The organism is Nocardiopsis alkaliphila YIM 80379 (assembly GCF_000341005.1).
Lineage (GTDB): Bacteria > Actinomycetota > Actinomycetes > Streptosporangiales > Streptosporangiaceae > Nocardiopsis > Nocardiopsis alkaliphila.
Genome location: NZ_ANBD01000093.1, coordinates 1 through 54,667 on the forward strand (window position 1 = coordinate 1; position 54,667 = coordinate 54,667).

At 67.5% G+C, this 54,667-nt stretch carries 48 protein-coding genes and 1 pseudogene; 23 read left to right on the forward strand and 26 right to left on the reverse strand.

The features are described from left to right. On the reverse strand, positions 1-823 hold an 823-nt coding region (locus D472_RS0113900; RefSeq protein WP_026117677.1), incomplete at its 3' end, for a hypothetical protein. Positions 824-1,059: 236 nt separating this feature from the next. On the opposite strand from D472_RS0113900, the gene lepA reads away from it, so the two are divergent. After that, positions 1,060-2,901, forward strand: a complete 1,842-nt coding sequence (gene lepA / locus D472_RS0113905; protein ID WP_017605095.1) for a translation elongation factor 4 — start codon at positions 1,060-1,062, stop codon at positions 2,899-2,901. 367 nt (positions 2,902-3,268) lie between these two features. Here the strand turns inward: lepA and D472_RS0113915 are convergent, their stop codons facing one another. The 5 genes from D472_RS0113915 to D472_RS0113935 form a co-directional block, all read right to left on the reverse strand. After that, positions 3,269-4,171, reverse strand: a complete 903-nt coding sequence (locus tag D472_RS0113915) for a sugar ABC transporter permease (RefSeq protein ID WP_017605097.1) — start codon at positions 4,169-4,171, stop codon at positions 3,269-3,271. Next, on the reverse strand, positions 4,168-5,781 hold the full coding sequence (locus D472_RS0113920) for an ABC transporter permease subunit (RefSeq protein ID WP_017605098.1): 1,614 nt from the start codon (positions 5,779-5,781) through the stop codon (positions 4,168-4,170). The genes D472_RS0113915 and D472_RS0113920 overlap by 4 nt, the downstream gene beginning before the upstream one ends. Positions 5,782-5,783: 2 nt before the next feature. Then, the gene (locus D472_RS0113925; RefSeq protein WP_026117678.1) at positions 5,784-7,034 is read right to left on the reverse strand and encodes a sugar ABC transporter substrate-binding protein; all 1,251 of its coding nucleotides are present in this window, start codon (positions 7,032-7,034) and stop codon (positions 5,784-5,786) included. Positions 7,035-7,258: 224 nt separating this feature from the next. Next, positions 7,259-8,491 (reverse strand): sugar ABC transporter substrate-binding protein, encoded by a 1,233-nt coding sequence (locus tag D472_RS0113930; RefSeq protein ID WP_017605100.1) that lies wholly within the window; start codon positions 8,489-8,491, stop codon positions 7,259-7,261. 183 nt (positions 8,492-8,674) lie between these two features. Beyond that, on the reverse strand, positions 8,675-10,276 hold the full coding sequence (locus D472_RS0113935; protein ID WP_017605101.1) for a glycoside hydrolase family 13 protein: 1,602 nt from the start codon (positions 10,274-10,276) through the stop codon (positions 8,675-8,677). Between the two features lie 95 nt (positions 10,277-10,371). On the opposite strand from D472_RS0113935, the gene D472_RS0113940 reads away from it, so the two are divergent. Beyond that, complete coding sequence (locus D472_RS0113940; RefSeq protein ID WP_017605102.1) at positions 10,372-11,475, forward strand: LacI family DNA-binding transcriptional regulator; 1,104 nt, start codon at positions 10,372-10,374, stop codon at positions 11,473-11,475. 87 nt (positions 11,476-11,562) lie between these two features. On the opposite strand, the gene D472_RS0113945 is transcribed toward D472_RS0113940, so the two are convergent. Beyond that, positions 11,563-12,129 carry a hypothetical protein gene (locus tag D472_RS0113945; protein WP_017605103.1) on the reverse strand — a complete coding sequence of 189 codons (567 nt, stop codon included), beginning with the start codon at positions 12,127-12,129 and terminating at the stop codon, positions 11,563-11,565. A gap of 246 nt (positions 12,130-12,375) precedes the next feature. Here D472_RS0113945 and hemW point away from each other — a divergent pair, with 246 nt between their 5' ends. Next, entirely contained in the window at positions 12,376-13,608 is a 1,233-nt protein-coding gene (hemW, locus tag D472_RS0113950; RefSeq protein WP_017605104.1) for a radical SAM family heme chaperone HemW, read from the forward strand. An 84-nt stretch (positions 13,609-13,692) separates the two neighbouring features. Here hemW and D472_RS0113955 read toward each other — a convergent pair whose 3' ends face one another. The 3 genes from D472_RS0113955 to D472_RS0113970 all read right to left on the reverse strand — a co-directional run bounded on the left by D472_RS0113955 (position 13,693) and on the right by D472_RS0113970 (position 16,000). After that, positions 13,693-14,301, reverse strand: a complete 609-nt coding sequence (locus D472_RS0113955; RefSeq protein ID WP_017605105.1) for a DUF4870 domain-containing protein — start codon at positions 14,299-14,301, stop codon at positions 13,693-13,695. A 32-nt stretch (positions 14,302-14,333) separates the two neighbouring features. After that, positions 14,334-14,663, reverse strand: coding sequence for a DUF4870 domain-containing protein (locus D472_RS29525; RefSeq protein WP_026117680.1), 330 nt, complete (start codon positions 14,661-14,663; stop codon positions 14,334-14,336). A gap of 497 nt (positions 14,664-15,160) precedes the next feature. Next, positions 15,161-16,000, reverse strand: coding sequence for a DUF3097 domain-containing protein (locus tag D472_RS0113970; RefSeq protein WP_026117682.1), 840 nt, complete (start codon positions 15,998-16,000; stop codon positions 15,161-15,163). Between the two features lie 177 nt (positions 16,001-16,177). On the opposite strand from D472_RS0113970, the gene hrcA reads away from it, so the two are divergent. Genes hrcA through D472_RS0113985 form a run of 3 tightly spaced genes read left to right on the forward strand, consistent with a single transcriptional unit; the run spans position 16,178 to position 19,081 of the window. Beyond that, positions 16,178-17,191: a heat-inducible transcriptional repressor HrcA gene (gene hrcA, locus D472_RS0113975; RefSeq protein WP_026117683.1), complete on the forward strand. Its 1,014-nt coding sequence runs from the start codon at positions 16,178-16,180 to the stop codon at positions 17,189-17,191. A gap of 4 nt (positions 17,192-17,195) precedes the next feature. Continuing rightward, positions 17,196-18,341: a molecular chaperone DnaJ gene (gene dnaJ / locus D472_RS0113980; protein WP_017605110.1), complete on the forward strand. Its 1,146-nt coding sequence runs from the start codon at positions 17,196-17,198 to the stop codon at positions 18,339-18,341. Continuing rightward, positions 18,338-19,081 (forward strand): 16S rRNA (uracil(1498)-N(3))-methyltransferase, encoded by a 744-nt coding sequence (locus D472_RS0113985; protein WP_017605111.1) that lies wholly within the window; start codon positions 18,338-18,340, stop codon positions 19,079-19,081. Before dnaJ ends, D472_RS0113985 begins: the two co-directional genes overlap by 4 nt. Before the next feature lie 133 nt (positions 19,082-19,214). Here the strand turns inward: D472_RS0113985 and D472_RS0113995 are convergent, their stop codons facing one another. Together D472_RS0113995 and D472_RS0114000 are read right to left on the reverse strand one after the other, a co-directional pair. Next, positions 19,215-19,925 (reverse strand): hypothetical protein, encoded by a 711-nt coding sequence (locus D472_RS0113995; protein WP_017605112.1) that lies wholly within the window; start codon positions 19,923-19,925, stop codon positions 19,215-19,217. Continuing rightward, positions 19,922-20,452: a SigE family RNA polymerase sigma factor gene (locus tag D472_RS0114000; protein ID WP_017605113.1), complete on the reverse strand. Its 531-nt coding sequence runs from the start codon at positions 20,450-20,452 to the stop codon at positions 19,922-19,924. The genes D472_RS0113995 and D472_RS0114000 overlap by 4 nt, the downstream gene beginning before the upstream one ends. Positions 20,453-20,789: 337 nt before the next feature. On the opposite strand from D472_RS0114000, the gene D472_RS0114005 reads away from it, so the two are divergent. From D472_RS0114005 to era, 6 genes are all read left to right on the forward strand, one after another. Further along, positions 20,790-21,140 carry a histidine triad nucleotide-binding protein gene (locus D472_RS0114005; RefSeq protein WP_017605114.1) on the forward strand — a complete coding sequence of 117 codons (351 nt, stop codon included), beginning with the start codon at positions 20,790-20,792 and terminating at the stop codon, positions 21,138-21,140. A gap of 220 nt (positions 21,141-21,360) precedes the next feature. Beyond that, positions 21,361-22,455 (forward strand): PhoH family protein, encoded by a 1,095-nt coding sequence (locus D472_RS0114010; RefSeq protein WP_017605115.1) that lies wholly within the window; start codon positions 21,361-21,363, stop codon positions 22,453-22,455. Positions 22,456-22,578: 123 nt separating this feature from the next. After that, the gene (ybeY, locus tag D472_RS0114015) at positions 22,579-23,079 is read left to right on the forward strand and encodes an rRNA maturation RNase YbeY (protein ID WP_017605116.1); all 501 of its coding nucleotides are present in this window, start codon (positions 22,579-22,581) and stop codon (positions 23,077-23,079) included. Then, on the forward strand, positions 23,076-24,470 hold the full coding sequence (locus tag D472_RS0114020) for a hemolysin family protein (RefSeq protein ID WP_017605117.1): 1,395 nt from the start codon (positions 23,076-23,078) through the stop codon (positions 24,468-24,470). The genes ybeY and D472_RS0114020 overlap by 4 nt, the downstream gene beginning before the upstream one ends. After that, positions 24,467-24,811 (forward strand): hypothetical protein, encoded by a 345-nt coding sequence (locus D472_RS0114025; protein ID WP_017605118.1) that lies wholly within the window; start codon positions 24,467-24,469, stop codon positions 24,809-24,811. Before D472_RS0114020 ends, D472_RS0114025 begins: the two co-directional genes overlap by 4 nt. Before the next feature lie 9 nt (positions 24,812-24,820). After that, positions 24,821-25,789: a GTPase Era gene (era, locus tag D472_RS0114030; protein WP_017605119.1), complete on the forward strand. Its 969-nt coding sequence runs from the start codon at positions 24,821-24,823 to the stop codon at positions 25,787-25,789. A gap of 91 nt (positions 25,790-25,880) precedes the next feature. On the opposite strand, the gene D472_RS0114035 is transcribed toward era, so the two are convergent. Further along, positions 25,881-26,663 carry an IclR family transcriptional regulator gene (locus D472_RS0114035; RefSeq protein ID WP_017605120.1) on the reverse strand — a complete coding sequence of 261 codons (783 nt, stop codon included), beginning with the start codon at positions 26,661-26,663 and terminating at the stop codon, positions 25,881-25,883. A gap of 241 nt (positions 26,664-26,904) precedes the next feature. Between D472_RS0114035 and D472_RS0114040 the strand changes: the two genes are divergently transcribed. Next, positions 26,905-28,185, forward strand: a complete 1,281-nt coding sequence (locus D472_RS0114040; RefSeq protein WP_017605121.1) for a DUF6986 family protein — start codon at positions 26,905-26,907, stop codon at positions 28,183-28,185. A 5-nt stretch (positions 28,186-28,190) separates the two neighbouring features. Then, positions 28,191-29,540: an allantoinase AllB gene (allB, locus tag D472_RS0114045; RefSeq protein ID WP_017605122.1), complete on the forward strand. Its 1,350-nt coding sequence runs from the start codon at positions 28,191-28,193 to the stop codon at positions 29,538-29,540. 776 nt (positions 29,541-30,316) lie between these two features. Here allB and alc read toward each other — a convergent pair. The 6 genes from alc to D472_RS0114075 all read right to left on the reverse strand — a co-directional run bounded on the left by alc (position 30,317) and on the right by D472_RS0114075 (position 36,588). Next, a complete protein-coding gene (gene alc / locus D472_RS0114050) occupies positions 30,317-31,444 on the reverse strand; it encodes an allantoicase (RefSeq protein ID WP_017605123.1) in 1,128 nt (375 codons plus the stop codon). A gap of 87 nt (positions 31,445-31,531) precedes the next feature. Next, complete coding sequence (locus D472_RS0114055) at positions 31,532-32,458, reverse strand: LysR family transcriptional regulator (RefSeq protein ID WP_017605124.1); 927 nt, start codon at positions 32,456-32,458, stop codon at positions 31,532-31,534. 105 nt (positions 32,459-32,563) lie between these two features. Further along, positions 32,564-34,054 carry a nucleobase:cation symporter-2 family protein gene (locus D472_RS0114060; protein WP_017605125.1) on the reverse strand — a complete coding sequence of 497 codons (1,491 nt, stop codon included), beginning with the start codon at positions 34,052-34,054 and terminating at the stop codon, positions 32,564-32,566. 374 nt (positions 34,055-34,428) lie between these two features. Further along, positions 34,429-35,325: a factor-independent urate hydroxylase gene (pucL, locus tag D472_RS0114065; protein ID WP_026117685.1), complete on the reverse strand. Its 897-nt coding sequence runs from the start codon at positions 35,323-35,325 to the stop codon at positions 34,429-34,431. Between the two features lie 367 nt (positions 35,326-35,692). After that, complete coding sequence (uraH, locus tag D472_RS0114070; protein WP_017605127.1) at positions 35,693-36,037, reverse strand: hydroxyisourate hydrolase; 345 nt, start codon at positions 36,035-36,037, stop codon at positions 35,693-35,695. Next, on the reverse strand, positions 36,034-36,588 hold the full coding sequence (locus tag D472_RS0114075; protein ID WP_017605128.1) for a 2-oxo-4-hydroxy-4-carboxy-5-ureidoimidazoline decarboxylase: 555 nt from the start codon (positions 36,586-36,588) through the stop codon (positions 36,034-36,036). The genes uraH and D472_RS0114075 overlap by 4 nt, the downstream gene beginning before the upstream one ends. A gap of 390 nt (positions 36,589-36,978) precedes the next feature. Here D472_RS0114075 and D472_RS0114080 point away from each other — a divergent pair, with 390 nt between their 5' ends. Both D472_RS0114080 and D472_RS0114085 read left to right on the forward strand, forming a co-directional pair. Further along, a complete protein-coding gene (locus tag D472_RS0114080; RefSeq protein WP_017605129.1) occupies positions 36,979-37,776 on the forward strand; it encodes a hydroxypyruvate isomerase family protein in 798 nt (265 codons plus the stop codon). A 141-nt stretch (positions 37,777-37,917) separates the two neighbouring features. Beyond that, positions 37,918-39,216, forward strand: coding sequence for a metal-dependent hydrolase family protein (locus D472_RS0114085; RefSeq protein ID WP_017605130.1), 1,299 nt, complete (start codon positions 37,918-37,920; stop codon positions 39,214-39,216). 50 nt (positions 39,217-39,266) lie between these two features. Here D472_RS0114085 and D472_RS0114090 read toward each other — a convergent pair whose 3' ends face one another. Together D472_RS0114090 and D472_RS0114095 are read right to left on the reverse strand one after the other, a co-directional pair. Continuing rightward, positions 39,267-40,538, reverse strand: a complete 1,272-nt coding sequence (locus D472_RS0114090; RefSeq protein WP_017605131.1) for a M14 family metallopeptidase — start codon at positions 40,536-40,538, stop codon at positions 39,267-39,269. A 203-nt stretch (positions 40,539-40,741) separates the two neighbouring features. Next, positions 40,742-41,680, reverse strand: coding sequence for an alpha/beta hydrolase family protein (locus tag D472_RS0114095; protein ID WP_017605132.1), 939 nt, complete (start codon positions 41,678-41,680; stop codon positions 40,742-40,744). 147 nt (positions 41,681-41,827) lie between these two features. Between D472_RS0114095 and D472_RS0114100 the strand changes: the two genes are divergently transcribed. Both D472_RS0114100 and leuA read left to right on the forward strand, forming a co-directional pair. Then, positions 41,828-42,391: a TetR/AcrR family transcriptional regulator gene (locus tag D472_RS0114100; protein ID WP_239642977.1), complete on the forward strand. Its 564-nt coding sequence runs from the start codon at positions 41,828-41,830 to the stop codon at positions 42,389-42,391. A gap of 533 nt (positions 42,392-42,924) precedes the next feature. Then, on the forward strand, positions 42,925-44,625 hold the full coding sequence (gene leuA, locus D472_RS0114105; protein ID WP_017605134.1) for a 2-isopropylmalate synthase: 1,701 nt from the start codon (positions 42,925-42,927) through the stop codon (positions 44,623-44,625). A 130-nt stretch (positions 44,626-44,755) separates the two neighbouring features. On the opposite strand, the gene D472_RS0114110 is transcribed toward leuA, so the two are convergent. Beyond that, positions 44,756-45,664: a CAP domain-containing protein gene (locus D472_RS0114110; RefSeq protein ID WP_017605135.1), complete on the reverse strand. Its 909-nt coding sequence runs from the start codon at positions 45,662-45,664 to the stop codon at positions 44,756-44,758. A gap of 441 nt (positions 45,665-46,105) precedes the next feature. Between D472_RS0114110 and recO the strand changes: the two genes are divergently transcribed. From recO to D472_RS0114130, 4 genes are all read left to right on the forward strand, one after another. Continuing rightward, complete coding sequence (gene recO / locus D472_RS0114115; RefSeq protein WP_017605136.1) at positions 46,106-46,837, forward strand: DNA repair protein RecO; 732 nt, start codon at positions 46,106-46,108, stop codon at positions 46,835-46,837. Beyond that, a complete protein-coding gene (locus tag D472_RS0114120) occupies positions 46,834-47,646 on the forward strand; it encodes an isoprenyl transferase (RefSeq protein WP_017605137.1) in 813 nt (270 codons plus the stop codon). The genes recO and D472_RS0114120 overlap by 4 nt, the downstream gene beginning before the upstream one ends. Further along, positions 47,646-48,446: an SGNH/GDSL hydrolase family protein gene (locus D472_RS0114125; RefSeq protein WP_017605138.1), complete on the forward strand. Its 801-nt coding sequence runs from the start codon at positions 47,646-47,648 to the stop codon at positions 48,444-48,446. Before D472_RS0114120 ends, D472_RS0114125 begins: the two co-directional genes overlap by 1 nt. A gap of 122 nt (positions 48,447-48,568) precedes the next feature. Further along, positions 48,569-49,414, forward strand: coding sequence for an SGNH/GDSL hydrolase family protein (locus D472_RS0114130; protein ID WP_017605139.1), 846 nt, complete (start codon positions 48,569-48,571; stop codon positions 49,412-49,414). Between the two features lie 62 nt (positions 49,415-49,476). On the opposite strand, the gene D472_RS0114135 is transcribed toward D472_RS0114130, so the two are convergent. From D472_RS0114135 to D472_RS0114150, 4 genes are all read right to left on the reverse strand, one after another. After that, complete coding sequence (locus tag D472_RS0114135; RefSeq protein ID WP_017605140.1) at positions 49,477-49,854, reverse strand: Fur family transcriptional regulator; 378 nt, start codon at positions 49,852-49,854, stop codon at positions 49,477-49,479. Then, positions 49,851-50,753, reverse strand: coding sequence for a metal ABC transporter permease (locus D472_RS0114140; protein ID WP_017605141.1), 903 nt, complete (start codon positions 50,751-50,753; stop codon positions 49,851-49,853). Before D472_RS0114140 ends, D472_RS0114135 begins: the two co-directional genes overlap by 4 nt. Beyond that, positions 50,746-51,597 (reverse strand): metal ABC transporter ATP-binding protein, encoded by an 852-nt coding sequence (locus D472_RS0114145; protein WP_017605142.1) that lies wholly within the window; start codon positions 51,595-51,597, stop codon positions 50,746-50,748. Before D472_RS0114145 ends, D472_RS0114140 begins: the two co-directional genes overlap by 8 nt. A gap of 87 nt (positions 51,598-51,684) precedes the next feature. After that, positions 51,685-52,071 carry a DUF6703 family protein gene (locus D472_RS0114150; protein WP_017605143.1) on the reverse strand — a complete coding sequence of 129 codons (387 nt, stop codon included), beginning with the start codon at positions 52,069-52,071 and terminating at the stop codon, positions 51,685-51,687. 524 nt (positions 52,072-52,595) lie between these two features. Between D472_RS0114150 and D472_RS0114155 the strand changes: the two are divergent. Then, positions 52,596-54,667, forward strand: a pseudogene (locus D472_RS0114155) (CDP-glycerol glycerophosphotransferase family protein); the annotation flags it as partial.

Here is a 54,667-nt window from a genome sequence, read left to right on the forward strand (position 1 = left end):
TCTCGTTGTCCCGAACGGGACCCCACTCCGGGCCGTCGTAGGTGGGCACACCGAACCGCAGGATCAGGTCCTGACGGGAACCGATCGCCGCCACCGCCTCGCTCACCTGGCGCACCATGAAGCCCCCGTACATCCCCTCGGTGGGCATGTTCGCGTCCACACCTGGGAGCACGACCTCGTCCGCGTGCTCGGTCACCCGGTCCAGATACCCCTTGGACCAGTACTTCTCCTCCCCACCGGTGACGAAGGAGGCCACCCGGCCCCCGGGGATCAGCTCCACGTGCTGGGCCTGTACCGACAACACCGGATCCTCACCCAGCTCATCACGGACCATTTCCATCAGGGTGGGGATCGAGGGGTCGTTCACGGTCACCGGACGGATCTCCAGGTGCACCCCGGCGAAACCGTCCGCGCCGATCTCGGCGACCTCGGGCGCCAGCTTCTGGCGGGCCGGGGCGGGGAACCGGTCCCGCAGCAGAGACGACCCGGACTCCACGTGCCGGAGCCAGGCCAGGGGCCGCACCTGGGGATAGGCGGAGTCGAGCCACGACAACAGTTCATCGGTGCCCTCGACCCGGGCCACGGTCCCGTCCGTGGCCACGTCGCCCGTGTGAACGTACAGGGTGTTCACCGACCCGGTGTCCAAGAGCTCCGCCAGGGTCGTGGTGTCCTCCCACGAGCCCACCCAGGCCGCGTCCGCGTCCTGAGAGGCCGCCCGATCCTGTGGCGTGCCCGAGTACTGGAAACTCAACAGGGCGCCCGCGGCCACCACCAGCACCAAGACCGCGGCGACTCCGGCGACCAGTCGTCTCAAAAACCACATCACCCGCACGCCACCCGCTCTCGTCTCCAGCGGGCCCGGGCCCGCCGCCGGTTCGCATAACCTGGGATCGACATCCGCGAACCCGCGCCCATACTGCCCTACCCCGAGGGCGAATACCCGGTGAGGGCGGTGCCGGTGCCGTGGGATGATGAAGGATGCCGTGCGCCCGAGGCCATGGTGGGGCGGCGCCCCACCGGCGCGCACGAGATGGAACCAACCCTGTTGAACGGAGCACGGTGGCACAGCCGAACTGGACCGATCCCGCGCTGATTCGCAACTTCTGCATCATCGCGCACATCGACCATGGCAAGTCGACGCTGGCCGACCGGATGCTTCAGATCACCGGCGTCGTCGAGGACCGTCAGATGCGCGCCCAGTACCTGGACCGCATGGACATCGAGCGCGAGCGCGGCATCACCATCAAGTCGCAGGCGGTGCGCATCCCCTTCACCGCCTTGGACGACAAGACCTACACGCTCGATCTCATCGACACTCCCGGCCACGTCGACTTCACCTACGAGGTGTCGCGTTCGCTGGCCGCCTGCGAGGGCGCGATCCTGCTGGTCGACGCCGCGCAGGGGATCGAGGCACAGACCCTCGCCAATCTGTACATGGCGCTGGAGAACGATCTACAGATCATCCCGGTCCTCAACAAGATCGACCTTCCCGCGGCCCAGCCCGAGAAGTACGCCGAGGAGATCGCCGGGATCATCGGTTGTGAGCCCTCCGACGTGCTCAAGGTCAGCGCCAAGACCGGTGAGGGGGTCGAGGAGCTCCTCAACGAGATCGTCAACCAGATCCCGGCGCCGGTGGGTGACGCCGACGCCCCGGCCCGCGCGATGATCTTCGACTCGGTCTACGACACCTACCGTGGTGTGGTCACCTACGTACGGGTCATGGACGGCCGACTCAGTCCGCGTGAGCGCATCCAGATGATGTCCACCAAGGCCTCCCACGAGATCCTGGAGATCGGGGTCAGCGCGCCCGAACCCACCAAGTGCGACGGGTTGGGCGTCGGTGAGGTCGGCTACATCATCACCGGTGTGAAGGACGTGCGTCAGTCCAAGGTCGGTGACACCATCACCTCCCTGTCCCGGCCGGCCGAGCAGATGCTGGCCGGGTACCAAGAACCCAAGCCCATGGTGTTCTCGGGCCTGTACCCGATCGAGGGCACCGATTATCCGGTCCTGCGCGATGCCCTGGACAAACTCCAGCTCAACGACGCCGCCCTCAGCTTCGAGCCGGAGACCTCCGCCGCCTTGGGTTTCGGGTTCCGTTGTGGTTTCCTCGGCCTGCTCCACCTGGAGATCACCCGGGCCCGTTTGGAACGCGAGTTCAACCTCGACCTGATCTCCACCGCCCCCAACGTCATCTACCGGGTGGAGATGGAGGACGGGGCCGAGCACGTGGTGACCAACCCGAGCGAGTTTCCCGAGGGCAAGATCGACTCCATCTACGAGCCGATGGTCAAGGCCACCCTGCTCAGCCCTTCCGACCACATCGGTCAGATCATGGAACTGTGCCAGGACCGCCGTGGTGAGCTCCAGGGCATGGACTACCTGTCCGAGGACCGGGTGGAGATGCGCTACACCTTGCCCATGGCCGAGATCGTCTTCGACTTCTTCGACGCGCTCAAGTCCCGCACCAAGGGGTACGCCTCCCTGGACTACGAGCCCATCGGTGAGCAGAACGCCGACCTGGTCAAGGTCGACATCCTTCTTCAAGGTGAGGCCGTGGACGCCTTTTCCGCGATCGTCCACCGCGAGAAGGCCTACGCCTATGGCGTGGAGATGACCAAGAAGCTGCGCGAGCTCATTCCGCGGCAGCAGTTCGAGGTGCCCGTCCAGGCCGCGATCGGTGCCCGTGTCATCGCCCGCGAGAACATCCGAGCCATCCGCAAGGACGTGCTCGCCAAGTGCTACGGCGGTGACATCAGCCGTAAGCGCAAGCTGCTGGAGAAGCAGAAGGAGGGCAAGAAGCGGATGAAGATGGTCGGTCGGGTCGAGGTGCCCCAGGAGGCCTTCATCTCCGCCCTGTCCACCGATGGTGGCGGTTCCGAGGACAAGAAGAAGAAGTAATCGTGGCCGGCCGAGGCCGGCGGGCGATGAAGAAGGGGTGTTCCCAAGGCTGGGAACGCCCCTTTCCCTTGTGTCCTGTTCGTGCCATGGCGGTCGGGGTGGGCCTGCTACGGGGCGGCGTCCAGAACGACACCGGCGATCCCCTCCACGGCGCCCCACGGGTTTCGAGGAACAGGGCCTGACGGCGCCCGGACGCCTGAACCCGTGGTGCACCGAGCAGGATCCAACGGCGAAGGGCGGTGGGGCCTCACCCCACCGCCCTCGACCCGGTCCCGGACCAGACCCTGTCCTTGGCCCGTTCGGACCTCGCACCGTCACCTGTCGCGCGCGTCGGTCGGCACGAGCGTCGAGTCGACCGAGAACGCCCCTAACCCTTGACCGCTCCGGAGGTCAGGCCCTCACTGATGTAGCGCTGAAGGAACCAGAACACCGCCAGGGTGGGCAGGGACAGCATGATGGCGCCCACCGCGAACATTCCGAAGTTGGTGTTGCGCTGGGAATCCACGAGTTGGTACAGCCCCAGCCCCAAGGTCTGGGAGCCGCTGTCCCGCAGGAACACACTGGCCAGCAGGAACTCGTTGATGGTGTTGATGAACACCAGCAGGGCCACGATCGCCAGTACCGGGGTCACCAGCGGCAGCATGATCCGGACGAACACCTGGGCGTGCGTGGCACCATCCATCTGAGCCGACTCGTCCAGCTCCTTGGGCACCGTGTCGAAGAACCCCTTCATCAACCACGTGTTGATGCTGAGCGCTCCCCCCAGGTACACCAGCAGCAGACCCCAACGGGTGTCGAAACCGATCGCCGGGTAGAGCTCACCGATGTTGGAGAACATCAGGTAGATGGCCACGATCGCCAAGAACTGCGGGAACATCTGGATCACCAGTAGCCCGATCAGTCCCACGCGACGGCCCTTGAAGCGCATCCGGCTGAAGGCGTAGGCCGCCAACGCGGACAGCAGGACCGTCACCGTCGCGTTGGTGATCGCGAAGAACAGCGAGTTGGCGTACCAGGTGCCGAACGGGGTATTGCGGAACAGGTCCTGGGCGTTGCTCAGGCTCGCGCCGGTCGGCCACAGTTGGGAACTGCTCAGCGTACCCACCGGGTTGATCGCGGCCGAGACCACGAACAGCACCGGGAAGACCGCGAACGTGACGACCACCAGCATCACGGCGTGACGCCAGCCGAGCCGACCGGCCCACAGGGTGAACCGCTTGCCCGCGGTACGTCGGTACACGGGCCCGACGGCGACGTCGGGGGTGCTCATCGCTCCACCTCCTGCAGGGCCTTGGTCCGGCTCAGGCTGACCACCGACATCACCGAGACGATCAGGAAGATCATCACCGACAGCGCCGCCGCGTACCCGTACTGGGCGGTGGCCTCGCTGAACGCCAGCCGGTACGTGTAGGTGATGAGCAGGTCGGTGGCGCCACCCGCGGTGGTGCCCTCCGAGCCGAACGGCCCACCCCTGGTGATCAACCACACCGCGTTGAAGTTGTTGAAGTTGAAGGCGAACGTGGAGATGAGGATCGGGGTCATCGCGACCATCAGCAACGGCAACGTGACGTGCCGGAAGGCCTGCCAGGGGCCCGCCCCGTCCAGCTGCGCGGCCTGTCCCAGTTCGCGTGGGATGGCCTGTAGGGCCCCCGTGGCGACCAAGAACATGTACGGATAGCCCAACCAGACGTTGGCCAGGATCACCGCGATCCGCGCCGCCCACACGTCGCCCAGCCAGTCCACCTGCAACCCCAACATCCGGTTGAACAGGCCGAAGTCGGCGTTGAACATGTCCCGCCACAGCAGGTACATGGCCAACGAACTCATGGCGTAGGGCAGGACCACCAGGATTCGGTAGACCACCTTGCCGCGCATCTTCGGCACGTGCAGGGTCAGGGCCACGGCCAGGCCCACCACGAACACCAGGAAGGTGACCGAAGCGGCGAAGGCGATGTTCCACACCAGGGTGCCGAAGAAGGAGGACGCGAAGGTCGGGTTGAACAGGAACCGGAGGAAGTTGTCCAGCCCCACCCCGACCTGCCACCCCTGGGGGAGGCGCCGGTCGTCCTCGTCGTAGAAGGCGCCGCGCTCGTCGTCGGCGTGGTAGACGATCCCGGTCTCGGTGTCCTCGACGCAGTCGCACGTTTGGTCGTAGACCCGCACGGCGCTGCCCTCGAAGGCGCTGGACAGACCGCTGGAGCGGATACCGGCGCCATCGTCGGTGGGGACCGCGAACCGTTGCAGTTCGTCGCTGCGCGCGTTCACCTGGGTGGGGCTCAGGACCGTGTATCCGAGGGTGTCGGTGACCTTCCCCGACTCGTCCACCTGGGCGCCCACGAGGTCGGTCAATCCCTCCTCGGTGCCCGCGTAGGCGTTGCCCTCGGAATCGGTGAGCAAAAAGACCAGTTCACCGGTCTCGGGTTCGCCGTTGACGGCCACGGTGAGGGTGAATTCTCGGGAGTCGGCGTCGCGCACCACCGAGTAGGCCTCGATGGAGGCGATCGCCTGCTCCTTGGTTCCTCGGTGTCCGTCGCTCATGTTGGTGAGCGAGGTGCTCATCGTGTAGAGCACCGGGAAGATCTGGAAGGCCATCAGGAACAGCACACCCGGCACCAGGTACTTGGCCGGGACGGTGCGTTTGGAGAGGTAGACCCAGTAGACGAGAGCCACCACGGCCACGACCAGGACGATCCCCCACCACACGCCCGCCAGGTACAGCGGCAGGACCGCCCACACGCCCAGGGCGGTGAACAGGCCCAACAGGAGGATCTTGATGATCTGGCCGCCGAGTGGGCTCCCCGAGGACGGGCCGGGGCGTTTGCGGCCCGCGGGCGCCCCCTGGACAGGGGCGCCCGCGGTACCAGGGCGGTCGGCCGTCACCGTTACCGACCGATCCGCTCGGCGACGGTCTCGTGAGCGGTCTCCATGGCCTCACGGGGGTCCGCGCCACCGATGACCTGGGCCTGGGCCACGCCCAGTGGTTCCCAGGTCTCGCCCATCTCCGGGATGTTGGGCATCGGCATGCCGTTCTCACCGGTCTCGGCCATCACCGCGATGTTGGGGTCCTCGGCGGAGACGGCCTCCAGGGCCTCGGTCTGCACCGGGGTGCGCGGGTCGGCCTCGTACAGCGACTGGATGAAGTCGGAGTCGGTGACGTAGTTGACCACGAACTCCTCGGCCAAGGCGCTGTTGGCACTGCCCTCGGTCACGAAGAAGCCCTGGTAGCCGATGTAGGGGCTGGCGGGCTCCATTCCCTCGAAACCGGGGATGGCGCTGATCTCGTAGTCGATGTCGGATGCGTTGGCGTCACCGATGTTCCAGGGACCGGCGATGAAGAACGGTGCCTCACCGTCGAAGAACAGGGAGGCCTCGTTCTCCAGGTCGATGGAGCGGCGCAAGACCCCTTCGCCCTCTTCGCCGTACTCGGCGATCTTCTCCATGGCCTCGATGGTCTCGTCGGAGCCGATGCCCAGGTCCTCGGGGTCCCAGTCACCGTTCTCGTCCTGTCCGAACAGGTAGCCGCCGGCCGAGGTCATCAGGGCGTTCATCCGGTAGGGGTCGCCCTCTTGGCCGACCGCCATGGCCAGGACCTCACCGGCTTCACCCTCGTCCTTGAGATCGGTGCCGATCTCGACGAGTTCCTCGAAGGTCTCCGGAGCGTCCGGAGCCATCTCGGTGTTACGCATGAGGAAGATGTTCTCCTGCGTGTACGGGACGCCCAGGAGCTGACCCTCCAGGGTCATGGCCTCCAGGGCGGTCTCGTCGAGCGCGGCCTCCCGGTCGGTGGGCAGCTCGACCGGCTGGACCGTGCCGTTGCGCATGAGGTTGCCGGTCCAGTCGTGGGCACCGATGAAGATGTCGGGTGCGTTGCCCGCCTGGTGGGCGTTGACCACGTCGCCCTGGATGTCGTCGAAGGAGACGTTCTGGACGTCGACCTCGATGCCGTTGGCTTCGGCGAACTCGGCGGCGGCGCTCTGGATGGCGTCGGCGCGCTCGGGGTCGGACCAGATGACCAAGGTGCCTTCGGCGGAGCCCTCGGCACCGCCGTCGCCATCTCCGTCGCTGCCACACGCGGTCGCCATCAGGGCGATCGCGGCGATACCGGCGATCGCTGACGCGCTTCGGGATCTCATGGTGTCTTCCTTCCGGGAGGACTGTAGAAGGTCCTGCATGCGGTTCACCGGAGGGTCCGGGTCCGTTGCGGGCATGCTTGATGATGTGACGTTAGCAATAACTTGCAATACATGAAAGTCTTTGCAAAGGCTGTGGATAAAGATGTGGAAACACCCTGGAAACAGGCGGGTGATGATTCACTCCACGTGCGCGTCTGCTTGCGCACGGTGGGAGAGCGGCGTCCTCAGGAGGCGAAACCCTCCAGGATCAAACGCTCGGCCTCGGTCAGCGCCTCCGCCGGATCGGCACCACCGATGATGTCCGCCGTGGCCTGCGAGAACGGACTCCACACGGCCTCCATCTCCGGAATCGCCGGCATGGGCAGACCACCCTCCCCGGCCTTCTGGAAGGCCTCCAGATGCGGGTCTTGGCCCGAGACCATCTCCAATGCCTCGTCCAAGGCGGGCACGCGCGGGTCGGCCTCGTACAGGATGACCGACAGCTCGGGGTCGGCGAGGAAGGACTGCGCCAGGTCCCGCGCCAACTCCGGGTCACCGGCCCCCGAGGCCACGAAGAACGCCTGCACACCGATCAACGAACGGGCCGGGCCCGCCTCGGCGAAGCCCGGTACCGGGTCCACTTCGAAGGCGACATCGTTCTCCTTCACCGTAGAGACGCTCCACGGGCCACTGACCAGGAACGGAGCCGCCCCCGAGGCGAACAGGTCGGTGGCGTTGGTGGAATCGGTGTCACGGTCGAGTACCCCCGAACCGTTCTCTCCGAGTGAGGCCAACCGTTCGAAGGCGGCGATCGACTCCGGGGCGGCCACCCCCAGATCGGTGGGGTCGGGGTCTCCCGCCTCGTCCTGTCCGAACAGGTAACCGCCGGCCGAGGTGAAGAACGGGTGGATGTGGTAGGCGTCGCCCTCCGTACCGACCTGCAGACTCAGGGCCTGGTCGACCGCTCCGGCCTCCACCAGGTCCTCACCGGCCTCCACCATCTCCTCGATCGAGGTCGGTGCCTGCGGAACCAGGTCCGTGTTGCGGAACAACCCCAGGTTCTCGGTGGCGTAGGGCACCCCGTACACGTCACCGTTGAAGCTGACCGCCTCCAGCGCACCCGGTGAGAACAGGTCGCTGTGGGAGGAGTCCAGTCCCACTGGAACGATCGCCTCGGCGGCGGCGAGTTCGCCGGTCCAGTCGTGAGGGCCCACCAGCAGGTCCGGGCCCAGGCCGGTGGCGTGCGAACTCAGGAAGCTGGCGCGCAGTTCCTCGTGCTCGACCACGATCACCTCCACCTGCTGGTTGACGTCGCGGGCGAAGGCCTCCGCGAAGGTGCGCATGGCCCGTGCTCGGTCCTCATCGGCCCAGATCGTCAGCGGGATGGACGAGTAGTCATCGGTCTCGTCCGCGCCCGAACACGCGACCAGGGTCAGGGCCAGCGTGCCGGCGCACAGGGAAAGGAGGGGAGTCCTCAAAGTGTGCTCCAAAGGTGACAGCGGGGCCCGTGGGGAAGACGGGCGGGGAGTACCCCGCACGAAGGGGAAACGAGGGTCGGCCCCGCAGGAAGAACGCAGGGCCACACCGTGGAAAGGGAAGGGGGAGGGTGCCGGGCGGTCACGAGGGAGACCTCGATCGCCCGACACCGTGTCAGAAGTGCCTCATACGCGCAGCCAGGTCGCGCTCTCGGCGGGAAGCGTCAACGTGCCGTCGGTGACCTCGACGCCCGGGCCGCTGGAGACCAGCACCTCACCGGAGGCGGCGAGCTCCACCGGGGTCTCGGTCATGTTCACCGCCACCCGCACGTTCGGCTCACGCTCGAAGTACAGGACCCCTTCGGGTGAGTCCAGCCAGGTCATGGAGCCGTCGCCCAGGGCGTCCAGCTCTCGACGCAGCCGCAGAGCCGTGGTGTACAACTCCAGGGTGGAACCCTCCACACCCCGCTGGGCGGCACGGGAGAGCCCGGCCCACTTCTCGGGGACCGGCAGCCACGGCTTGGTGCCCTCGGGTCCGAACCCGTACGGAGCGACCTCGCCCTCCCACGGGAGCGGGACCCGGCAGCCGTCCCGGCCACGGTCGGTGTGGCCCGAACGCTCCCAGTTGGGGTCCTGCAGGGCCTCCTCCGGCAGGTCGGTGACCTCGGGAAGACCCAGCTCCTCGCCCTGGTACAGGTACACCGAACCGGGCAGTGCCAGCATGAGCAGCGTGGCCGCACGCGCCCGACGCAGCCCCTGCTCACCATCACCGAAGCGGGTCACGTGCCGGACGACGTCGTGGTTGGACAGCACCCACGTGGTGGTCGCGCCCACGGCACCGTTGGAGGCCAGGGAGCGGTCGATGACCTCGCGTAGGCGCGCGGCGTCCCAGGGCGCGGTCAGGTACTCGAAGTTGAACGCCTGGTGCAGTTCGTCCGGACGCAGGTAGCGCGCGATCCGATCGGCGTCCTCCACCCATGCCTCCGCCACCAAGGCGCGATCGCCCTCGTAGGAGGAGGCGATCCGCGACCAGCGACGGTAGATCTCGTGCACCCCGTCCTGGTCGAAGTAGGGCAGGGAGGTGCTGCCGTCGAGCATGTCGGCCTTGGCGTCGGGATCGATGTCGGGCAGGGCCGGGTCCTTGACCATGCCGTGCGCGACGTCGATCCGGAAGCCGTCCACCCCACGGTCCAGCCAGAAACGCAGCACGTCGTCGAACTCGTCGTGTACCTCTTGGTGGGACCAGTCGAAGTCGGGCTGGCCGGGGTCGAACAGGTGCAGGTACCACTGCTCGGGGGTGCCATCGGGGCGGGTGAGGCGGGTCCAGGCCGGACCGCCGAAGATCGACTTCCAGTTGTTGGGCGGCTCCTCGCCGTTGGGGCCCTTGCCGTCCCGGAAGATGTAGCGCGCACGCGCCGGGTCGCCCGGTTCGGCGGCCACGGCCTCACGGAACCACGCGTGCTCGGAGGAGGAGTGGTTGGGGACCACGTCGATGATCATCCGGATGCCCTGCTCGTGGGCGTCCTTGAGCAGGGCGTCGAAGTCGTCGAGGGTGCCGAAACGCGGGTCCACGTCGCGGTAGTCGGCGACGTCGTAACCGCCATCGGCCAAGGGAGAGACGTAGAACGGAGTCAACCAGATCGCGTCGACGCCCAGTTCGACGAGATGGGGCAGACGTTCGCGGATGCCCGCCAGGTCGCCCTCCCCGTCACCGTTGGAATCGGCGAAGCTGCGCACGTAGATCTGGTAGATGGCGGCCTCACGCCACCAACGCGCCTCATGCTGCATCAGCGAGGTCCTTCCCGGTTGTTACTGCAAGTTCTTGCGCAAGATTACCGTCAACTTTCTATTATGTGACTACGATCTCGACTAGAGTTGCCTCCATGGGTCCACGACTTGCCGACATCGCACGGCACGCAGGCGTCAGCGAGGCCACCGTCTCGCGGGTGCTCAATGACAAGCCCGGTGTCGGCGGCGACACCCGTAAGGCCGTTCTGACCGCCCTCGACGTACTCGGTTACGAGCGTCCCGCCCGGTTACGGCAACGTTCCGCCGGTCTGGTCGGCATGGTCATCCCCGAACTCGACAACCCCGTCTTCCCGATGTTCGCCCAGGCGGCCGAGGGCGCGCTCGCCCAACGCGGTTACACCCCGGTGCTGTGCACCCAGACCCCCGGGGGGATAACGGAGGACGAGTACGTCGAGCTCCTGTTGGAACGCAACGTCTCCGGGATCCTGTTCGTCTCGGGTAGACACGCCGACACCACGGCCTCCCACGAGCGCTACCACGCCCTCGTCTCCCGGCGGCTGCCGATCGTTCTGGTGAACGGGTACTCGGACGCCATCCCCGCGGCCTTCATCTCCGCCGACGATCGAGAGGCCGGACGCCTGGCCGTCAACCACCTGGCCGCCCTGGGACACACCCGCATCGGTTTCACCAGCGGTCCCGAGCGCTACGTGCCGGTCCGCCGCAAGTTGGAGGGGTACCACCAGGCCCTGGCCGAACACGGACTGGACGGTGACGGCCTCGTCGAACTCTCCCTGTTCGGGGTCGAGGGCGGGCACGCCGCCGCGCTCCGCCTCATCGAACGCGGTGTCACCGCCATGGTGTGCGGATCCGACATCATGGCCTTGGGCGCCATCCGCGCCGCCCGCCAACGTGGTCTGCGCGTCCCCCAGGACTTCTCCGTGGTGGGTTACGACGATTCCCAGCTCATCGCCTTCACCGATCCGCCCCTGACCACCGTGCGCCAGCCGATCAACGCCATGGCCATGGCGGCCGCGCGTGCTCTGTGCGATGAGATCGCCGGGCACCCCGTCTCACACGCCGAATACGTCTTCGATCCCGAACTGGTCGTGCGTGGCTCCACCACCACCGCGCCGCCCTCCTCCTCCCGCATCGTTGCCGAACCCGCGGGCCACGAGACCAGGCTCACCGCGCGCCCCCACCCGACCCGCGACCCCGAAGGCGTGGTCCAGGGAGGCTGAGCCCCTCACGGACATGGACTCCGGCGGGAGCCCCGGACACGAAGAAGGGGTGCGTGTCGCGCACACGCACCCCTGGGCCCCCGACACTCACCGCAGGAGCGGGGCCCTTCGGACCAGGACGGTGGAGCCCCACCACCGTCCGAGACCGAGTGTGTCGGCCGACCGCACCAGGGCCAAGCCGACCAGCACCAGCGCGTAGACGATGTGGTCGTCCATGAAGGGATTGTTGTCCAAGGGCAGCACCGCCGCCCACATCAGGATCATCATCGATGCGCCCGAGGCCGCCGCGATCCGCTCACCGATTCCCAGCATCAGAGCCGCGCCGATGCCCAACAGACCCATCATGAACAGTGGGTCCACCCAGAAGGTCCCGGCGATCGAGTTGAACGCTCCGGCGAAGGGACCGCTCACCGCGTGGGTGAGGAAACCCTCGGTGGGGCTACCACCGTTGACCCAGGCCGCCTCGGCGGGGGTGGCGAACCCCAGTCCCAACAGCTTGTCGAAGAACGCCCAAAGGAAGATCCAACCGAGCGAGATCCGGGTGAGGGCGAAGACGTGACGGGCCGCGGGGGAGCCGATCGGCGGGGGGCNTGGTCGGGGGGATGGTCTTGTGGTGGGACATCGTGTGCCCTCTCGCCGGTCTGGTCGTGTCACCTCCCAGACAACCCTTCGTGAAAGCCTTGGACAAGGCCTTGTGGTAGCGCTCCCAAAGGACGAAGGGCCCATCCAGGGGGGAGGTTCGGAGAAAGCCCGGCTCACCGAAGTGGGCCACCCTTCCCACCGCCGCCGACGTGTCTGATGTCTCGGAGGCGAGAGCCCTTTGCCACAAAGAGTCCCCGCCCTCACCTGGCCGGTGTCCTCGAGGCCGGTCCACCCCATCGGGTCGGTGACACTGGAGGCATGCCTTCCGTAGCCCTTGACGGTGAACCCGTACCCCGGACCGGGGAACTTCCCGCGCATTCCCTCGCCGAACTCGGCGACCGCCCGCTCGGGTTCTACGTTCACGTGCCCTTCTGTGTCACCCGCTGCGGCTATTGCGACTTCAACACCTACACCGCCGACGAACTGGTCTCGCGCGATGGCACCGCCACCGCTTCCCGCCAGACCTACGCCGAACAGGCCATCGCCGAGGTGGAGTTGGCCGACCGCGTCCTGTCCGGTGATCGGCCCCCGGTCGGCACGGTGTTCGTCGGTGGTGGCACCCCCACCCTGCTCTCCGCAGAGGACCTGGGGAGCGTCGTGGCCGCGATCGGTGCCCGCTTCGGGTTCACCCCCGACGTCGAGATCACCACCGAGGCCAACCCGGAGACGGTCACCCCCGACTACCTGCGCCGGCTGCGCGGGGCGGGGTTCACCCGGGTCTCCTTCGGTATGCAGAGCGCCCGTCCGCACGTTCTGCGTGTCCTGGAACGTGGCCACACCCCTGGTCGCCCCGAACGGTGCGTCGCCTGGGCACGCGAGGCGGGGTTCGATCACGTCAACCTCGATCTGATCTACGGCACGCCGGGTGAGAGCGATGACGACTGGGCCGCATCCTTGGCGGCCGCGATCGGTGCGGGCCCCGACCACGTCTCGGCCTACTCGCTCATCGTCGAGGAGGGCACTCGTCTGGCCGCTCGGGTCCGTCGCGGCGAACTCACCGAACCCGACGACGACGCCATGGCCGATCGCTACCTCATGGCCGACGAGGCCTTGGCCGCCGCAGGGTTCACGCCCTATGAGGTCTCCAACTGGGCGCGTGGGGCCCAGGGGCGCAGCGCCCACAACATGCTCTACTGGACCGGAGGCCACTGGTGGGGCGTGGGACCCGGCGCGCACAGCCACGTGGGCGGTACCCGTTGGTGGAACGTCAAGCACCCCGCCGCCTACGCCGCGCGGTTGAGTGCTCGCCAGGCCCCGGCCCAGGCCCGAGAGGTCCTCACCGAGGCCGAACGTCGCTTCGAACGCGTCCTGCTCGAATTGCGGGTGGAACGCGGATGCCCCCTGAACCTGCTGGACGAATCCGGTCTGCTCGCGGCCCAACGCCTGGTGCGGGAAGGGTTGCTGGACGCCGACGCCCACGCCCGGGGGCACGCGGCCCTGACCCGACGAGGCCGCCTGCTCGCCGACGCCGTCGTTCGTGACCTCACCTGAACCGACCGGCTCCAGACTCCCGGAGACGGAAGGAGGGGCCCGGCGGCTGGGCTGAGCCGGACCCCTCCTCCTACGTTTCGAGGGTTACTTGACCCAACTGACGTTGAACGGGTAGCGGTACCACTCACCCCGGTTGGCGGCCACACCGGCCAGGATGGCGAAGACCAGTGCGCCCACCCAGATGATCATCTGTAGGAAGGCGCCGATGATGATGATGTACAGAATGACCGAGACGACGTAACCGATCGCCACCAGGATCTGGAAGTTCAGCGCTTGGGCGGCCTGGTCACGAACGAACGGCGACTCGTCCTTCTTGATCAGGAAGAAGATCAGCGGTCCGATGAAGCCGAGCACGATGCCGCTCAGATGGGTGAGCAGGGCCATCGTCCGCTCGTCCTGGTTGGGCTGGCCCGTGGTGGCGGAAGAGGGCTGCGGACCGTAACCGGGCTGCGGGCCGTAACCGGGGTGGGGGACGTATCCGCCCTGCTGAGGAGGCGGGTAACCACCGGACTGGTGACCGGACGGGTCATAGGGCTGCCCGCCCGGCTGCTGGTAGCCCTGTTGCGGGTCGCCAGGGCCGGGAGGAGGTGTCGGGTGGCCGCCGGACTGGTCCGGTGCCGGGTGGCCGCCGGAGGGTCCCTGACCCTGCTGACCGTAAGGGTCTTCGGGGGAAGGGCCGTTGGGATAGGACATGACGGGTCTTCCTTGATCTTCAGGATTCGATTCTACTTCAGGAGCCGGATACTGACCGGGTAGCGATACCACGCCCCCTTGTTCGCTCCGGACGCTCCTAGGACGCCCAAGACGATGGAAACGATCCATGTCAAAGCGATGAACAATGAACCGATCCAGGTCAGGTCCCCGAAAAAGACCCCTAGGCCGACGAACAGGGCGCCGGCGAACACGTAGGGGATCAGCAGGGTGAGCTGGAAGTTCGCGGCCTCGGCGGAGTGGTATCGGACGAATTGTGACTTGTTGCGTTTAGCGAAGTATATGGCCAGGGGCGGGATCCAGCCCAGGAAAGCGATCATGAATCCGGCCAGGTGCGCCGACATCGCGACCAGGACGTCCCCGTCGTCACCTTGGGCGGAGGACCGTCCCGGACGGACACCTGGCGGTTGTTCGTGGAAGGGCTGCTGTGCGCCCTGGAGGTGGGACGGCTGCTCGAAGGCCGGCTGCGCGGGAGGCGCGAACTTCGGTGGCCCCTGTCGCCACCGGCCCTGTCGGGCACCCGAGGGCTGCCCGTAGGGCTGCTGTGGGGCCTGTGGGTCGTACTGCTGTCCGTAACCGGGATGGCCATCCGATGGTGGTCGGAGCGTCGGAGGCCGCTGTGGGTACTGCTGGGGCGCCTGGGAGCCCGAGGGCTGTCCCCGGCCGGGTCGAGCACCGGGATGGGGCTGGGGAACCGGCGCCTGCCGTCCGGAGTCCTCGGGGCCCCGTGGCTCTTCCGGAAGCGGCTGGTTCGGCGTCTGGCTCAAGCTCTTCCTCGGTTCCGCTCGTGGGGACGCTGATCGAACACGTGAGACCGATGGGGCCGGCGATACGGCGGCATCTAGTCTTCCAAGGGATGAGGACCCGTGACGAAGTCGATGAGTTCCTCGACGCGTCCCAACAACGACGGCTCCAGGTCACCGTAACCACGGACCGAACCAAGGATGCGCCGCCAGGCCTCACCGGTCTCCATCCGCCAGCCCAGGGCCGCCACGACGCCCTCCTTCCACGGCCGCCCGCGCGGAACCTCCGGCCAGGAACGAATGCCCACCGCCTTCGGCCGCACGGCCTGCCACACGTCCACGTACGGATGCCCGACCACGAGCACGTCCTCGCCCCGCACCCGCTTCGCGATCCGACTCTCCTTGGAACCCGGCACCAGATGATCGACCAGGACCCCCAACCGGCGTCCCGGTCCGGGCGAGAACTCCTCGACCACCGACGGTAGGTCGTCCACGCCCTCCAGGAACTCGACCGCCACACCCTCCACACGCAGATCGTGGCCCCACACCTTCTCCACGAGTTCGGCGTCGTGCGCGCCCTCGACGTAGATGCGGCTCTCCCGAGCGGTGCGCGCCCGGGCATCGGTCACCGCGATCGACCCCGAGGCGCTGCGCAACGGTCCCTTGGGCGCACTCGTTCCACGCACCAGAGTCACCGGTTCTCCGTCCACCAGGAACGCGGCCGGGCCCAGGTCGAACACCCGCCGGCGCCCGTGCCGGTCCTCCAGGGTCACCGTGGCCTTGTCCCAGGCCACCACGGCCCCGCAGAACGACTCCTCGGCGTCCTCCACGACCAACTCTGGACCGAGGGGTATCTCGCGGACGGTCACCTTCTCGAACCGTCGCCGGTCCTTCGCCAGAACGTCGCGGCCGTAACGGCCGTTTCCCTTGGTAGCCACGGTGGTGCAGTGTACTGGTGGAGGGCCCGTGATCCCGGTGACCGGGTGGCGCACGTCGCCTGTTCGCGAGGAAGAAGATTCTCGCGTCCCCGTGTTACTACCGACGGGTAGACGTCCGGGTTTGCGGTCGGGCATAGAATTAGCACCGAAGACCACGGAGTGCCAGGAGGTGGCGAGTTGCTGGACGAGCGCAAGCTCGCGGTCCTGCGTGCCGTCGTCGAGGACTTCGTCAACACCAACGAACCCGTGGGTTCCAGGGCGTTGGCCGATCGGCACCCGCTCGGTGTCTCCCCGGCGACCATCCGCAATGACATGGTCGCGCTGGAGGAAGAGGGCTACATCGCCCAGCCGCACACCAGCGCGGGACGGGTACCCACCGACAAGGGGTACCGCTTGTTCGTGGACCGGCTCTCCTCGGTCAAGCCCCTTTCGGCGGCCGAGCGACGCGCCATCGAGTCCTTCCTCGGAGGGGCCGTCGACCTCGACGAGATCGTCGCCCGCACGGTGCGGCTGCTCGCGCAGCTCACCCGCCAGGTCGCGATCGTCCAGTACCCGTCGCTGACCCGGTCCTCGGTGCAGCACGTGGAACTCGTACCTCTTGGCGGCCGGCGCATCATGATGGTGGTCATCACCAACACCGGGCGGGTCGAACAGCGCGTCATCGACGGGCTGGGCGACGTTAGCGAGAGCGTGGTCGACGACCTGCGCGCCATGCTCAACCGCGCGATCTCCGGAAAGCACCTCGGCGAGGTGCCGGACGCGGTGGAGGACCTGCCCGCGCAGGTCCCCCCGGAGGACCGGCCCGTGGCGGCCGCCGTCCTCTCGGTCCTGTTGGAGAGCCTCGTCGAACGGCATGAGGAGAAGATCGTCCTGGCGGGCACCGCCAACCTCGCCGCCGTCGACTTCGCGGCGAGTCTGCGAGACGTGCTCGAAGCATTGGAAGAGAACATGGTCCTCATCCGTTTGTTGGGTGAGGCGAAGGACCCCTCGATGCTCACCGTGCGCATCGGCACGGAGAACTTCCACGAGGGGCTTCGGTCCACTTCCATCGTGTCGGCCGACTACGGTGTGGGAAACCAGTCGCTGGCCAAGATCGGTGTGGTGGGACCCACCCGGATGGACTACCCGGGGACAATGGGCGCCGTCCGTGCGGTGGCTCGGTATGTCGGACAGATTTTGGCAGGACAGTAACTCAGTGGCCAGAGACTATTACCAGGTCCTCGGGGTGCGTCGTGACGCGTCCAAGGACGAGATCAAGAAGGCCTACCGGCGGCTCGCGCGCGAGCTGCATCCGGACATCAACCCGGACCCCGCTACCCAGGAACGCTTCAAAGAAGTGACCCAGGCCTACGAGGTCCTCTCCGACGAGAACAAGCGTCGGATGTTCGACATGGGTCAGGACCCCTATGCCCCGGGCGGCGGGGGCGGCGCCGGAGGCTTCGGTGGCGCGGGCGGCTTCGCCTTCGACGACATCATGAACGCCTTCTTCGGGGGTGGTCAGCCCGGCGGGCGCAGCCCGCGCGAGCGGGTCCGGCGCGGACGCAGCATCAAGATCCGCATCGAACTGGACCTGGTGGAGACCGCCTTCGGTGTCAGCAAGGAGATCACCTTCCCCACCGCCATCCTGTGCGATACCTGTCAGGGTGAGGGGACGGCCGCCGGTTCGCACCGCACCACGTGCGACATGTGCCATGGCCAGGGCGAGGTCTCCCAGGTCACGCGCTCCTTCCTCGGCCAGGTCATGACCTCGCGCCCTTGCCCCCAGTGCTCGGGTCAAGGGTCGATCATCACCAACCCCTGTGGTGACTGCGCCGGTGAGGGGCGGGTTCGGGAGAAGGTCACCCGCACCGTCAAGATCCCGGCGGGTGTGGACGATGGCACCCGCATCCAGCTCGCGGGCGAGGGCGAGGTCGGTCCCAACGGCGGACCCCGAGGCGACATCATCCTCGAGGTCGTCCAGAAGGCCCATCCGACCTTCGAGCGTCGCGGCGACGATCTGCACTGCACCATCACCGTACCGATGACCGCAGCGGCCCTGGGCGCCTCCTTCGCCTTCGACACCCTCGACGGCACCGAGAACATCGACCTGCGTCCGGGCACCAATTCGGGCCACGTCATCACCCTGCCCGGCAAGGGTGTCACCCACCTCGATGGCGGCGGTCGTGGTGACCTGCGCATCCGTGTGGAGGTGGAGACGCCGAGCAAACTGGACGAGGAGCAGGAGGCCCTGCTGCGCAAGTTCGCCGAACTGCGTGGCGAGGACCAGAACCCGGGTCGATTCAGCCCTGGGCACGGCGGGTTCTTCTCCAAGATCCGTGATGCCTTCGGCGCGGGCAAGTGACACCACCGGTCTTCCTGGTCGACACCGCGATACTGGCGGCCGACCGGATCCGGCTCGATGGACCCGAGGGGCGCCACGCCGCCTCGGTCCGACGCATCCGCGAGGGCGAGACCGTCGACCTGTCCGACGGTCTCGGCCTGCGGGTCCGTTGCGTGGTGGAGGAGGTCGTCGGTAAGGACGCCCTCCTGTGCCGTGTGTCGGAACACCTGGACGAACCCGAGCCGAACCCTCGGATCACCGTGGTTCAGGCCCTGCCCAAACGAGACCGGGGCGAGCTCGCGGTGGAGATGATGACCGAGGCCGGCGTCGACGTCGTCGTGCCCTGGGAAGCCGAACGGTGCGTCACCCGGTGGAAGGGCGACCGAGGCGCCAAGGCCCTGGCCAAGTGGCGGGCGGCCGCCCGTGAGGCGGGCAAACAGGCCCGTCGGGCACGGATACCCGAGGTCACCGAACCCGTGGACCGCAAGGGCGCGGCGGCGTTGCTGGCCGAGGCCGACCTGGCCGTGGTCCTGCACGAGGATGGCGCCGAGCGCTTGGCCGAGCTGCCCCTTCCCGAGCCGATGAACACCGGTGGGGTCGTGTTGGTGGTGGGGCCGGAAGGCGGAATCTCCGATTCCGAACTGAGGGCCTTCGATGAGACGGGTGCCGTGCGCGCCCTGTTGGGACCTTCGGTCCTGCGCACTTCCACCGCAGGGGTGGCGGCGCTGGCGGTGCTCCAGGCGCGTACCGGACGCTGGTGAAGCCGTAGAGCGGCCCAGGTATGAACAGACGAAGGAGACCATGGAATTCCATGGTCTCCTTCGTCATTCCGGTCGACTCGAGTGTGCTCGGCCCCTGGTTCTCCGGCCGGGCGCACCTGTTCGATCGGGACCGCTAATCGGCGTTGGGCGCCTCGGCCTCAGTACCTCCGCTGCCGCCGCTACCACCGTTGCCACCATTGCCCGTGTCCCCTCCACCGGCCGGCTCCTCCGGCTCGGTGGTCTCGTCCGGATCGGTTCCGGGAGCGGTACCGGGGGAGCTGGGTTCGTCGGTCGGCTCCTCCTCCGGGTCGCACTCGGGGTCGGAGGAGCCGTCCTTTTCTTCGTCGGTGCTCCGCACGGCGGGTGTGGGACCCTCCTCACGGGGAGGACAAGAGGACGTTGACTCGAGATCCTCCTCGTCCGTGCTCTCCTCGTTCTCGGCCGTGGGCGAACCCTGTGGGTTGTCCTCGGCCTCCTCGGTGGGCTTGCCGGCTCCGGTGGCCGAGTCGCTCGCGGTGTCGGGTACCGGGGCGCCGCCCTCCCCTTCCGACACCGGCGGGGCGCCCTCATGGTCCGAGCCCGCCGGGACGATCTCCAGTACCTGGTCACGTACCTGAGGACTCGACATGATCACCGAGGTGGCGATGAGCACCGCCCCCGCCACCGCTGCGGCCGGCCGCAGCCAGGGCAGACCGAACCATGCCGAGCCGCGTTGACGCTCGGTACGTTCACGGATCAGCTGGAGGCCCTCCGCCGAGGGTGTGAAGGAGTCGGCCTCGGCCCGGAGGATCTGCTGGAGTCGTTCCTCGAACTCCAGGTCGTTCCGTTCGTTGGGGCTGCTCATGTGGTCTGCTCCAGTGCAGAGCGGAGTGCGGACACACCACGTGAGGTGTGGCTTTTGACCGCTCCTCGACTGATGCCCATGGCGTCCGCGATCTGTGCTTCGGACAAGTCACCGTAGTACCGAAGCACGATGGCTTCTCGCTGACGGGTGGGTAGTTTGCGCAGGGCCTTGATCACGGCCTCGCGTTCCAACAGGGTGATGGCGCCGTGCTCGGCGCTCGGGGCGTCCGGCAAGGCCTTCGGTGCGTGCTTCTCGACGACGGCGCGGTGACGCAGAACCGAGCGGGCCTTGTTCACCACCGCTTGTCGCAGGTAGGACAGGGCTTTGTTCGGGTCTCGCAGCCGGCGCCAGGCGCCGTGCATGGCCACGAAGGCGTCCTGGACCACTTCCTCCGCGCTCGCGTGGTCCCGGACCAGGAGTGCGGCGAGCCGAACGAGTGGACGGTAATGCTCCCGGTAGAGTTCCGTCACCGCGTGGTCGGCGTCCCACTCGACGGAGAGCGGCGCCGTGGTGGCTTGGGCCACCATGGTTTCTGTCGTCACATCAGTTCGACGCACACCCTTGTCGCGGGGTTTACGAAAGGGCATACCTCTTCATTTCCGGGTAGACGTGCGTGCTGTTTCGAACACGCCGGATGCGGCTGAACGGCAGATGAAGCCGACGACCTGACGCGCACGAATGCAAAGCCTACCGTGCCGGGACCCGGTACCGGAGGGAAACTTCGCTCGGCACGGTTGCGGAAGGGTTGAGAGTTCATCTCTTTGGCCGACCCCTGCGTCGGTGGCCTCGCTGGGGCATCATGGTGCTCGAAGAACCTCAGGCGCCCCGTGTCCACCGCGTGGGGCCGGTAACGGAAGGTGTGCGATGGTCGACCCTGACTGCCTTTTCTGCAAGATCGTCAAGGGGGAGGTGCCCGCGGAGATCATCCGTGCAGGAGAACGCACCGTGGCCTTTCGGGACATCAACCCCCAGGCGCCCACCCACGTTCTGGTGATCCCGCGCGACCACCATCCCGACGCCGCCTCCGCGGCCGTCCACGACAGTGGTCTCCTGGACGAGGTGGTTCGTGAGGCCCATGAGGTGGCCGTGGCCGAGGGCGTCGCCGAGGCCGGCTACCGGATCGTCTTCAACACCGGTGTCGCGGGCGGGCAGACCGTGTTCCATCTTCACGCCCACCTGCTCGGTGGCCGTGGGCTCGACTGGCCCCCCGGGTAGACGGGACGCGCGCCCGGCCCCGGTGGGCCCGATCAACCGATCGAGCCCCAGGGATCCACGTTGGTAGACTCGCGGCCAGGGTCCCACCGGCCACTTAGGGTGTCCCTAGCTCCTGCGGTGACGGTGAACGGTGCCGCCGATCACGGTGCCGGGCCCGGTGAACAGCCCCGCGTAGGGGCCCGTGACCGAAGGGTAGGGACAGCGGCCGTAAGGCCACGCTATGGCCGAGTCAACTCACACGAATCCGGACCCCGGCAGCCAGGTCAAGGTCGTGGTGCCGGACGAACACACGATGATCAGCCTGCTGGGCTCGGGTGACGAACTGCTCCGTGCTCTGGAGCGGGCCTTCGACAGTGACATCCATGTCCGTGGCAACGAGTTCACGATCAAGGGCGCCCCCGAGGAGACGGCCATGGTGGTCCGTCTCGTGGAGGAGCTGATCGAGCTCGCCAAGAGCGGCACCCACGTCACCCCCGACACGATCGAGCGCATGATCCACATGTTGGGTTCGCCGGGGCCCGAACGGCCGGCGGACGTGCTCACCACCAACATCCTGTCCAACCGGGGCAAGACGATCCGGCCCAAGACGCTGAACCAGAAGCGCTACGTCGACACCATCGACCAGCGCACCGTGGTCTTCGGCATCGGTCCGGCCGGCACCGGCAAGACGTACCTGGCGATGGCCAAGGCGGTCAAGGCCCTGCAGGACAAGGAAGTGAACCGGATCATCCTCACCCGTCCCGCGGTCGAGGCCGGGGAACGCCTGGGTTTTCTGCCCGGCACCCTCTACGAGAAGATCGACCCCTACCTGCGGCCGCTCTACGACGCCCTGCACGACATGCTGGATCCGGACTCCATCCCCAAGTTGATGTCCGCCGGAACCATCGAGGTCGCTCCTTTGGCGTACATGAGGGGCCGAACCATCAACGACTCCTTCATCATCTTGGACGAGGCACAGAACACTTCTCCGGAGCAGATGAAGATGTTCCTCACCCGGCTCGGATTCGGCTCCAAGATCGTGGTCACCGGTGACGTCACCCAGGTGGACCTGCCCGGTGGACAGACCAGCGGTCTTCGAACCATCGAGAACATCCTGGGTGACATCGACGACATCGCGTTCTGTCGGCTGAGTAGTGAGGACGTGGTCCGGCACAGGCTCGTGGGCCAGATCGTCGACGCCTATGGCCGTTATGACGCCGCCCAGAGCCGACGAAGCCCCGGCACCGGCGGGCAGCGGTCCAGGCGAGGGCGCCGTTCCTTTGACGACACCTCCGGAACGGACGGTCCACAGGACGGTCGGGACCGGGCAGACTGAGGAGAAGTACGCAGTGACGCCGTGGGCCCGCAGTGCGTGGGTCCACGGCCTCACCCAGGCGTTCTCGCCGCTCTAGGCGGACACCCGCCGACCACCACCGATCAAGTGAGGCACCCGCATCCGATGAGTATCGACGTCGCCAACGAGTCCGGCGTCTCCACCGTGGACGAGGAGAGGCTCTCCCGTCTGGCCCGGTACGTGCTCGACGCCATGCGCGTCCACCCGTTGGCCGAACTGTCCGTCGTACTGGTGGACGAAGAGCCCATGGCCGACCTGCACGTGCGTTGGATGGACGAGCCCGGCCCCACCGACGTGCTCTCCTTCCCCATGGACGAATTGCGTCCCGGTGGCCCCGGTCGCACCAGCGAACCCGGCATGCTCGGTGACGTGATCATCTGCCCTCAGGTCGCCGAACGGCAGGGAGAGAAGGCCGGACACGGCACCGAGGCCGAGATCGAACTGCTGTGCACCCACGGCATTCTGCACCTTTTGGGTTACGACCACGCCGAACCCGAGGAACACAAGGAGATGTTCGGCCTCCAAGGTGAGATCCTCGCCTCCTGGCGTGAGAGTGAGGCCGCTCGCGGGACGCGCCCGACCGAAGGGGACGAGAGCGAGCGATGAGCGCTTCGCCGTGGTCCGGTCCGGGCACGATGGGCGCGGGCGATGCCTGGGAGTGGGCCTTGGCCCTGGTGGCCGCGCTGCTGTTGATCGGGAGTGCGGGCTTCCTCGTGGCCGCCGAGGTCGCCGTCACCCGGGTGATCTCGATGGGGATGGACGCCACCCATGGTGAGCGCGCCGCCAAGGTCGGTCCCGCCTGGGAGCGAGTCGCCGCGGCCCCCACCGCCCATCTCAACACGTTGCTGTTCCTGCGGGTGGTGTTCGAGGTGTGCGCGGTCCTGGCCGCCGGGGTGGGCATGGTGGCCCTCCTGGGGCCGGGTTGGCCGGCGTTGTTGCTGACCGCCGTCCTCATGATCGTGGCGGAGTGCGTGTTCATCGCCGTCACCCCACGGATCCTGGGCCGCCAGTTCGCCGGCCCCATCGCCCGGGTCAGTGCCACGGTCCTTCACCCGCTCCAGATCGTGCTGGGTCCGCCGGCCCGATTGTTGGTCGGTGCGGGGCGGGCACTCACCCCGCGTGGCAAGGGCGACCGGGAGGGCCCCTTCAGCAGCGAGACCGAACTGCGCCAATTGGTGGACCTGGCCGAACAGGGAGAAGTCATCGACGCCGACGAACGGCAGATGATCCACTCCGTGTTCAAACTCGACGACACCTCCGTGCGCGAGGTCATGGTGCCACGGCCCGACATCGTCTTCACCAGTCGTGAGGCCGATGCCGACTCGGTACTCACCCTGGCCCTGGGCAGCGGTTACTCGCGCATCCCGGTCACGGGTGAGGACGAGGACGACGTCGTCGGCATCGTCTACCTCAAGGACCTGGTGGAGCGACTGCGCGACAGGTGGGCGGCGGCTGCGGGCGGCGCCGAGGACGTTCCCCTGACCGCGGGTGACGTGATGCGTCAGGCGACCTACGTCCCCGACACCAAACCCATCGACGAACTGCTTCGTGAGATGCAGCAGCGGCGGCACCACGTGGCGGTGGCCATCGACGAATACGGCGGTACCGCCGGGCTGGTCACCCTGGAGGACATCGTGGAGGAGATCGTCGGGGAGATCACCGACGAGTACGACCACGAGATCCCCCCGGTCGACCGGTTGGACCAGGACCGGATCCGCGTGACCGCCCGCTTGCCGCTGGGCGAGCTCGCCGAACTCTTCCCCGAACGCGATCTAAACGTGTCCGACGTGGAGACGGTGGGTGGCCTCGTGGCCTTCGTACTGGGGCGTGTTCCGGCAGGCGGCGCCCAAGCCGAATACGCTGGTCTCAGACTCACCCTGGAGGGCAAGAGCAGCCGCCGCAACCGGATGACGACGGTTCTGGTGGAACGGCTGGCGGGCGAGGAGACCGATGCCGTCGAGGGCAAGGACAAGAACGTGAGGAGCACGGATCAGTGACGGAGACGACGGGACTGGGCCCCGAGGACGGCAAGCTCATCACGCTCGCGCGGGCCTCCCGGGCCCGCAACGCGACCGCCGAGGGCGCGGCGGTGCGTGACGAGACGGGTCGCACCTACGTGGCGACCACGGTGTCGCTGCCCTCACTGCGCCTGTCCGCGCTCCAGGCCGCCGTGGCCGCGGCGGTCTCCAGTGAGGCCACCGTCCTGGAAGCCGCGGTGGTCGTCACCGAGGCCAAGGAACTGACCGAGGACGACCGCGCGGTGGCGGACGACCTGAAGACCCAGGTGGTGGTGATCGCGGCCCCTGACGGGGTGCCCGCGAGCATCACCCGCCCCTGAGAAGGACTGATGAAGGACCTCGATCTCGAAAAGCTTCGGGTGCCGCTGGAGATGCCCTCCTACCCGGAGGGTTTCCGTAGCGGTTTCGTGTGCTTCGTGGGCCGACCGAACGTCGGCAAGTCCACCCTGATGAACGCGCTGGTGGGACAGAAGGTGGCGATCACCAGCAACCGGCCCCAGACCACGCGGCGGACGGTGCGCGGAATCGTGCATCGCCCCGACGCGCAATTGATCATCGTGGACACCCCCGGTCTGCACAAGCCCCGCACCCTGTTGGGAGAGCGGTTGGACTCGTTGGTGCGGTCCACCCTGGTCGAGGTGGACGTGATCGCTTTCTGTCTACCCGCCAACGAACCGATCGGTCGCGGCGACACCTACATCGCCAAGGAGCTGGCGGCGCAGACCAACACCCCGGTGGTGGCGTTGGTGACCAAGACCGATCTGGTCGACAAGGCCGCCGTGGGCGAACACCTGGTGGCCGTCGATGGACTGGGGGACTGGGCCGACATCGTTCCCGTCTCGGCCCAGGGCGACTTCCAGCTGGACACCGTCACCGATGTGCTGTGTTCGCATCTGCCGGAGGGGCCGCCGCTGTACCCGGACGGTGACCTCACCGATGAGCCCGACGAGATGCTCGTGGCCGAATTGATCCGTGAAGCGGCCCTGGAAGGCGTACGGGACGAGCTGCCGCACTCGATCGCGGTGGTCGTGGACGAGATGTACGAGCGTGAGAACACCAAGCCCGGTAAGGAACTGGTGGACATCTACGCGTCCCTGTACGTAGAGCGCTCCAGTCAGAAGGCGATCGTGATCGGTTCCAAGGGATCACGTCTGCGCGACGTGGGGTCGCGGGCCCGTAAACAGATCGAGGGCCTGCTGGGACAGAGGGTCTTCCTGGATCTGCGGGTCCGGGTGGCCAAGGACTGGCAACGCGATCCCAAGCAGCTGCGCAGGTTGGGTTTCGACCAGCAGACGTGAGTGCCGACCACGCGGGATCCGAATGGGCGCTCGACCGTGTCGATGACGAGGGGCCTGGGCCGATCGAGGCCCCTCGTCGCCTTGGGTCGCCTCAGTTCTGGTTGTTGAGGTCGGTGGCCAACACGGCGGCGCAGCGCTGAACGATGGGGGCCGCGCGGTCCACGAAGTCCCAACTCACGCGCGCTTCGGGACCGGAGATCGAGACCGCCATGCCCGAAGGAGCGTCCTTGACCGGCACGGCCACGCAGCGAACGCCGACCTCCTGCTCACCGTCGTCGATGGCGTAGCCCGTCTCACGGATGCGACGCAGTTCGTCGAGGAAGGCGTCGGGGGTGGTGATCGTGCGTTCGGTGGCGGAGGGCATGCCGGTGCGGCGCAGGGTGGCCAGAACCTCCTCATCGCTGAGTTGAGAGAGCAAGGCCTTGCCGACTCCGGCCGAATGCGGCAGGACCCGGCGACCCACTTCGGTGAACATGCGCATGGCGTGCGGGGATGGCGCCTGTGCCACGTAGATGACTTTGTCGCCATCGAGCATGGCGAGGTTGGCCGTCTCGCCGAGGTCGTCCACGAGCTGGGCCAGATGTGGGCGGGCCCAGGTGCCGAGCATCTGGGCGGCCTTGTCGCCCAGACCGATCAAGCGAGGGCCGAGGGCGTAGCGCCGAGAAGGTAGCTGCCGGACGTAGCCGTTGCTCACCAGGGTGCGGATGATGCGGTGGATGGTGGGCAGAGGTAGGCCCGAAGAATCGGCGAGCTGGCTGAGAGATGCCTCACCGCCGGTCTCGGCCATGATCTCCAACAGGGAGAACGCGCGGTCGAGGGACTGCACACCACCGGGGCGACGAGCCGGCTCCGCGGAGGCGCGAGGTTGGTCCATGTGGGGGGGCTGTGAGGCTGACAAGGGTCGTGCTCCCATGCTGAGGGCCGCTACGGTTACGCCCTCATTCTGCAATACGAAAGAGGTTTTTCGATCTCGGTTCGGAGAGAGAGGGCGTCCAGGGCGGTCCCGCTGCCCCTGTAAACCTTGTTCTTCCGAATCGCAAAAGTTAGTATCCGCGTTTAGAAAACTTGACCGGCTTTCACAAGGCTGGTCCTGCCGATGGAGGAGGACACACCACGTGGCGAGCGACACCCCACTCGGTCTGGCCGACCTGGCCACTGAACTCGACGCCCGGCTCACCGAGGCGGACGCCCGCCTGGACCACGAGTACCCCGGCGACCAGGGCGGACGTCAACCGATCCACAGTGTCTACGTGCCCGCGGACCGGGTCGGACCGGGTTTCGCGGCGGAGTGGGGCGCCCAGGCCCTGGCGGCGCTGGAGGAGTTCGCCCCCGGCGTGGCCGACATGGCCCGAGCCACCGGTATGGATGAGTCCGCGGTCGCCGATGCCCTGCCCCGGGTCCGTGACAAGCTCGCCCGTGAACCCATTGAGGACCTGCGCGCCGACTTCGAGGACGGCTACGGCGCACCCGGGGACGAGGTCGAGGACCGGGACGCGGTCGCGGTCGCCCGCGCATTCGCGACCGACCTGGCGAAGGGAAGGGCCACGCCCTACTTCGGCCTTCGGATGAAGGGTATGGAGGCGGCCGGACGCCACCGTGGGGTGCGCACACTCGGCCTCTTCTTGAAGACCCTCTTGGGCGAGCACGGTTCGTTGCCCGACAACCTCGTGATCACCCTGCCCAAGATCACCTCGGTGGAGCAGGTCGAGGCCATGGTCTGGCTGTGCGAACGGTTCGAGGAACACCTCGGACTCCCCTCCGGGCGCCTGCGCTTCGAGTTGCAGATCGAGACACCGCAGTCGATCCTGCTGCCCGATGGCACCGTGGCCGTGGCCCGAATGATCCAAGCCGGTCAGGGGCGTGTCAGCGCCCTGCACTACGGGACCTACGACTACAGCGCCGCCTGCGGGATCACCGCCGCCTACCAGAGCCTGGCGCACCCGGCCGCGGACCACGCGAAGTCCGTCATGCAGGTGGCCGCCGCCGGTACCGGGGTGTGGCTCTCGGACGGAAGCAGTAACATCCTTCCTCTCGGGACTCCCGAGGAAGTCCACGCCGCCTGGCGACTACAGGCCGGACTGATCCGTCGGTCCCTGGAACGTGGCTTCTACCAGGGCTGGGACCTGCACCCGAACCAGCTGCCCCTGCGCTACCTGGCCACTTACGCGTTCTACCGGGAGGCCTTCGCCCCGGCCGCCGCACGCCTCAAGGCCTACCTGGGACAGGCCGGCGGCAACGTCATGGACGAACCCGCCACCGCCCAGGCCTTGGCCGTGGTGTTGGCCAGAGGGCTGCGGTGTGGTGCGCTGGAGGAGGCCGAAGTGGTCGACGCCTGCGGAATCGACGCGGCCGGGATCGAAACCCTCGCCACACGCCGGGTCGGACAGGAGAAATAGGAGCGATGGCCGAACACGAACTGGTGGTGCGGGCCGACCGTGCCCTCACCCCCGAGGGGGAGCGACCCGTCAGCGTGGTGGTGGACGCGGGGCGGATCACCGACGTCCTCGATGGCGCGGACACACCCGTCACCGCCCGGAACGAACTGCGTCTGGCCGGGGACGAGGTGCTGCTGCCCGGGCTGGTCGACAGCCACGTGCACATCAACGAGCCCGGCCGCGCCGAGTGGGAGGGGTTCGCCAGCGCCACCCGTGCCGCAGCCCTGGGCGGGGTGACCACGATCGTGGACATGCCGCTCAACAGCGTGCCGCCCACGACCACCACCGACAACCTCAAGACCAAGAAGGCGGCGGCCCAGGGCAAGCTCGCGGTGGACGTGGGGTTCTGGGGCGGGGCCGTTCCCGAGAACACCGGACCCACGACGACGGGCGCTCTCTTTGACCTGTGGTCCGAGGGCGTGTTCGGGTTCAAGGCGTTCCTGTCGCCTTCGGGGGTGGACGAATTCGGACACCTGGACCCCGAGCACCTGCACAGCGCGGCCACCGCCATCGGTGACTGCGGTGGCCGATTGATCGTGCACGCCGAGGACCCGAAGGTCTTGGCGGCGGCTCCGGCCGTCTCCGGGCGTTCCTACGCGGACTTCCTGGCATCGCGCCCCGATGAGGCCGAGCACGCGGCGATCGCGCTGGTCATCGAGACCGCCCGTCGCACCGGGGTGCGAGCGCACGTCCTGCACCTGTCCAGTGCTTCGGCGCTGCCGTTGATCGCCCAGGCCAAACAGGAGGGCGTGCCGCTCACCGTGGAGAGCTGCCCGCACTACCTCACCCTGGCCGCCGAGGAGATTCCGGCGGGTGACACCAGCTACAAGTGCTGCCCGCCCATCCGGGACGTCGCCAACCGCGACCTGCTCTGGCGGGCACTCCAGGACGGGACCATCGACTGCGTGGTCAGCGATCACTCACCCAGTACCCCCGACCTGAAAGATTTGGACACAGGGGATTTCGGTACCGCCTGGGGCGGTGTGGCGGGGCTTCAGGTGGGCCTGTCCGCCATGTGGACCGAGGCGGAGGGGCGAGGGGTTCCGCTTGCCGAGGTCGTGCGGTGGATGTCCGCTGAACCCGCCCGCGTCGCCGGTATCGAGGGCAAGGGCGCGATCGTGGTGGGGAATCAGGCCGACCTGGCCGTGTTCGCTCCCGAGGAGCCGTTCCGTGTATCGGTGGGGGAGTTGGCGCACCGTAATCCGGTGAGTGCCTACGACGGTGCCGAGCTGAAGGGGAGGGTGCGGCGCACGCTGCTTCGGGGCGTGGAGGTCACGGCGCACAGTACGAACGGCCGCATGGTATTCCGGGCATAGACGCTGTTGTTCGGAGCGGGGCGCTCGGGGTGTCGGTGGTGCCCGAGCGCGTGGGGTGGGGTGGGCGGGGCGCCTGGGGTGGGGTGTGGTGGTGCCGATTGGGCGGCTGCCGGGTGGTGCCCCCGTTTCCCGCCGCGTGATGGTGGCCGTTTTTGCTGCGCGCGTCAAGGTCGTTCGTCCTCGCTGCGCTGCGGGCGCTCCACCTTGACCCGCTTGGCTTCAACGGCGGGGTCGGCGGCTATCAGGAAACGGGGAAGGTGTGGTCGGGGACCTTCGGGTCCCGGGCCCCGGGTCCTGGGCTTGGCCCGGGCCTTTCCGGCTCACGGGCCTTGGCCCGGGGCCTTCCGGCCCCTCCGGCCGCTGGGCGGCCGGGTTCCTGCCCGTCCGCCTGGTGGGAATCGGTGGGCGCGTCCCCGTGGGCGTGGGCAGAGCAACGACAGGCCCGGACCAGGTTTTGGGCCGGGGTGGGGGAAGGCCCACCGGTCCGGCGGGCCTGCTTCGGGTCTGTTTCGTTCGTGATCTTGCTTCCAGGGGCAAGGAAAGCGTTTTCCGTGCCCCTGGGAGCAAGATCGATTTCGTGCCGGTGTTGCGGGTGGCGCGTAACCGTGTTTTCGGGTGTGGGGTACCCAGAGGGGGCGGGTCCTTGGGCTGTGGCCTGTGGCTCGCCCCCACCCCCACCCCGCCCGCCGAGCACGACTCTCGCCTCACCTCAGGCGCCCCGGATACCCCCAGGCACCCAGGGCGCCCCTACCCCCGGCGCCCCTCCTCTTCAGGACCTACCTCTGCGCGGCCTCCCAGCGGGACTCGAGGTCGGCCACCCCGGCCTCGGTGAGCGAACCGTAGACGTGCAGGCGCGCCATGCCCCCGTCGGGGAAGGCGTCGACGCGCACGTGCGTAACGGTCACCGGGGCATCCAACACGAAACGGTGCGGGCTGTCGGGAACCAGGGAGGTCCGGCCGATGATCTCGAACCAGGCGTCCGGGTCGGCGCCGTGCGCGTCACGACCCAGGATGGTGATCCAGCCGGCCGCGTTGCCCTTGAGATAGGCGGTGTCCACCTCCAAGGCACGCACGGTGGCCTGGGCGGTCAGCCGGAAACGCACCCAGTCGTGGCCGGTGTCGCGACGTCGTCGATTCTCCCAACCGTCGTCCATCTTGTGCGAACGGCCCGGGGCGATGATGTTCTCGGGCGGCGAGTAGAAGCGGTCCGAGGCGTCCTCGACGGTGCCGCCGTTGAGTAGGGCCGCCACGTCGAAGGAGCCCTGTGCGGCCAGCCAGACGGGGTCGGCGATGGGTTCGCCGTACACGCGCAGTCGAGCCACGCCACCATCGGGGAACTGCTTCAAGCGCAGGTGCGTCCAGCGGCGGGTCGAGGTGACCTCGAAGCCGTTGGCGGCGTGTCCGTACACGGGGGTGCGCGGCACCAGTTCGGTCCAGTCGGCGGCCAAGAGTTCCTCGCTGGTGGGGGTGCCCTCCATGTGGGTGGCTTCGACGGCGACCTCGGTGGGGTGGTTGCCGCGAAAGTGTGCGGTGTCCACGTTCAAGGCGCGAATGAGGCCGGGCAGGGCCAGCCGGATGAGTGCCCAGTCATGGTCGTCTGTTCCGGGGTGCGGTTGTTCGGCGCCGGGACCACGCCGACGTCGGGTCTCCCAGCCGTCCATGACCTTGCCCTTGTGCCCGAACGCGTGCGGGTCGAACACCGCCGGTTCGGGTTTGAGGAGGTTCTCGCGCTGGGCGAAGAACTCGTCGTTGGCGGCGACCACGCCGCCACCCAGGCGCCGGTCGGCGAGGTCGATCAGGCCGGCGAAGTCGAGTTCGCTCTCCTTGTAGTCGGCGTAGGGGTCACCGCCTCCGTAGGGCTGGGCGTTGTAGGCACGAGGGTCGAAGGGCTGGGCCCCGCTCATGGTGCTCCTGTCACGTCTATTGATGGGATGTTTCCAGGTTGACAGGAAAAAACGATAATTTCCAGCGAAAGTTTTTGATCTATATGTTCACTTAAACTGAACATTGCTGCTTTGTAGAAGTGCGGCGGCCTCGGCGAGGGCGCCAAGAGCGGCGTCGATCTGAGGGCGTCGGCCCGAACCCGCGCGCACCGCCCACACCACGTGCCTGCGCGGCTGATCGGCTTGAGGAGTGCGCAGCACCACCCCCGGGGTATCCTCGGCCGCGGCCAACCGGGGGATGAGCGCCACCCCGAATCCGGCGGCGACCAGGTCCAGGATCGCCCGCCAATCGGAGGCCACGTGCCCCTGGCGGGGAACGAAACCGGCTTGGGCGCAGGCGGCGAGGGTGATCTCGCGCCAAGGCCCGGAGGCCCCATAGATCCAGGGTTCCTCGGCCAGGTCGCGTAGCGACGGCGCCGGAGCGTCGGCCGCTCTGTGTCCAGCGGGCAGCGCCACGTCCAAGGGGTCGGCCAGCAACTCGCCCCGCTCATAGCGCCCGTCCTGGTCACCGGGTGCGTGTGCGGCCAGGGACAGACCGATGTCGATCTCCCCGGCGGCGAGTAGGTCGTACACCTCGGCCGCCTCGGCCTGGTGCACCCTGGTACGCAGCTTCGGGTGGGAACGACGCAGGGAATCCAGCGCGGGTACGACCAGGGCCGGGATGGCGGTGGCGAAGGACCCCACTCGCACACGTCCGACCTCACCACGGACGAATCGGTCGAGTTCGGCCTCCGCCCGTTCCAGTTGCGCCAGCACCACGTCGGTGTGGCGCAACAACACGTGCGCGGCCTCGGTCAGCCGAACCCTGCGCCCGTGGGCCTCCAGCAGGGCCACCCCCGCCTGTTCGGACAAGGTGGACAATTGCTGGGAGACGGCCGAGGGCGTCATGGACAACGCCTCGGCGGTCGCCCGGACGGTTCCGAGTTCGTGGAGGGTGCGGAGCACACGGAGCTTACGCAGATCCCATTCGGTCACCCTCACAGGAATACCATTCACTTTCGCTTAACGGAATCGAAGCCCCGAACACGAAGGGGTGGGACGCACGGCCACCGTGCGTCCACCCCTGGGAATCGCGGTCGGTCAGGCCCTCTCACCGGCGCCGCGATAGGCGGCCTCGGCCTGATCGGTGTACTTGGCCTCACCTGGTCCGGCGCTACCGATGTCCGCCGGGTCGATGTCGGCGGGCGGCCTCGAGGGCGGACGGCCGATCACGTTGAAGCAGATGTTCAACAGGATCGACACGATCGCCGCGCCGATGATGCCCGAGTGCGCGATCATCTCGACCTGCTCCGGGAGGAAGGCGTAGAAGGTCGGGTAGGCGAGAGGGATGATGGCCACACCGATGGAGCCGGCCACCAGAACCAGGTTGAGGTTGTCGGTGAAGTCCACCTTGGCCAAGGTCTTGATACCGCTGGCGGCCACGGTGCCGAATAGGACCAGACCCGCCCCACCCAGGACCGGGGTCGGTAGGGCGGCCATGACCCCGCCCAGGATCGGGAACATCCCCAGCAATAGAAGGATGCCCGCGCCGGTGGCCACCACGTAACGGCTGCGGACCCCGGTCAGGGCGAGCAGGCCGATGTTCTGCGCGAAGGAACTGGTGGGGGTGGCGTTGAGGATCGGGCCGATGATGGAGCCGCTCACGTCGGCGCGCAGACCCGCGGAGATGCGCTTGGCGTCGACCTTGGATCCGGTGATCTCGGCCACCGCGATGATGTGTGAGGCCCCCTCGGTGAGTACCACCAGCATGATGATGCACATGGTGACGATCGCGGTGATCTCGAAGCGCGGCGCACCGAAGTAGAACACCGAGGTCGGGTTGAACACGATGTCGGCCTCGCCCACCCGGCTGAAGTCGGCCATGCCGAGTGGGACGGCCACGAGGGTGCCGACGAGCAGCCCGAGCAGAATGGACAGGCGACCCCAGACGCCGGGGAAGAGTCGGGAACCGATGAGGATGACCACGAGTGTCACCCCGGCCAGTGCGAGGTTGGCCGTGGGGGCGGCCGAGACGGTGGAACCGTCCTCGAGGGTGCGAGTGGCGCCGTCCATGATCCAGCGGGCCGCCACCGGCATCAGGCTGATGCCGATGACGGTGATGATCGTGCCGGTGACGATCGGTGGGAAGAAGCGGATGAGCTGTCCGAAGAAGGGTGTCAGCAAGAGCGCGAACACACCGGCGGCCATGGACGCGCCGAAGGCCACGGGCAGGTTCTCCCCGCTGTGGCCTGCGGCCAAGGTGGCGATGGCGCTGACGGGGACGAAGGAGCAGGCCACCACGATCGGCATCTGCGCGCCGATCCGACGGTGACCCACGGTCTGCAGGAGGGTGGCGATCCCGGCCACCACAAGCGCGCCGCTGACGAGGATTCCCATGGCGGCGGGGTCGTTCGCGAGCCCAGCGGCGGCGCCGATGACCAAGGCCGGTGCCACCGCACCGGCGTACATGGTGAGGATGTGCTGGAGCCCGTAGATCAGCAGAAGCCGCGCTGGCGGCTTCTCGTCCTCGGGGCGGGTGGAGGGAGTGGCGTTCGTTATGACCGAGTCCTTAGCGGACGCATTGTTCGACATGGCCGGTTTCCAGCCTTTGCGGTATGTGGTCGGTCGATGACCTGGTTTTTCGGATCGGGGATCCGGATGCTGTCGAACCGGCCGAGACACGCCGTTGTCGGGCACGCCGAAGGCCGGCGGGGCCCACCGCGAGGGTGGGCAGGCGAGGAACGTCCTTGGATGCAATCGCGGATCCGAGCGTGCGCGCGAGGCGAGCGGGTTCGCCGCCCCGTCGCCGGAGGAACCCTCGAGGTCTCCGGGGCCCGGTGGTGCGCACGGACCCCGGAGACCATGACGAGTCGAGGTGGGACCGGAACGGGGGTGCCCCTTCGCACCGGGGGAATCCGGTGCCCCGAGCATGGGCTCAGGGGCGGAAACGGCTCACCGAGGACTTCCTAGAGGAAACCCGGGACGGTCTTCCAAGCGTCACCGGCGTCGGGGGCGTCGTCGCGTACGACGGAGGCCTCGATCTTTCCGTAGGGGCGGTCCGCGGCGAAGAAGACCTCGTTGGGGTTGTCCAGACCGAAGGGGGACAGGTCCACCAGGAAGTGGTGCTTGTTCGGCATGGAGAAACGGATCTCCGCGATCTCCGGGTGGGCCTCCAGGACGGCCTGACCCATCGCGTACAGCGTCTGCTGCAGGGCGAGGCTGTGCGTTCGGGCGAAGGCATCCAGGCACAGGGCGCGGACGGAAGCGTAGACCTTGTCGAAGTCGTGGTCGGTACCGACGTAGCGCCAACGGGCGGCGACGTCGGTGGCCAGGATTCGGTCATTGGTCTCCGGCAGGGTGGTGTACCGGGTCTTGGGGTAGCTGTGGAACTCCGAGCCGGTGGACTTGAGGACGGTCAGGCCCTCGAAACCGGAGATCACCCACTCCTTGTCGCCCTCCTTGTTGATGACGGTGGTGCGGGTCTCGGCGCCGGTGCGGGCGAACGCGTGGTCGTGCGGTCCCTCGGAGGTGGTGATGCGCTCCCAGGAGTATTCCTCGATCTCCTGGCGGGCGCCGTGAACGTACTCGTGCTCGTCCACGAAGTGCCGGGCCAAGCGCAGGGCGAAGTCCTCGATCGTGCCGACGCCGCCCCACTCACGGGCCTTGGCGTAGACGGTGTTCTTCTGGGTGTCGGTCGGCAGGCACTTGGCGTTGTCGCCGATGGTGTGGACTTCTTCCAGGTCTCCGCGGAGCTGGGAGGTGACGTTGACGTCCTTGATGCGGTGGACGTCGGTGTCGCGGTTGATGTGGACGAGGCGGACCTCGGCCTTGCCGTACTGGTTGTCTCCGAGCCTGATGCCCATCAGGGTGAGCTCCATCCGTGTGGATTCGTTTCATCGCTTGCGCGGTGCGCTGTGCGTATGAGGGAGGACCGCTGTGGTCATGCGGAAGGACCTGTCACGCACTCGAAGATCGGGGGTGTCTTTCGTCGGTCGTCTGGACTGATGGATCTCCTGGATCGAAGGGGCCGGATGGCCTCAGGGGCTGTTTCGAGAGCCACGGGGCGTCATCATCCGTGGCGTCCACGGTCCTTGCGCCTTGAAGACCCGTGGAGGTGCCGTAGGCGGGATCCGAGGAAGGAGGAGCACACCATGGGTGCCACGCTCTCTACTCGAACCCATTCCCGCCTTCCACACGCCCGAGCGCGGCGCAGGTCGTGAAGGACACCGTCTAGGAGCCCCGGTAGGTCGAATAGGCGAACGGGCTGAGCAGGAGCGGCACGTGGTAGTGCGCGTCCTCGTCGGTGAGGTCGAACACGATGGTGACCTCGGGATAGAACCCCTTCTGGCCGGTAGCGGTGAAGTAGGACCCGGTGTCGAACACGACCCGGTAGTAACCGGCCTCGAGTTGGTCGGGGCCCAAGTCGGGTACGCGGCCGTCGTCGTTGGTACGTCCCTGGGCGAGCGGCTTCCAGGAGGTGCGTGCGCCATCGGCGGCGGCCTCCAAACGCACGGACACGTTACGGGCAGGCTGTCCCAACGCGGCGTCCAAGACGTGGGTGGTCACGTGGCTCATGTGGCCTCCAACAGTTTGACCAGGCGAAGTCCGGCGATCTTGCGCAGTTCGTCGCCGACCACGCCCAGTTCGGTGGCGGGGTCGTTGTCCAGACGGGCGACCAGGTCGGCGAGGAGTTCGCGACTGGTGCGTCCGCTGGCACAGACGAGATAGATCTGCCCGAATCGCTCCTCGTACTCACCTTGTGCGTAGGTGAAGATCCGCTGGACACGGGCGGAGGCGTCATCGGTGTCGGCGGCGAAGGCGGACTGTTCGCTCCGCGACCAGGCCGACTCGGTTCCCGAGCCTTGAGCCTTCTCCCCGATACGGGGGTGGCGGGCCAGGGCTGTGGCGGCCTCGTCGGTGGTGATGGCGCGCGCGTACTCGTCCGCGAGGGCGAGGAGGGTGGTGCGGTCGGTGAAGGGGGCCCTCGATGCGAGGGCCTCCACCCAGCGGTCCACGTTGAGGCACTGGGCGAGTTCGGCGCGCAAGTCCTCCTGAGGCAGCCGGTTCAGACGGGCCAATCCCGGCTCGAGGGCCGCCCCCGAGGTGTCCGGGGTGGTCTGGGGCATGTTGTACTCCCTGGGCCGGTCGATCGGTTTTCGCGCGTGGAGTGGCTGTCCCACTGGGCGGAGTTCGCGTGACCGGCCGCGCTTTTCATAGAGCAGATAGTCGATTCCGCATTGCGAATTGCAGGGACTCTAATTGATGACGGGGCGACCCTGTCAACACTACTGAGGGGGAATCGTGGGAAAAATATGGATTCTGTGTCCCTCCCCAAAGAAGCAGTGAAGTTCCTGGCGGTCCCCGTGCAGGTGAGAGGCTTGGGGGTGTTGAGCGCCTTTGGGGGCGGGGTCGATCGAAGATGGTCGACAGCGCGAGGAGGTCCGACGCAGGCCCACGCCATTCCTTAAAGTGAAAACTATTTTCCGTATCATGAAATTAAATGTTGGGGGTGGCGCATGAGTCACACACTCGGGTACACGGTGAACTGCTCCCTGCTGTTCACCGAACTCCCCATCAACGAACGTCCCCAGGCCGTACGGGACGCGGGCTTCCACGCCGTCGAGTTCTGGTGGCCCTTCGAGAGCGCGACCCCGCCCCGGGCGGACATCGATGCCTTCGTCACCGCCATCGACACCGCGGGTGTAAGCCTGACCGGCCTCAACCTCTTCGCCGGCCGACTTCCCGGCCCCGATCGGGGCGTGCTCTCCCACCCCGACCGGATCGCAGAGCTGCGCGCCAACATCGAGGTCGTCGCCCAGATCGCCGAACACACCGGAACCACCGGCTTCAACGCCCTCTACGGCCTGCGTCAACAGGGTGTCGATCCGGACGAACAGGACCGCGTCGCCTTGGAGAACACTCTCGCCGCGGCGGAGCGTGTCGCCAAGCTCGGCGGCACCATCTTCATCGAGCCCCTCAGCGGGGCCGAGGACTATCCGCTCAAGACCGCCGCCGAGGCTTTGGCGTTCATCGCCAAGGTCAGGGAGGCCGGGGCCGACAACGTCGCTCTCCTCGCCGACTTCTTCCACCTGGCCGTCAATGGTGACGACGTGGCGGCGGTGGTGCGCGATCACGCAGCCGAGTTCGGACATGTCCAGATCGCCGACGCCCCTGGACGCGGCGAACCCGGCACAGGCGAATTGCCCCTCGACGAACTCCTGTCCGCCTCCCAAGCCGGCGGCTACCAAGGGCTGGTGAGCCTGGAGTACGAGCCCACCGTTCCTTCCGCGGAAAGCTTCGCCTGGCTGCGCTGACCGTGTGCGTTCTGGGTCCCTGCCCCGCCGACCCACGATGCGTCACCCTGGACGCCGTTCCGTGGCGGTGAACCCCGGCCGTCACCGCACTGGAGCGGGGACGGAGGTTTCAGGGCTCGCAAAGGTGATCACACAAGGGGCGTGAGCGAAAACTCTGAGTCATCACCGCTGGTCATCAAGAACGTCCGGGTCTTCGATGGAAAGAGCGAACGGCTCGAAACCGGACACGTGGTGGTGCGCGGAAGGCGCATCGACCGGATCGTTCCACTCACGGATGAGGTCGCCGAACCCGACGATGCCCGGGTGATCGACTGCGCCGGTGAGGGGGGAGCGGTCACCCGCGTGCTCATGCCCGGGCTCATCGACGCCCACACCCACCTGGCCGTTTCGGGTATCTCCGCTCTCGAAGTGCTGACCGGTCAGGACGGGCTGGTGCACTGCAAGGCCTTGGCCGAGGCCCGCCGCGTGCTCATGCGCGGCTTCACCTCGGTGCGTGACATGGGCGGACCCACCGGAGCGATCAAGAGTGTGATCGACTCCGGGGAGTTCCCCGGACCACGTGTCTACCCGAGTAACGCCGCGATCTCCCAGACCGCCGGACACGGGGACTTCTCCGCCGTCTACGACGCGCCCACGGCCCTTGGTGGTCCCTTGTCCCGCGCGGAGCGACTGGGGATCATGCGGGTCGCGGACGGGCCGGAACGGGTGCTCGCCGCCGTACGAGAACAACTCAAGAAAGGGGCCTGCCAGGTCAAGCTCATGGCCGGAGGCGGAGTCACGTCGGTCTACGACGACCTGGACGTCTTGCAGTTCACCCCGGAGGAACTACGGGTGGCGGTCCAGGCGGCTCAGGACTGGGGGACCTACGTCGCCGTGCACGTGTTCGACACCGAAGGGATCAGACGTGCCCTGGACGCGGGGGTCCGCTCCATCGAACACGGACAGTTGGCGGACGAGGAGACGGTCGCCCTGGTCGCGAGCAAGGGGGCGTGGTTGAGTACGCAGCCCTTCGCCGTTGGCGACCACTCCTTCCCCGATCCGCGATCCACGGCCAAGGACGCCGAGGTCTGCGCGGGGGTGGACCACCTGTTCACCTGGGCACGTGAGCACGGCGCGCGGCTCGCCTTCGGTACGGACCTGCTCTTCGCCCCGGACGCGGGTGATCGCCAATCGCGAATGTTCACCCGCCTGGATCGGTACATGTCACCGGTGGACGCCCTGCGGGTGGGCACCTCGGGTAACGCGGCCCTGTTGGGAATGGCCGGAAACCGGGACCCCTATGGTGAGGCCGAACTGGGGGTGGTGCGGCCGGGTGCCTGGGCGGACCTGCTGGTGGTGGAGGGTGATCCGACTCAGGACCTCTCACTGCTGGCCGATCCCGGACGAAACCTGTCGGTCATCGTCAAGGACGGGAAGGTGTATCGCAACCGTTTTGGATGAAGGAAGGACCCCGACCCGAACGATCGGACCGGGGCGCTCCGTGGCGTGGGTCAGCCGCAGTAGGCGTCCTGCTCACCGATGATCCGGTAGGGGCAGTCCGCGTAGTCCAACAAGCGCAGCACCGCCTCCTCGTTACGGGAGGTCTCGCGCTCGATCACCGAGGACGGCGGGTAGAAGCCCCCACCCGAGGCCGAGCGAGGATACATCTCGTACGTGAAGTTGACGATGCCCTGGTCGGCCCACAGCCAGTCGTTGATCGAACCGTCCGTGATGTACAGGTCGCTGGACTGCTGGGGCGTGTACCCGTTGGCCTCGGCCATGTACTCGCCCAACGCGCGGTGGGTGTCGTACTCTTCCTGTGTCATCGCGCCGGTGGTCTCATCGTAGGTGTGACCGAAGGGCCACAGGATGAGTTCGCTGTAGGTGTGGAAGTCGATGGCGGCGGTGATCTGCTGTTCGCCGTCCACCACCCGACCGCGCACGAAGTCGGCGACCGCCTTCACCTCGGTGGCGGATTCGGGGGCGTCTCCCCGATAGGTGGTGCCGCTCGGGTTGCCCGAGGAACCGCCACAACAGCCCCAATTGTAGGCCCAGTTGCGGTTCATGTCCGTGCCGATGGCGGAAGAACCCTCGTTGGGCTGGCGGTTCTTACGCCAGTTCCGCCAGGTATCACCCGCCATGTCGTACTCACTGCCGTCCGGGTTGACGTTGGGCAGGATCCAGATCTCCCGACCGTCCACCAGTTCGGTGATCCGGGGTTCCTCCCCGTAGCCATCGGTCAACAGGTGCAGCAGGTAGACCGCCATCTCCACGGTCAGGTGCTCGCGCGCGTGCTGGGAGTGGACGAACAGTACCTCGGGCCGGTCCTCGTCCACGGTCACGTTATCGCTGATCTTGACCGCCACCAGGTCCCGGCCCTCATGGGATCGCCCGAAGACCTCCCGCGCGGCAATGCCCGGGTGGTCGGTGACCACCTGGTCGATGATCTCCAGTAGTTCCGGATAGGTGGTGTAGCCCGGGTCCGGGCTCGCCAGTGTCCGCGCGGGCTCGAAGGCTCGGGCCGCGTATCCCAGCGAGTCGAGTTCGTCGAGGTCCTCGGTCGATCCGGTGATCAGCACCGAGTCCTCGCCCACGTGGTCGATCGCTACACCGGTGGCGGCGATCTCCGAGCGTTCCTCGGGGGTGGTCACACCGTCGATCTCGTACAACCCGTAGCCGGGTTCGGCGGTGGCGCTTCCGGTGGCCAGTGTGCCCAGGAGGAGGGCGCCGACGGCGACGGGGACGAGGGATCTTCTGAAGGGGGAGGGGGACGCATGGTGCACTGTGCCTCCATGAGCGGGGTGTGAGGCTACGAATACTGTGCGGTATTGGAGATCAGGGCCCCGAGAACTGTCAATATGGCCGGCCGGAGGTGACGGGAGCCGTGAATCGTCTGGTTTCGGAGCCCTGCCACGTGAAGCCCGCTTTTTTGTGACCGGACATGAGCCGAGCGTGGCCACATGTGGCCGGCGGGCGTCTCGCCCCCTTACTTGGATTCCAGACGGCCCCGTGGGTCGGAGTCTTGTCTCAGAACCGAGAGTTCCTCCTTCCAACCGGTGGAGTCGATGCCGAGTGCGTCACGCAGGTAGGCCAAGGAGACCCGTTGGATCAGGGCGACCCGCTCGGGGCTTTCGTCGGTCGTCTCCGCCACGCCGTACCCGGCGACACCGCCCAGGGAATGCTCCGCCCCGAACAGGGTGAGCAGGTCCGTGGCCCCCGGTCCCAGGTGGTAGGCGTCGGTCCACCAATCCGGACCTCGAGTGGAAAGGGCCGACTGGTCGCTGTCCCCGGCGACGACGAGGGTGGGCGTGCTCATCGTCGCGAAACTCGGCTTCATGAAGGGGAAGTGTTCGGCCGCGAACGGTGTGAGGGTGCCTTCATCGGTGCCGGCCGCGGCCAGTAGCACCCCGACCTTCACCCGGGGGTCGGACAGGTCCTCCCCCGGTTCGCCCTGGTCGTCGAGCACCCGTGCGCCGAGTAGGGTGCCGGCCGTCTGGGCTCCCCAGGAGTGTCCGGCGACGGCGATGCGGTGGTGGTCGATCCGTCCCTGGAGGCCGGGGATCGTGGTCTCCAGGGTGTCGAGTCGGTCGAGGGCGCGCGTCAGGTCCTCCACGCGAAAACGCCAGATCGACGGGGTGCGGGGATCGTCAGGAGCGATGTTCAGGGTTCGGGAGTCGAGATGGGTCGGCTGGACCACGACGAAACCGTGTGCGGCCCAGAAGTCGACCAGTGGTGCGTAGCCGTCCAGTGAGCCTCCGAAACCGTGCGAGAAGATGATGACCGGCAGGCCTGTTCCGGCCTCGGGCGCGCTGACGCGCAACCGTAGATCCTCTCCACGTTCCGGCGCCGGGAGCACGACCGGACTCACGGAGAGGACGCGGGCCGGGGTGCTCGATTCGGTCGGAGTGGAGTTCGGGTCGCCCATGGGATTCCTTTCAGGGGCGGTCGCGCTGGAACGCTTAAGTGGAACACTGCTCCGCTTGAACATATGGAACGTTGCTCCGGTTGTCAAGGATGAGAAGTGAGGGGTGTGGGCACGGTGAAGAATCGTGATGGAGGCGCGGAGCGGTCGGTGCCACGGAAACGGGCCGACGCACGGCACAACGAACGGGCCCTGTTGGAGGCCGCGGCCAGCGTCTTCGTTGAGTCGGGGGTGGACGCGCCGGTGCGCGAGATCGCGGCGATCGCGGGCGTGGGCATGGGCACCGTCTATCGCCATTTCCCGACCCGGGCCGATCTGGTCATCGCCGTCTATCGCCACCAGATCGAAGCCTGTGCCCAGGCCGGGCCGGAACTGCTCGCCACCGCCGATGATTCGTACGAGGCCCTCTCGCGTTGGGTGGGCATGTTCGTCGAGTTCTTGGTCACCAAGCACGGGTTGGCCGCCGCTCTGCGGGGCGAGGGCGCCGGGTTCGACGCTTTGCACACGTACTTCCTCGACCGGCTCGTGCCCGTGTGCGCACGGCTTCTCGAAGCGGCGGTGGAGGAGGGGCGGATCGTCGCCGACGTCGAGGCCTACGAACTGATGAGGGGGATCGGGAACCTTTGTGCCGGCGCCGACAGCGACCCGCGCTACAAGGCCACCCGTATGGTCGATCTGCTCATCGCGGGGCTACGTCGGACCCCCGAGGATTGATTGGAATTCCCCGCCTTTGGGCGTGGGGAGGAAGTCGCCCCATCGGGTCGGCGAACGTTCGGTGGTGTGGATCCTTACGCGTGAACGATCCGAACGTGGGAAGGCGTCCGTCGGCGGTACCGGCTCAGCGGAGGTACGGCTTGCCTACCTACCGGGGCCTCGGGTGTTGGCCGCACCCTGGGTCCCGCCGACGGACTCCGTATAAAACCCCCTAGCACTGAAGGGTTCCACTCCAGGGTAGCCGCCCGCGTTTGTATCTTGAAGTCGAGGTACCGATTTTGAACGATCATCTGAAATCCGCGCGAACCCCTCAGGGCGTCACGGTTCACAGTGGCCCCGTCTCAGCATGTGAGCAAAGAGTGCCGATTCTTCTCCTCCGTCTGCTAGCGTGACGATCGTTATGCTGCGTGAGCTGCTCCTCCTTAGTGGCCGCGACGGGGATCGTTAAAAGGTCGGCCCCTCGTCGCGGGACTTCGGCTTGCCCTGTCGGCCGTTACACCACGTGCCACGACTTTCCAAGGAGTAACACCACCATGGTGCCGCAGCAACAACCCAGTTCCATGCCCTTCCAGCGCTACCAGCCCTTCGCCCCGGTGGACCTGCCGGACCGCACTTGGCCCGCCAAGACCATCACCCAAGCGCCCCGCTGGCTGTCCACCGACCTGCGCGACGGCAACCAGGCACTGATCGAGCCGATGGACCCCTCACGCAAGCACGAGATCTTCCGGCTGCTGGTCAAGATGGGCTACAAGGAGATCGAAGTCGGCTTCCCCGCCGCGAGTCAGACCGACTTCGACTTCGTTCGGGAGCTGATCGAGGGCGACCTGGTCCCCGACGACGTGCAGATCTCCGTGCTGACCCAGGCCCGCGAGGACCTGATCGAGCGCACCGTGCAGAGCCTGGTCGGCGCCAAGCGCGCCAGCGTGCACCTGTACAACGCCACCGCGCCCACCTTCCGCCGCGTCGTGTTCAAGGTCGACCGTCAGGCCTGCAAGGACATCGCGGTCAAGGGCACCGGCCACGTGATGCGCTTCGCCGAGCAGTACCTGGGCCAGACCGAGTACTTCGGCTACCAGTACTCGCCCGAGATCTTCGTCGACACCGAACTGGACTTCGCCCTGGAGGTTTGCGAGGCGGTCATGGACGTGTGGAACCCCGGTCCGGGCCGCGAGATCATCCTGAACCTGCCCGCCACCGTCGAGCGCGCCACCCCCAACATCTACGCCGACCAGATCGAGTGGATGAGCCGCAACCTGTCCCGGCGCGAACACGTGGTCCTGTCCGTACACCCGCACAACGACCGTGGTACCGGTGTGGCCTCCGCCGAACTGGCCGTCATGGCCGGCGCCGACCGTGTCGAGGGCTGCCTGTTCGGCCACGGTGAGCGCACCGGCAACGTCTGCCTGGTCACCCTGGGACTGAACCTGTTCAGCCAGGGCGTGGACCCCAAGATCGACTTCTCGAACATCGACGAGATCCGTCGCACGGTCGAACACTGCACCCAGCTGCCGGTGGCCCCGCGCCACCCCTACGGCGGCGACCTGGTCTACACCGCCTTCTCCGGCTCCCACCAGGACGCCATCAAGAAGGGCTTCGACGACCTGAACAAGCGCGCGGCCGAGGCCGGCGTCCCGGTCGAGGAGTACCCCTGGGACGTGCCCTACCTGCCCATCGACCCCAAGGACGTGGGCCGCAACTACGAGGCGGTCATCCGGGTCAACAGCCAGTCCGGCAAGGGTGGCGTCTCCTACATCATGCAGCGAGACCACGCCCTGGACCTGCCGCGGCGCCTACAGATCGAGTTCTCCCAGGTCATCCAGCAGTTCACCGACGCCGAGGGCGGCGAGTTCCCGGCGGACCGCATCTGGGAGATCTTCTCCCAGACCTACCTGGCCGATCGGGGGCCGGTCGCGGTCCTGGCGCACCGCTCCAGCACCGGCGAGGACGGCACCTACTCGATCGAGGCCGACGCCCGCGTGCACGGCGAGATCCGTGAACTGAAGGGCACCGGTAACGGCCCCATCTCCGCGTTCGCCGACGCCCTGACCGACGTCGACGTCAAGGTTCGCGTGATCGACTACGTGGAGCACTCCATGGGCGAGGACGGCGACGCCCGCGCCGCCGCCTACGTGGAGGCCGAGATCGACGGCCGGGTCGTGTGGGGGGTGGGCATCCACAGCAGCATCACCACCGCATCCCTGAAGGCCATGTGCAGCGCCATCGGTCGCCTCTGACCTGAGGCGGGATCCGGTCCAAGGACGCGGACCGGATCGGGGGCGTACCCGATTCGAGGATGGGGCTCGCGACGAACGTCTCGCCGCGGGCCCCACCGACGTTCTTCGGTCCTCGTCGTCGCTCAGACGGTCACCGGTAGCCGAACTTCTGAGTCCAGGCACGGTCGGCCTCGCCGACCCCGATCGCCTTCAGATCGCAGTTGAGGATGTTGCGGCGGTGGCCAGGACTGTTCATCCATGCGTCCATCACCTGCCGGGCGTTCTGTTGCCCCTTGGCGACGTTCTCGGCGCCCCAGGAGTCGTAGCCGTGGCGACGCGCACGTTCACCCGGTCCTTCACCCTCGGGACTCTCGTGGGCCATGTAGCCGCGGGCGGCCATGTCCTCGCTGTGCTCCTGCGCGGCGGCGGTCAGTTTGTCGTCGACCCGCACCGGGGAGCAGCCGTTCGAGGCCCGTTCACTGTTGACCAGCGTCACGACCTCGGTGGCCATGGGGCCGGCCGAAGAGGAACCGCCGCCGCCACCACCGCCACCGCCATTGCTCGCACCGCCGCTGGAACCGCCACCGCCATTGCTCGCACCGCCGCCGGAACCGCCACCGTCACCGCCACCACCGGCCTCCTCACCGGAGTCCTCGGGGGCATAGGAGGCGGTCGCCTGGGCGCTGCGGGGAGAACTGTCCCCGGCGGGCTCAGCCGGTTCGGGAGCCTGGGTGGGTTCCTCGAAGAAGTCGTCACCCTCCAGGTCCGGAACCTGGGAGTCGTCGGCGACGGCACCCTCCCCGATCCGACCGGCGGAGCTTGCGCCGTCGGCGGCCTCCAGCGCGTCCTTGTCCTCTCCGACCGTGTTCAGGACCAGTGCCCCGGCCAGGGCCAGGCCGACGGGGACGGCGACCACACCCGCGACGAGTGGGAACACCCTGCGCCGTTTGCGACGATTCGACCGGCCCTCCTCCCAGAACCCATCGTCGTCGTGCCGATCCTGATCTTCGTACTCCGAGTACCGGCCCTCGCGGGGTGCGCGCTGTTCGCGAGCGCTCATCCTGCGCTTGCCTCTGCGACCTCGCGCCATTTCGCTTGTACCTTCCGTGCCGGGATGGGAAACGTACGGGGCGCCCTCGTGAAGGCGGCCGGTGGGGTGAGCCCGTTGAGGCTCGGTCACCCGGAGACCGAACTCGCCGGAGAGGGGCTTGCCGTATCCATGGCCACACATGGTCATCGGTGGCTCTGTGTTCGGTGGGGGCAAGCGATGCCCGGGTCTGCGGTGTCGCGGGGGGAGGGCGGCACGGCCGAGCATCGATATCCCTAGCGCGTGAGAGTAGAGCAAATGTCGTGAAAAGGGAATCCAAACCGTAATGAACCTGATCAGGGGTTCGTGCGTCCTCGTGCTTTCGGGCCGGACCGATCGTGCTTTCAGGGCGGACCGGCCAGGTTTTCGGGATGCACCGACCAGGTGGTCGGTCGTATCCGCGACAATGGAGTAGTGAGCCTCTACCGTGACGAGGGCGTCGTCCTGCGCAACCAGAAGCTGGGCGAGGCCGACCGCATCATCACCCTCCTGACCCGCCGCACCGGTCTGGTGCGTGCCGTCGGCAAGGGCGTACGCCGTACCAAGTCCCGTTTCGGCGCGCGGTTGGAGCCGTGTACCCACGTCGACCTGCAGTTGCACACCGGGCGTACGCTCGACGTCATCACGCAGGCCGAGACCGTGCGTTCCTATGGTTCGGCGATGGTCCACGACTACTCCCGCTACACCGCGGCCAGCGCGATGCTGGAGACCGCGGAGAAGATCGTCGCGGTGGAGAAGGACCCGGCGCTGCGCCAGTTCCTCCTGCTCATCGGTGCCCTGAGGACCCTGGGTGAGGGAGGTCATGACTCCAGGCTCGTCCTGGACGCCTACCTTCTGAGATCCCTGGCCGTGGCGGGCTACGCCCCCGCCTTGACCGAATGCGCCCGCTGCGGAACCCGCGGGGAGCACCGTGCGTTCGCGGTGCACGCCGGCGGTATGGTCTGCTCGGTGTGCCGCCCCCACGGCTCCGTGTACCCCTCGCCCGAGACGGTCCGGCTCATGTTCGCCCTGCTCGGAGGCGATTGGGACAGCGCGGACGCCAGCGAAGGCGGGCACCGCTCCGAGTGCAGTGGAATGGTCGCGGCCTACCTACAGTGGCACCTGGAAAACGGAATCCGATCACTGCGCCATGTGGAGCGTTCTTGAGTCTGTTCAGCTTCGACAAAGGTAGGCGGGAGCGACCGGAGGGGTCGGAACACATCGCGCCCGCCCCCCACCCCAGCGGGGCGCGCCCTCCGAGCCTGCCCGCCGACCTGGTGCCCCGGCACGTCGCCGTGGTCATGGACGGCAACGGCCGCTGGGCCAAGGAACGCGGCCTGCCGCGCACCGAAGGTCACCGAGCCGGAGAGTCCTCCCTCTTCGACGTGATCGAGGGCGCCTTGGAGATGGGCATCCCCCACCTGTCCGCGTACGCCTTCTCCACCGAGAACTGGAAACGTTCACCCGACGAGGTGCGTTTCCTGCTCGGGTTCAACCGGGACGTCATCCGTCGTCGCCGTGACGAACTGCACGCACGTGGTGTGCGCGTCAAATGGGCGGGGCGCGCGGGGATGCTCTGGAAGAGCGTCATCTCCGAACTTCAAGACGCCGAGGAGATGACCAAGGACAACACGGCGCTCACTCTCCAGTTCTGTGTGAACTACGGCGGCCAAGCCGAGATCGTCGACGCCGCCCGAGAGTTGGCCCGACAAGCCGCCGAGGGCCGGATCTCTCCGGAGAAGATCACCGAGGACACCCTCGCCCAACACTTGTACGCCCCCGACGTCCCTCCGGTCGATCTGTTCGTGCGTTCCTCGGGGGAGCAGCGACTGTCCAACTTTCTGCTGTGGCAGAGCGCCTACGCCGAGTTCGTCTTCTTGGAGACGCTCTGGCCCGACTTCGACCGCCGTGATCTGTGGCGGGGCTGGGGNNNNTACGGTGGCGCCGAACCCAACCAGGTAAAGAAGGAGAAGTGATGGCCCAGAGCGGCGAGTACTCGTGGCTCCGTCCCGGAATGTCGCTCGTGGCGATGGGGGACAGTTTCACCGAGGGTGTGGGAGACCCCTACCCCGATGGCTCCGGGGTCTTCCGAGGTTGGTCGGACCGGTTGGCCCAACACCTGGCCGACCACACCGGGGAGATCCACTACGCCAACCTGGCGGTGCGTGGCAAGCTGATCCGTCAGATCGTCACCGATCAGCTGGCGCCCACCCTGGAGATGAAGCCGGACGTGGTCACGCTGTGCGCCGGCGGCAATGATCTGCTGCGCCCGGCGGGAGACCCCGAGCGCGTGGCCCGCGTCCTGGACCACGCCGTGTCCCGCCTGCGCGCGAACGGCAGCCAGGTCGTCCTGTTCACCGGGGTCAACGTCGCCACCGGGTACATGCGTGGCACCATCGGTCTGTTCGCGCGCTTCTACATGAACGTTCGCGCGATCGCCGACAAGTACGACTGCCACCTGGTCGACCAGTGGTCGATGGACGTGCTCAACGACTCGCGTGCCTGGGACGAGGATCGACTCCACATGTCCCCGGAGGGGCACCGCCGGCTGGCCCTGCGTGTGGCCGAGGTCCTGGGAGTGCCCACCGAGGAGCGTTGGGACCGGCCCTGGCCCGTCCTCGAACAGGTGAGCTGGGCCAAGGCCCGGCGTGAGGACCTGCAGTGGGTGAAGGATTCCCTGGCCCCGTGGATCGGCAGGCGCCTGACGGGGCGTTCCTCGGGGGACACGGTGACCGCCAAGCGTCCCGAGCTCACGCTCCTGACCAAGGACCGCTGACACCGCCGTCACCCCACGCGTTCTTCGCCACACCGCTCGTGGTGTGAGCTCCACCCCAAAACGTGACGAACCATCAACCTACTGTCGCGTAACCCAGGGGTGGGGCTGCATCATCGAACACCATGAGCGGTGTGCGGACCGGTTCCTCCGGTGATCTCAAGAACAAGGACATCCTGTCCTACGTCGCCCTCGGAGACAGTTTCACCGAGGGCATGAGCGACCCCTACCCGGACAGCGACAGCGTGCCCAACGGTCGTTATCGGGGGTGGGCCGACCGTGTGGCCGAACACCTCACCGAGCACGTGGCCGAGGTGCGTTACGCCAACCTCGCCATCCGCGGTCGCCTCATCGCCCAGATCCGGGACGAACAGGTGCCGCACGCGGTCGAGATGAAGCCCGACCTGGTCACCCTGTGTGCCGGCGGCAACGACCTCCTTCGTCCGGGTGGCGACCCCGACCGGGTCGTGGAGATCTTCGAGTCGATGGTCGTCGAATTGCGCGCCACCGGTGCCCGTGTGGTGATCTTCACCGGATTCGACACCAACTGGCAGCCGGTCATGCGCCACCTGCGCGGCAAGATCGCCACCTACAACATGCACATGCGCGCGGTCGCCGACAAGTACGGCTGCGACGTCGTCGACGTGTGGAGCATGAGGATCCTCGATGATTCCCGTGCCTGGAACTGGGACCGGCTGCATCTGTCCTCGGAAGGCCACCGTCGACTGGCCCTACGAGTGTGCGAGGTCCTGGGTCTGCCGGTCGAGGGCGACTGGAACGAGCCTTGGCCACCGCCGGAGCCGCGTGACTGGCGCACCGCCCGGCAGGAGGACCTGTACTGGGCGCGAGAGTTCCTCGTCCCATGGATCCATCGCCGGCTGACCGGTCGTTCCTCCGGTGACGGGGTGAGCGCCAAACGGCCCACCCTGCAACGCTGCGAACAGCTCCATCCCGATGACCAGGCCCCGTGATTTTGGCCCGAACGTGGGAGAGGACCCCCGCCACGGCGGGGGGCCTCTCCTGTCGGTCGGNCCTACCGGGCCGAGCAGTCGGCGCAGGTGCCGAACACTTCGACGGTGTGGGTGACGTTGGTGAAACCGTGCAGGGTGCCGATCTCGGTGGTCCAGCGCTCCACCGTGGGAGCCTCGATCTCCACCGCGGTGGAGCACGTTCGGCACACCAGGTGATGGTGATGGTCTTCGGTGTCGCACGCGCGGTAGACGGACTCGCCCTCGTCGGTGCGTAGGACGTCCACCTCGCCCGAGTCGCTCAGCGCCTGCAAGGCGCGGTAGACGGTGGTCAGACCGATCTTGGACCCATCGGCACGAAGGTCCGCGTACAGGTCCTGCGCACTGCGGAAACCGGAGGACTCGGTCAGCGCCCGGCGGACGTCCTCACGTCGTGTGGTCATGGTGTCAACCTCCCCCGATCACTCTGGATCATCGTATCCATGGGGCTTCTCGCGGCGGTGGAGGGGGGTGTGGCCCTCCGCCGTTTGGCGGTCCGGCGCAACAGGCCACCGGACAGGACCGCCACGCAGTACACCGCCAAGGCCAGCAGCACGATGGTGGCGCCCGGGGCCAGGTCCGAGTAGAACGCCGTGGTCAGCCCACCCAAAGAGGAGGACAGACCGATGAACACGGCCAAGCCCATGGTCACCCGGAAGCTGCGACTGAGCTGTTGGGCCGCGGCGACGGGGACGATCATGAGCGCGCTCACCATCAGTACACCCACCACACGCATCGCGATCACCACGGTCAGGGCGGCGGTCACCGCCAACAGAATGCTCAAAAAACGCACCGGCAGCCCATGGGCCCGGGCCACCTCCTCGTCCTGGCACAGCACGAACAGTTCACGTCCGAAGACCGCGAGGACCGCCAACACGCCGACCGCCAGCACGCCCACGATCCAGATGTCCTGTTCACCCACGGTGCTCACCGAACCGAACAGGAAGGAGGTCAGGGTGGCGTTGCTCGCACCCGGTGTGAGCCCGATGAGCAGCACACCACCGGCGATACCGCCATAGAACAGCAGCGCCAGCGCCACGTCCCCACTGGTCCGGGTACGCACTCGGACCAGTTCCATGAGGATGGCGCCCACGGTCGCCACCACCGCGGCGGTCAACACCGGTGAGGTGCTGGTGAGCAGGCCCAAGGCCACACCGGTCAGCGCCACGTGGCCGATGCCGTCGCCCAGCAGGGCCAGACGGCGCTGGACCAGGAAGGTGCCGATCACCGGGGCGACCAGGCCCACCAGCACCGCCGCGAGCAGGGCCCGCCGCATGAACTCGTACTGCAGCAGTTCAGTCACGGTGGGGCACCTCGAGTCGAACGATCTCCGAGTGCGCGTCGGTGGACGCGACCCGTGGATCGGGGTCGTTGGGGTCAGGGTGGGGATGCTGGTGTACGTGTCCGGGGCGCGCGCACGCGCCGATGGCCGCGGGCGGTGCGCCGTCGTGGACCACCCGGCCCTGTTCCAGCACCACGGCGCGCTCGATGACGTTCTCCAGCGGACCCAGTTCGTGCAGGACCAGGACCACCGTGCTGCCCTGTTCACTCAGGCGGGCGATGGTGCGGGCCAGGGCGCGTTGGTTGTCGGCGTCCACCCCGGCCATGGGTTCGTCCATGACGAAGGTGTCGGGACGTCCGGCCAGGGCACGGGCGATGAGCACGCGCTGTTGCTGACCACCGGAAAGTTCGCGTACGGCGTCGCCGGCCCGTTCGCTCAGGTCGACGGCGGCCAGGGCCTCCTCGACCGCGGCACGGTCCGCCTTGGTGGACAAGGACAGGCGGCGGCGTCGGGCGACCTGGCCGGAGGCGACGATCTCACGGACGGTGGCGGGGACGGCGCCCCCGGCGGTGAGCCGCTGGGGGACGTAGCCGATCCGCTTCCAATCGCGGAAACGGCGCAAGGGCGTGCCATGGATGTGGATTCGGCCGGAGGTGAGGGGCACGATGCCGAGCATCGCGCGCATCAGGGTCGATTTGCCCGAACCGTTGGGGCCCAGGACGGCCATGGTCTGGCCCACGGGGACCTGGACGTCGACGCCGTTGAGAACGGGGACGCCGTCATAGGCGGCGTGGGCGTCGACGACCTGGAAGGCGGGCGGGACTTGGGAGGAACGGGACCCTGAACCGATGAGCTGGGCAGACACTCCCACATTATGACGAAAACGAAAATGGTTGTCAAAACCTTGACCGTCGCCCATCACCGCCTTCTCCCGTAGGAGCGGTGCTCGGGCTCAAAGGCCCGAGGCCCGGGCCAGGGCCAAGACCAGTACCACCAGCACCATCAGAACCCGCGGCACCCGTTGTCGCCGGGCCAAGGTCGGCCAGGTCAGGAAGGCCAACCAGGCGAAGAAGGCCGCCACCGTCAGCAGACACAGGGCTCCCAGCACTCCCGGAGACGTCAGGCCCGCGATGAACAGGACGCCCAGCAGCAGGGGAAGGAGCCAATGTGGACGTTGGTGCAGCCACACCAGGGGAACCGCGCTGCGTCGTTCCACCTCTTGGCGCAACCGTCCCGCGCCCGGAGTGAACAGAGCGTCCCCCGGTGGGAGCCGCCGCTCCGGGTCGAGCCGACCCCGATTCGCCCGTCGCCGCTCGTCTTCGTGTTCGCGAGAGGCCATCGCCGCCCCTACCCCTTCGTCCGCGATCGGTCCCCGGACCCACCGACCGAGGAGAAGCCGTTTCGCTTCCCTGGTAGATTCGCGAGATGTCCGTGAAGCCGAATGGACACGCGCGGGTCGGTGATCCGTGCGAGCCGGGCTCTCATCGCGAGAACATGACGAAACCTCGCGGTGTGGACGCCAGGCCCGTGGTTCACGTGTCAGTGAAGCAGGAACCGGCCGCCACCGCGAGGTGCGCGAGCCACCCGAACCGTTTCGGGTGGTCGATCCCATGGCCGTGGTCGTGGGAGGAAACCGAAAACCCGGGTTGGACCCTGGCACAAGGCCCCGATTCGAGGCGGACGTGAAGGCGTTCGCCTCACGCAGCCCCGACCTTCCCCGTTCTCGGCTGTCCGGGGTTTGACGTGCGTTGGGTCAAGTACCTTTTACATTCAGTTAAATGACCGTCTGATCAGCGTGGACCGTCCGCACTACGGTGCCCGCACGTCGCACAGCGACGAACCCTTCGAAGGGTGTCAACTTCCGTGCCCGAACCCACAATCATCGTGACGTTCGACGTCACCGAGCCGCACTTGCAGAACTGCCTCGATTCTCTGGCCCGTCAACGCGACGAGGCCCAGGGCGAGGAGGGGGCGCGTAACGGCGCCCTACGGCCCGGCGCCGAGGTCATCCTCGTGCCGGTCCGTGTCACCGACGGGGCGAGCGCGACGCCCCCGGCCGATCCCGAGGTCTCCGACGGAAAGACCTCCGGGCCGGACATGAGCGCCGAGGGCGACGACGAGATCGCCCGTACCGACTCCGACGAACCCGGCCGGGAAGAGAACGACCAGGGCGACGAGGCGGTCGAATCCGCGCGCGCGGAGGGGTTGGCCCAGGCCCGTGCCTTCGCCCAGAGCCCACCACCCGGCCTACGCGTCAAGCTCTTGGAGGAGGGCCCGTGCTCGGATCACCCCGCGGCCCGCACACGCGGGGCGGCCGAGGCCACCGGCGACCACCTGCTCTTCCTCACCGGATCCGATGCTCTGACCAGCTACGCGATCGCCTACCTGGCGCACAGTGCCGCCGACACCCGCGCGGACCTGGTCATCGGTAACGTGCACCAGTTCAACGAGCTGGGCGCCGCGCCCTCCAAAGCGCACAAGAGGCTGTGTTCTCGCCAGCGCCTGGCCGAGGACCCCCGAAACGTTCCCGGCCTGCTCTCCGACGCCACCCTGGGCAACCGGCTCTGGCGCCGAGAGTTCTGGGAGTCCCAGCAGGCCTTCGAGACCCGGCCCGAGGACGGTGACCTCGCGATCCGGCGGTTGAGCCTGCGGGCCGACGCGGTGAGCGTGCTTCCTGCTCCCGTCCTGCTCCTGCGCGAACGCGCCGACAGCCGGCCACCCTTGGAAGAGGCCGCCCTCGCCCGGCGCCTGACCATGATGAACCGGATCGCCGGCGAGCTGAACAACGCAGACCGGAAACTGTGGGACCGCAACCTCCTCCAAGGTGAGCTCCACCAGCTCCTGTTGCGGATGGACGACGCGGACGAGCCCGTCCGCGAGACGGTCGTGGACCTGCTCAACGCCTACCTCGACCACGTACCGCAGGCCCTCCTCAACGGGATGCCCGTCCTGGATCGGCTCCTGTACCACCTGGTGCGCAAGCGGCGCTCGGACGACGTGGTGGAGGTCGCCACCTTCGCCAAGAGCGTCGAGATCAAGAAGGCGAACGTGGTCCGCCGTGGGCTGGGCTACTACATCGCCTATCCCTTTTTCGAGGCCAAGGATCCGGCCAAGGCCGTCCCTCGGGAGATCTACCGCCTCGAGGAGGAGATCAGGGTCCGCCAGAAGGTCGAGGACGTGCGCTGGCGGGATGGCCGGCTCCACATCAGTGGCCGAGTGGGTATCCGCCACCTGCGTGCTCACAAGCGTTGGCACCAGCACTTGGTCGCCTTCGCGATCAACACCGCCACCAACCGACGTATCCGCGTACCCGTGCAGGTCCGTCTGGCCGCCGAATACCGGTTGCCCGACCTGCCCGAGGCCGCAAGGCACGACTTCGGTGGCTTCACCGTCATCCTGGACCCGCACCGTCTTCGCTCGGCCCGGACCTGGAAACCCGGCGACTGGAAGGTCGAACTGGTCGTCTTCAACCGCGGCCTGACCAGGCGCCGCATCATCTCCAACCCCGTCTCCGGACAACCCGAACGGCCCGGCTACCACGACGTCGGTGACCAGATGTGGATTCGGCCGCACTGGAACAAGGACCGGCAGCTCGTCGTCAGCGTCGAGCCGACCCGAGCCCGCGTCACCGAGCACCGCTTCGACCCCCACGCCGCCGAACTCCACATCGAGGGCGACCTGTTGTCCGCTCCCGCCACGGATGCCACCGGTCTGCGGATGGTCCGACGACCCGGTACCACCCGACTCACCTACCCCGTCCACGTCAAGGGCGGCCGGTTCAGCGCCCGTGTGAGCGCTGAGGACCTGTTCACACGAGGCCTCAGCGAATGCGGCGGCGTGATCCGCCAGGAGGAATGGGACACCGAACTGGTCACCTCCGAACGGCTCGGAGTGCCCCTCGTCCTGCCCGATGAGGTGCCCGGAGCCGCCTACGG

What these genes read in the sequence shown, in the direction of transcription:
- D472_RS0113915 (WP_017605097.1), bottom strand. Translation starts at nt 4,171, where the DNA reads ATGAGCACCCCCGACGTCGCCGTCGGGCCCGTGTACCGACGTACCGCG.
- D472_RS0113925 (WP_026117678.1), bottom strand. Translation starts at nt 7,034, where the DNA reads ATGAGATCCCGAAGCGCGTCAGCGATCGCCGGTATCGCCGCGATCGCC.
- D472_RS0113935 (WP_017605101.1), bottom strand. Translation starts at nt 10,276, where the DNA reads ATGCAGCATGAGGCGCGTTGGTGGCGTGAGGCCGCCATCTACCAGATC.
- D472_RS0113940 (WP_017605102.1), top strand. Translation starts at nt 10,372, where the DNA reads ATGGGTCCACGACTTGCCGACATCGCACGGCACGCAGGCGTCAGCGAG.
- hemW (WP_017605104.1), top strand. Translation starts at nt 12,376, where the DNA reads ATGCCTTCCGTAGCCCTTGACGGTGAACCCGTACCCCGGACCGGGGAA.
- D472_RS0113955 (WP_017605105.1), bottom strand. Translation starts at nt 14,301, where the DNA reads ATGTCCTATCCCAACGGCCCTTCCCCCGAAGACCCTTACGGTCAGCAG.
- D472_RS29525 (WP_026117680.1), bottom strand. Translation starts at nt 14,663, where the DNA reads ATGTCGGCGCACCTGGCCGGATTCATGATCGCTTTCCTGGGCTGGATC.
- D472_RS0113995 (WP_017605112.1), bottom strand. Translation starts at nt 19,925, where the DNA reads ATGAGCAGCCCCAACGAACGGAACGACCTGGAGTTCGAGGAACGACTC.
- D472_RS0114000 (WP_017605113.1), bottom strand. Translation starts at nt 20,452, where the DNA reads ATGGTGGCCCAAGCCACCACGGCGCCGCTCTCCGTCGAGTGGGACGCC.
- D472_RS0114005 (WP_017605114.1), top strand. Translation starts at nt 20,790, where the DNA reads ATGGTCGACCCTGACTGCCTTTTCTGCAAGATCGTCAAGGGGGAGGTG.
- D472_RS0114010 (WP_017605115.1), top strand. Translation starts at nt 21,361, where the DNA reads ATGGCCGAGTCAACTCACACGAATCCGGACCCCGGCAGCCAGGTCAAG.
- ybeY (WP_017605116.1), top strand. Translation starts at nt 22,579, where the DNA reads ATGAGTATCGACGTCGCCAACGAGTCCGGCGTCTCCACCGTGGACGAG.
- D472_RS0114020 (WP_017605117.1), top strand. Translation starts at nt 23,076, where the DNA reads ATGAGCGCTTCGCCGTGGTCCGGTCCGGGCACGATGGGCGCGGGCGAT.
- era (WP_017605119.1), top strand. Translation starts at nt 24,821, where the DNA reads ATGAAGGACCTCGATCTCGAAAAGCTTCGGGTGCCGCTGGAGATGCCC.
- D472_RS0114035 (WP_017605120.1), bottom strand. Translation starts at nt 26,663, where the DNA reads ATGGACCAACCTCGCGCCTCCGCGGAGCCGGCTCGTCGCCCCGGTGGT.
- allB (WP_017605122.1), top strand. Translation starts at nt 28,191, where the DNA reads ATGGCCGAACACGAACTGGTGGTGCGGGCCGACCGTGCCCTCACCCCC.
- alc (WP_017605123.1), bottom strand. Translation starts at nt 31,444, where the DNA reads ATGAGCGGGGCCCAGCCCTTCGACCCTCGTGCCTACAACGCCCAGCCC.
- D472_RS0114060 (WP_017605125.1), bottom strand. Translation starts at nt 34,054, where the DNA reads ATGTCGAACAATGCGTCCGCTAAGGACTCGGTCATAACGAACGCCACT.
- pucL (WP_026117685.1), bottom strand. Translation starts at nt 35,325, where the DNA reads ATGGGCATCAGGCTCGGAGACAACCAGTACGGCAAGGCCGAGGTCCGC.
- uraH (WP_017605127.1), bottom strand. Translation starts at nt 36,037, where the DNA reads ATGAGCCACGTGACCACCCACGTCTTGGACGCCGCGTTGGGACAGCCT.
- D472_RS0114075 (WP_017605128.1), bottom strand. Translation starts at nt 36,588, where the DNA reads ATGCCCCAGACCACCCCGGACACCTCGGGGGCGGCCCTCGAGCCGGGA.
- D472_RS0114080 (WP_017605129.1), top strand. Translation starts at nt 36,979, where the DNA reads ATGAGTCACACACTCGGGTACACGGTGAACTGCTCCCTGCTGTTCACC.
- D472_RS0114095 (WP_017605132.1), bottom strand. Translation starts at nt 41,680, where the DNA reads ATGGGCGACCCGAACTCCACTCCGACCGAATCGAGCACCCCGGCCCGC.
- leuA (WP_017605134.1), top strand. Translation starts at nt 42,925, where the DNA reads ATGGTGCCGCAGCAACAACCCAGTTCCATGCCCTTCCAGCGCTACCAG.
- D472_RS0114110 (WP_017605135.1), bottom strand. Translation starts at nt 45,664, where the DNA reads ATGAGCGCTCGCGAACAGCGCGCACCCCGCGAGGGCCGGTACTCGGAG.
- D472_RS0114125 (WP_017605138.1), top strand. Translation starts at nt 47,646, where the DNA reads ATGGCCCAGAGCGGCGAGTACTCGTGGCTCCGTCCCGGAATGTCGCTC.
- D472_RS0114130 (WP_017605139.1), top strand. Translation starts at nt 48,569, where the DNA reads ATGAGCGGTGTGCGGACCGGTTCCTCCGGTGATCTCAAGAACAAGGAC.
- D472_RS0114135 (WP_017605140.1), bottom strand. Translation starts at nt 49,854, where the DNA reads ATGACCACACGACGTGAGGACGTCCGCCGGGCGCTGACCGAGTCCTCC.
- D472_RS0114150 (WP_017605143.1), bottom strand. Translation starts at nt 52,071, where the DNA reads ATGGCCTCTCGCGAACACGAAGACGAGCGGCGACGGGCGAATCGGGGT.